The organism is Calditrichia bacterium (assembly GCA_020634975.1).
GTDB lineage: Bacteria > Calditrichota > Calditrichia > RBG-13-44-9 > J075 > JACKAQ01.
Genome location: JACKAQ010000001.1, coordinates 1,579,385 through 1,637,055, shown reverse-complemented (window position 1 = coordinate 1,637,055; position 57,671 = coordinate 1,579,385). Strand labels below are relative to the sequence as shown.

The following is a 57,671-nucleotide window of genomic DNA, read 5'->3' as shown; positions in this document are numbered from 1 at the left end:
GAAACGGTTGTATCACAACGATAATCTGGATAGTTTCGACAATTTCCGCTGCGCGTGGATTTCCGGGATGCGCAGCCGCTACATTACCATCGACGCTACCGGCGAAACGATGATTGTGGTGCGATTTAAGCCGGGCGGCGCGGGCGCGTTTTTCGATTTTCCGCTCAGCGAAATTTCCGATCAGGTGATTCCGCTGGACCAGATTTTGGGCAACGTCATTTGCGATTTGCGCGATAAACTGGCGGAGTTGCCCACTGCCGAAGCCAAATTTGCGGCGCTTTCGCAATTTTTTCTCGATCGCCGGCGGGAGCGTCATTTGCTGCATCCGGCAATCCGTTTTGCATTGCAGATTGTGCGCAGTCATCCGGCCTCTCTCACCGTGAAACAGCTCTCCGAAAGCTGCGGTATCAGCCAGAAACATTTTATCCAGCAGTTCCGGCGCAGTGTCGGCCAAACCCCGAAAACCTATTCGCGAATTATGAAATTCCAGAATGTGCTCCGGCAAATCCATGCCGAACAAACCATCGAATGGGCGCAGGTCGCCTACGCCTGCGATTATTACGACCAATCCCATTTTATCAGCGAATTCAAGCGGTTTTCCGGAATCAATCCGACCGCCTATTTATCCCACCGTTTTTCTACCAACGGATTGCCCCGCGAGGAATTGTATCTCAGCTATCTTTCGGTTCATCCGAGGTAAATTTTTTCCAATACAACATCATATTTTTGCTGTATAATTGTCACGTCGTGAAAAATTTTCATCGAATTCATGACCTGATAAACTGTAAATTCACAACATTTCCTGAACGGAGGATGCGATGGAAAATATGATTATCAATCATTTGGCCGTATTTGCGGCGGCGATTTCGGCATTTGTCATCGGCGGATTATGGTACTCACCCGCGCTGTTTGCCAAACCGTGGATGAAAGCCAACGGCTTTACAGAAAAATCGCTGGAAGGCGCGAATATGGGCAAAATTTTCGGTGTGTCGTTTGTGCTGACGCTATTTATGGCTTACAATCTGGCGTTCTTTTTGGGTGATGCCAACACTGACGCAATGTGGGGATTGACCGCCGGATTTTTAGCCGGTTTCGGCTGGGCGGCGATGGGTTTGTCAATAGTCGCGATGTTCGAGCGACGCCCGGCGGCGTATATGTTTATCAACGGCGGATATTTGGTCGTCGCGCTCAGTGTGATGGGATTGATTATCGGCGCATGGCGGTAATTCGAAGTATGGTAAATATCTGTAAAAAATGGAGTTAAAATGTAAATTCCACTAATTTTTGTGTTTCTGCTTTTGGTTGCCTGCAGTGGAGAGCGCGCTACAAAACCTGTTCCGGCGGATACCTACAACATCGCTTACAATGTGCTGCACGATGCGGAAACCGACGATTACGAAATTTTTGTGATGAATGCGGATGGCAGCGGCAAAAAGAATATCTCCAACTGGAAAGGCGTGGATTGGGTGTACGATGCGTACGATGACAAGCTGTTTTTCCTCTCCGACCGCGATACTTGCTACCGTTGCTATTTTTTATATGAAATGGACGCCGATGGCAATAACGTGAGAAAAATCAGCGATTTGCGGTTGCAGGATTGCTGGATTACTTTGCGGAAAAACGGCGCGGAATTGATCATCAATCCGCGGCTGGACGGGCGGGAAATTTTTTACATCATCGATCGCAGCGGGAATCTGCTGGATTCGATTGCGCCGCCATTCGCATATATGAACGATCCGGTGTTTTCGCCGGACGGGCAGCAGATCGTGTTTCGCGCCGCAAAAGATCGCCCGTCGAAAGAGCGCACCGATCTCGACGAACTGTATCGCATCAACGCGGACGGCTCGGGTTTGCAGCAGCTTACGCATTATCCAAAAGATGATACAACAGCCAATTGGCACGATTATCACGCCGGACCACCGCGCTGGAACGCGGCGCAAAATATCATCACTTATCAATCGAAGCTGCAAGGAAAATACAGTTTGTATGCAATCAATCCGGATGGAAGCGGATTTCACAAGCTGATTAAAAATAATAATTTAAACGAAGGTTGGCATCACTGGAGCCCGGATGGCAACTGGCTGGCAATCGAAATGTTTGACGACGAACAGACGATTTTTGATATTTATATGCTGAACTGGCAATCGCAGGAAATTACCCGTCTGACAGACAGTGACACATTTGAACAGGCGCCGGTTTTTGTGAAACCGGCAAAAATGTGAGGGAAATTTTGGGGCGAATGCTCTTCGCCCCGACGTGCAAAATTACACAGTCACCGTTTCGTGAATTTCATACGAATGGGTGATTTCCGCAGCTTTTTCCAACATGGCATGTGCGGAACAATATTTTTCCACGGAAAGCGTGATCGCTTTTTTTACTTTCGCGGCGTCCAGTTCGCCGAACAACCGGAAATGCATGTGAATTTTGGTGAACACCGATGGCGTTTGGTTTGTAGCGCGATCGCCCATAACCTCAATCCGAATATCTTTCAACGTTTGGCTCTGCTTTTTCAAGATCGAAACCACATCGAACGCGCTGCATCCGCCGAGACCCATCAGCAGCAATTCCATCGGGCGTGCGCCCAAATCGTGCCCGCCGCTTTCGCTCGATCCATCGATATGCACCGAAACACCCGATGCGCCGCTTGCCTCAAAGTGAAATGCATCATCCACCCGATTAATTCTGACTTTCATGAAATTCCCTTTTTAAAATTAAAGTTAAAAGTTGATGTTAAATTATTGTTTCTGTTGCAAATACTACACGGCGGCGATCATGTATTGGCGGCTTAAATTTGATAAGACTTGCTATTGCATACGGCACTTTATTTTGATTGTTCCAACGCTTGCAGAATGTCCGCGAGAATATCCGCAACATCCTCTAGCCCAACGGATACGCGAATTAACCCTGGAAAAATACCCACAGCTTCGCGCTCCGCGTCGCTCAATTTTGAGTGCGTTGTGGATGCCGGATGCGTTACAATCGTGCGGGAGTCGCCCAAATTTGCCGTTATCGAACAGAGCTGCACGTTATCGATAAAACGTTTGGCACGCTCGTAACCGCCCTTTACGTTAAACGTTACCAATCCGCCGCCCATCTTCATTTGTTTGCGGGCCAGCTCGTGCTGCGGATGCGACGGCAAAAAAGGGTATTTCACGAAATCGAGCTCCGCATGCCCTTCCAGTTCCCGTGCGATGTGGAATGCGCTGGCGCAGTGGCGATCCATTCGCAGCGAAAGCGTTTCCAAACTTTTGGAGAGCACCCACGCGTTAAACGGGGACATCGCCGGACCGGTTTGCCGCGCGAAAAACCGTATTTCTGCGATCAGCTCTTTTTTACCAACCACAACACCGCCGAGCACCCGCCCCTGCCCGTCGATAAATTTGGTAGCTGAGTGCGTCACCAGATGTGCGCCGTAATCCACCGGATTTTGAATTACCGGCGTTGCGAAGCAGTTATCTACGTTAAAAACAAGGTTGTTAGCGTCGGCAAATTTCCCGATAAATTCCAGATCCAGCACTTCCAGTGCGGGATTGGAAGGCGATTCCGCGAACACCATTTTGGTGTTTTCCTGCAAATTTTTCTCCCAATCCTGCGGTTTGTCCGCATCTACATACGTGTGAGAGATGCCCCATTTCGGCAAAATTTTTGTGAAAATCTGGTGGGTGGAGCCAAACAGCGAGCGCGACGCCAGCACATGATCGCCCTGTTGCAGCAGCGCGCCCAAACTGCCGAACACCGCCGCCATGCCTGTGGCAAACGCGAATCCGGCTTCGCATTTTTCCATCTTGCACATTTTGTCAATAAACTCGGACACGTTTGGGTTGGAAAATCGCGAATAAATATTGCCGTCGATTTCATCGGCAAACAGCGCCCGGGCTTGCTCGGCATTCTCAAAAACAAAGCTGGATGTGAGATACAGTGGCACGGAATGCTCCCGGAATTGCGAACGCTCCGCCTGCGTACGAACCGCGGATGTGTTTATTTTTTTGCTCATTTACTTCCTGCTTTTTGTTTTGTGATAATTGTGAAAATTAGATGCCTTCCATCAAAAATCCAATCAAATATTTTAAGCGCGATGATCGCTGTATTTGGAATGGTTTTCAGGTAGTGGCAGTAAGCAACACATTTTATTGCGGTCCTATTTTCGTTCCTCATGCTGCGAGTTGGCGGCACCCGCAAATTATTAACCGAACCACCGTCGTTTGGTATGTCTAAAGTTAGAAAAAATAATATTTTGGCTATTGTAAATAGCTGGGTGCCTTATGCTGTATTTGCAACAATATCAAGAAAACCGGCAAAATACAAAATATTGTTAAAACATTAATTTTTTCTTTAAAAAATGCCGATTGATAAACTCACTGTTTGAAATGAATAGAAAAATAATATTGAAATGAGTAATACCATGCGTATTCACAGAATTGTTATCTCGGGATTAATGTTTTTGATGTTCTTTGGCGAAGGATTTGCCCAGGATAAAAAGCTGCAGGTCTTTGGCTTTTTTCAGTCAGCGTTATCCAGAAATATTGCCCACAGTGATGGTATTTTGCCAAATGGCGCGCCGCTGCGGTTTTATGAACGGAATTACATTCATGCCAACACCCAGCAAACCAATATTTTTTTTCGCCATGAAATCAACAGCAAATTTACGGCATGGTTAAATATCGAGATGCTCAACAATTTTAACACATCCCAAAAATGGGGAAGTGCGAAAATTGAAGAGGCTTGGGGGCGATTTGAGATAGCCAAAGGAACATACATAAAAGCAGGTAAACTTATTCCTGCGTTCAACAATTTTAATGAAATCAAAAACCGGACTCCGTTTTTACAATATATTTTACGTCCGCCCGCATATGAAACTGCTTTTAGTGGTTTTCTGCCTTTGGATAAATTTAGTCCTTCCGATGCCTTTCTCCAGTTTACCAATCAAAGCAATATTGGCTCATTGTATATCAAAACAGATGTGTATGTCGGGAATGCAGAAGAAAATTTTCGCACCAATGAATATACCGATGAACCAATCGTAACCGGAACAGACACAACAGATTATCTGACTGTCGGTGGGCGGTTGGGGGTTCAATACAGATCTTTAAATCTCGGCTTTTCAACAGTTTCGGATTATGAGAACCGGAACAATGTATCTGCTTTGCGCAGATGGCGAATTGGCACCGATTTCCGTTTTTACATCAATCAATTCGCATTTGAGGGGGAAACCATTGTTGTGTTTTATAGCACCCCAGATGCTTCGGAGCTTTATAACAAGTTGTTCTATTACGGCACAATCCAATATGACTTTTTAGAAAAATTTTACTTATACACTTCGTATAATTTTATTCAGGACAAGGATTATGTGTATTTGAAAGATGGAACCAAAATGTATTCATTTGGCGGTGGCATTCAGATTTATGATAATGTCAAATTTAAAATGCAGGTAGTTGATGTTCAATCGATATGGCAGCAACCCTTTTTCCCTGCATCGATCGAAATTAATAGTACACTCAGAAGCTTTATTGCTGCAATTAGTGTGATGTTTTAGGAATTGATATTGGACAAATTGGAAGATAAAATGAATAGATGGAAATCATGTATTAAGTCAACATTCCTGTTTGTGCTGCTGATTAATGTCAATTTGGTTGCACAAACGGCAGTAATTGTGCACAAAGATGTCATGGTTGATAGTGTTGATGCACTCGAGCTCGACCAAATTTATACGCTTTTTTTGACAAAATGGAATGGTGACCAACCGGTTATTGTATTTTTCCCAAAATATAACGAAAAGTTGCAGAAATCCTTATTTGGTACTATTCATCGAAAAAGCATCGAACTAAAAAGGGTTTGGCTCAGGAAAAAACTTACCGGTGAAGCAACACCGCCAATCGCAATTAATTCAACTGAGGAAATGCTGGAAAAAGTATCAACTACCCCTGGTTCAATTGGATTAATAGATGCAAAAAAAGTGACGAAAGCAGTTAAAGTGGTAGCCATTTTTCCATAAAGCTAAAGCCAAATCATGCCTTTACTAATGAAATTCAGAAATAAAAAGCTGTTTGTGCCGATTCGGCTAAAGTTGTTCATTAGTTTTACAGGAACGTTGGTTCTTATTTTTGGCTTTATTCTTTCCTATTATCCTCATCAGCAAAAAGTAAAAGCAGTTCAGACATTGCGAAACAAAGTGTTAAGCATGGCTGAGTTGCTCTCTGTTGGAATTGGCATCGGGTTGGCAACAGACGATTTTGCTGCATTTGCAGAATCCATTGATTGGGCAAAGCGCGATGCAAATTTGAGCTACATTGTTGTCATTGACCAACATGATTCCATTTTTGCTTCATACAATCCCGAAAAATTGAAGCTGCCCCTCAATGAAATTTCAAAAGATGAAGTGCTGGTTAGCGATTCACATATCATTACCCTCGTGTCTATCCATTTCGACAATGAAAACTATGGGCATCTGCTGGTGGGATATTCTCTGAATCAACTGAACATATCCATTCAAAATGAACGGTACACAACATTTTTAATTTCGTTAATCCTCCTGGCTGTGGGTGCCATATTGTCATATGTTATCAGTAACAGCATAACACGTTACCTTCGCATACTTGCAAATGCTTCGAAACAAATTGCTGCCGGCAATTATGACTTTGAGTGGCAAAGCTCAAAAATCACCGACGAGATCAGTTTGTTGTCATCTGAATTCAAAAAAATGACACGGCAGATACAAACATCCATTCAGGATTTGAAAATCGCCCGGGAAAAGGCAGAGGAGGCAACTCTGGCAAAGAGTAGTTTTCTCGCCAATATGAGCCATGAAATCCGGACACCCATTAACGGCGTAATCGGGATGACCGAATTACTGATGGATACACCGTTAAATGATACACAGCAGGATTTTGCATTAACGATCAAGAAATCTGGTGATACGCTGTTAACGCTCATCAATGATATCCTCGATTTTTCCAAAATTGAAGCCGGGAAGCTGGAGCTTGAACACGTGGTGTTTGATTTGGAGGATAATATTTCGGTTATCAAAAATATATTATTACCAAATCTTATCGAAAAAAACATCGCGTTTACACTGACCATCGAAAACAATGTTCCGAAATACCTATTTGGTGATCCGATACGGGTTCGGCAAATTTTGTTAAATTTTACCAATAACGCCGTCAAATTTACGAGCGAAGGTACCGTGGCTATTACTATTAGTGCCGCTGAGAAAAAAGCGGATCGGGTTTTATTGAAATTCGAAGTAAAAGACACCGGCATCGGCATTCCGCAAACAAAATTAAATACGCTTTTTAAATCTTTCAGTCAGGTGGATCCCTCCACAACACGGCGTTTTGGCGGAACAGGTTTGGGATTAACAATCGCCAAAAAACTCACAAAAATGATGAATGGTGAAGTGGGTGTCAAGAGCGAGGAAGGTGTTGGCTCTACTTTTTGGTTTTCAGCATGGTTTGAATATCGTGATGAAAAACCGGAGGAATTGGTCACCAAAACATTACCTGCCTCGCAACATAATGTAACAGAAGAAATTGGGCAACGCATTTTGTTGGTAGAGGACAACCGGATTAATCAGAAGGTGGCGATACACACATTAAAAAAACTGGGATTTGAAGCAGATATCGCTGAAAATGGACGAATTGCCGTAGATATGCTCAAAAAAACAAACTATTCGTTGGTGTTGATGGATATCCAAATGCCGGAGATGGATGGTGTTGAAGCGACATCGATTATCCGTTCCCCAGATAGTGGTGTGTTAAATCCACAGATCACAATCATCGCGATGACAGCAAATGCGATGTCCGGCGATCGCGAAAAATACACCAACGCAGGTATGAATGATTATATTACAAAACCTTTCCGGCGGGTTGAATTGAAAGATTTGCTATCCAATTATTTGTAACATCACATTATCACTTCAATAAAAAAGCCTTGCAGAAAAATGAAATCTGCAAGGCTTTTTTTTATGTGGCAATTCCAGATATTACTTCAATAACATCATTTTACGGGTTTGGCTGAAAGCGCCGGCTTGCAGTCGATAAACGTAAACGCCGCTGGCAACTTTTTCACCAGATTGCGATGTGCCGTCCCAGCTAACTGTGTAGCTTCCGGCTTGTTGATTGCCGCTTACTAACGTGGCTACAATTTGTCCCAAAGTGTTGTAAATTTGCAGCTTAACTGCGCTGTTTTCCGGCAGTTGGTAACTGATAGTGGTGGTCGGGTTGAACGGATTTGGGTAGTTTTGCGCCAGTTCGTAACTGCCCGGAATCGCAGCGGCGATGTCGCCAGTGGATTTGCCAAGCTTGGTTACGGTGGGCATAAACATATCGTGCGGTGCAAAAGTGGCGCGTTTTTTCACCACTATTTCATCGGCAGAAATACTGCCTTTGAACCAGGCTTTTTCGCCAATTTCCACTTCTGCGTATGGCGCGATGATGCTGCCGGAAACCTTTGCATCGCTGTCGATATCCAGCTCTTTGGTTTGTTTGCTGAAGAAATACAGCTCGTGCGATTCGCTGTCGCCGAGCGGCAGCAGGGTCACTTTACTGTCATTTTCGAAATCGAGTTCGTAACGGGTGTAAACGCTTACCGGACCACAGGTTACGTCAACAACCAGTTCGGCGTCTTCCTCAATTTCCAGTTCATCAAAATAATATTCACCGGTTGTCAGGGTCAGTTTGGCATGCACCTTAACCTGAACAGTACCGTAGCTGCCCGGTGCCAGTTCCAGTTCACCGCGTCGCGGAACGGTGATGTCCGCACCGCCGGTTACGAAATTCAGCTCCGGCAGCGAGATGAACGGCACGGCTGCATTTTCATCGACTGAACCAAATACATCGCCATCGTTCTCAATTTCATCTCCGGCGGAAACGTTGCCGTAAATGGAGTTGCGACGGGCAATTTCCACCTCATCCACTGCGCTCACATTTCCGGTGTGGGTGCTCGGCGCACCTTTGTGGAAGCGGATGTAATCGTTGGCGTGCAACGCGCCGAACGAATCTTTCTGCCCGTTCAAACTGATGTGCTCATTTGCGAGCAGCGCGAATGGCGATACGACATCTTCCACTGCGAAAACGCGCAGGCTGCCGCTGATTTCATACGCAACCGCCAGCAACGGCTGGTTGATCGGGCTGTCTTTTTTTGCGATAAATTTGAGTCCTTCTGGCCCGGAATCTCCGGCAGTTCCGGCTTCCACATCGCCGCCGAAATCGCGGGTATTTACGTAATTGCAGAATACCGGCGCATGCGGATCGGTGACGTCGTAAACCACAATCCCGCCAACGCGCTCCAACCCTATGAACGCAAAGGTGCGTCCGCCGATAACGCCGATCGCCACACCTTCCGGCTCGGGTCCTTTGTTATCGCTGCGATTGTCAAATGTATCATTTTCATCATTTGTTGCGTTGAAATCATCCGGCAACGAATCCGCGATAATTTGTTCGATTTGATCGCCGCTATCGAACACCAGAGTGCCATCCGTTGCCCAAATGGAGAATGAGCGTCCGCCGAAAGCATACAGTTCGTCGAAATCGCCGTCGTTGTCGGTGTCGCCCATTGTGGTGGTGACAGTCAATCGACCGATGGCTTCGTTTGCCTGCAAATCTGCCGCGTTCGGGAATGCGGTTGGGTCGAGCGAAAGGTCTTTGACGCGCTCTTCTTCGGCAAATGCACCATAATCGCGGGCGTCGCCTTCGTTGGCGGTGATCAAATAATTCATCCCGTTGCGGGTAAAACCTGCGATGGCATCCGGCATATACATGCCTTTCACCGGCCAATTGGCGATGTTGATGGCGTCATCGCGATCGCTGGCGTCCAGCCCGTTTCCGGGCATCATGTGATCCTTGAAACCGAGCCCTTTCAGCGCGGTGACGGTTGCAGTGGGAATATCGACAATCGCCAGCGCATTATTTTCCTGACAGGTGACAAACGCGGTTTGGGAATCATCGGAAATCGCGATGTATTCCGGTTCCAGATCCTGCGCCACGGTTGCATTCGGCCCGAAAATGCGGATGCTCGGATCGAGCACGGCGCCGTTAAACGCGCTGAAATCTGCGGTCATCACGGTTGCGGATGCAACGCCGCCGGAAATATCGATCACGGAAATGGAACCTTCTGGATCGTTGGTGTAATCGTCGCTCGGTTCGCCTTCGTTGGCAGTCAGCACGAATTTGCCGTCCGGCGAAAAAGTGACCATATCCGGCAGCGCACCAACCGGCACATCGTTCAGATAATTGCCGTTCGTGTCAAAAAATACGGCTTTGCCGGGCGCTTGCTTATCGTCCGCTTCCACTGCTGCAACCAGCACACCGTTGCGGACATCTACGCTATTTGCTTGATTACCGTATGGTGTTAAATCTATGGAAAACAATAAATTGAGTGCATTTGGATCGCTTATGTCCAGCACATCCACGCTGCTGGAAAACGCGTTCACCACAAACAATCGCTGGGTTGCCGGGTCGTGCGCGACAATTTCCATCGCGCCTTCGTCGAACAATCCGGTTTGGTAATCGCCGAGCGGTTTTAACTGAATTTTGATTTGTGCGAACAATCCGCCGCTCATCAGTGCGAACACAATTATTGAGAGCGTAATCCGGGTTATCCGCTGCGGTATCCGTTGCAATAGATCCATTTCGATCCTCCGTGTGGGGTTAATGATGGTATTTGGAATTTGTGAAAAATTTCAAAGAGTGGCGGCCGGCAGCGATGCCGCATAGCCGAAATGCGATCGAAATGTAATTTTGGAATATTAATATTTGATGAGCTACAGATGTAGGTTTGGTTACAGATTGGTGTCAGGGAAATGGAACATTATTCGCCGGCGAAGCGCAAATAATGCTCGTAAATATACAGTACATCGCGGACATAGCGCACAGGTTCTTCGCCGCGACAGTAGCCGTGTTTCACCACTTCGTCGTTGTAAAATTGCGGCTGCGATTTTTTGATGAGATATTCGGAAACATCCGCCCAGCTATCGGGATTGCCGCCGTATTTTTCGGCGAGCCGTTGCGCGTCCAGCACGTGTCCCTGCCCAACGTTGTAGGATGCCAGCACAAATTTCATGCGTTCGCCTGCATCTTCGATGTTCTGCCAAAAATCTTCCAGCCATCGCAAATAGCGCAATCCGGCTTTCAGGTTTTCTGTCGGATTGTATGGGTTTTCCACGCCGTATTGTTCGGCGAGCGTTGGCGTAATTTGCATCAGTCCCATCGCACCGGCCCACGATTCCGCTTTGGGATCGAACCGCGATTCTTTATACGCCTGTGCGGCGATGAGCCGCCAATCCCAATCGATATTTGCAGAAAATTTTTGGAACAGGCTGTCGAACGGGGAAATTTTTTCGGTGCTGTCTGCCGATGCCAGCAAATTTAGCCGCTGCCGGAAAAAATCGCGGTTGCGGTAATATTTATTATAAATGATGTTGAACGTCGGTTCGCTTTTGATTGAACTGAGCCACTCGTTGACGGCATCGCGGAGCAGCGGGGAGTTTTTGCGAACGCTCCATGCGATCCGCTGTCGCACGCTGATGGACAGTTGCGTATCGATGTTATCGTAATACGCACTGTTGATCCATGCGATATTTTCATCCGCAACCGTGTAATCAATTTCGCCGTCGGCGACGCGGCGGATCAGCTCCTCGGTGGTCACATCGCCGGGCACTTCCACGATGTCGATATCGCCGCCGATTTCCTGCTCCAGATTTTGCAATCGCTCGTAATACGACGATCCTTTGCGCACATGCACGGTTTTCCCGATCAGGTCGATGGAGTTGCGCAGCAGCATCCGGTCGATTTTGTATTGTGGCATGTTGCGCCAGTTTTTGGGCAGCCGCTGGATGAGCACCTGCCGCACCACCGTGTGGTGATCAGTGAACATCACGCGTTCCTGCCGCTCTTGGGTGATGGTCAGGTTGTATGCCAGCAGATCGCCGCGCCCTTTGTTCAACTCGTCAAACAGCCGGTCGAGATCGCGGATAACCACAATTTCCAGCTCTACACCCAGATGATTGGCAAAGCGATTGAGCAAATCGTACTCAAACCCCATCGGGCGACCTTTGTAAATAAAATAGCTGGTGACATCGTACCCGGTGAGGGCGATTAGTTTGCCGCGTTCCATAACCTGCGGCAAATCAATCTCAACTTGTGGCTCTGTCAGGTTTATTTCGTTGGCATCATTGCCAAACCGGCAATTCGCAAAAATCAATAAACCGAAGATAAACAGAAGTTTGTGCCAGTATTTTCGACCGATTTTAACGCTCGTTTTCATGCCGTTTCGTGCTTTCAACCATTGGTGCAACCGCTATTTAATGCGTGGCGATGCGGCAATTTCAATATACTAAGCCGAATCGTGATTTGAAATTTTTTTTGCAATTGTGTGATTTTTGGGGAATGATCCTGACATACCGATGAATCCGGCGCTCAAATACCGGCGGTTATCAAAAATCCATAAAGCGAATTCCGGAAACGCCGATAATGAAGCCGAAAAGTAGAAAAAAACGGATGGATCCGTTCAAAAAAAGACGGGATGTCAAATATGCAATTCTCAAAAATTGTCATCATTTTAGGTGTGTTGTGGCTGGCTTCCGGCTGCGATAAATTATTCAATTCGGATGACGAAACGCCGGCTCCGGTGAATCCCACGGTGGAATTGCTGGTCGAATCGGCGATAACGTCCATTGGTGCCAGCCAACTGATTTCCGCTGCGATTACCGGAGTGGACACCGCTGGAATCACCACAGAATGGGCGGTCACCGGCGGCGAATTTGTCAAAAACGGCAATTTGCAAATCGAATGGACAGCGCCGGATGATACCGTGCAAGTAGCTGTTTCTGTTGTGGTTAAAACGGCGGATGGCGGATCTTCCACCGAAGAAACCCTGATTTCGGTGGGCAACGCGCCGCCGGAAATCAGCGACTTTGCAGCGAGTGCCGCATTTGTGCTCACCGGCAACGAAATCACCCTGACCGCAACCGCCGCCGACCCGGAAAGTTATCCGCTCAGCTACCGTTTTTGGGTAACGCCCGATTCCGGCACATTGGCACACAGCAGCCCGGATGCCCCAACCGCAACCTGGACTGCGCCGGAGGGCGGCAACTACTCCGGCGAATTTTTCCGGTTTGTGGTGGAAGCAACCGACAACCTTGACTTTTTCACCCGCGATACGCTGGAAGTGCTCGCTTATTCCGATTTCGCCAGCGTCTGGATGGTGGACAGCGGCACCCGGAAGCTCATCAAATACACCGCAAACGGTATCAAAATTCTCGAATCCGCAGCCTTGTTCCAAAAACCGGTGGCGGTCAGCAACGATGTCGAAGATTCCTTCGGCTGTTATGTGGCGGATTACGCCGCCGGAACGGTGTTCAAAATGGATGCAACCGGTACCGTGATTGCCAGTTTCGGCAGCATTCCCACGGTAATCGATCTGGCGTTGCACGAAGATACCCGCACGCTTTGGGCGCTCAGCGTCGGCGGCAATTCGGTGACGGTCATCGACGGATTCACCGACGAAATCGTGAAAACCATTTACGGATTCCGGCAGCCGCGCTGGCTGGCCATCAATCAGGCAACCGGCGATGTCTGGATTTCCGAACAGGGCAACAACCGGCTGGTTTGTCTGAACGCCCGTACGCCAATTGCCAGTTTACCGGATACGATTAGCTATCAAAATGCAGAAATTTTCCCAGATTCATCAGAAGCAACCTATCTCAATTCGCCGATTATCCCGTTTGTCCGCAGCGAAATCGCCCAACCGTTGTATCTCGCGGATCGCGATGACCGCCAGATCGAACGGTTCGACTGGAACGGCACGCAATATGTTCGCAACGCGAGCCCCATCAGCCTGCTGTCTGCGCTGCCGCGCAGTGTGGTGGTCACTTCTGTTGGCGGGCTGTTCAACGTGGTGCTCACGGTTTCGTTTGATGGCAAATTGTTCGCATTTGCGGAAGGCAATCCAGCGTCGCTTACCCAAATCAGCGGCGATTACGCATTTCAGGCGCCGCATGCCGTGGCGGTCGATGAAGCAACCGGGCAACTGTGGATCGGCGATAACGGCACCAACCAGCTTGTCAAAATCCGCATCAATTCCGATTTCTCATTTACCACATTACACAAGCTCAATGGCTTTGTTTTTATTGAAGATGCGGTCATTAATAAATAGGGCTTTCCCGGAATTTGCGATGGTGAATTCAATCGTAAGTTAATGTCGCGCATCATCTGATTCCGGATGCCGGATGCCAGAATCCGGCATCGCATTTTGGTAGCGTACCACATTATTTTGTGATTTTGAGCGGGAGACCCCTGCATCCGCAGGGGTGACAGGCTGCCGGTCATTCCTGCGAATGCAGGAATCTCCAGTTAACTATACTGAAAATTATAAGTGAACCAACCAAAGCCTCGAAGCGAACCGGCATCCGGCATCCCGTCATTTTGAAAATGGGCTCAAAGTGAACACGAAACATCCCCGCCAAAAATCGAAAAATGGCTCGAAACAAATCGGTTGATTTTTTGCGTATATCTGATTTTATTCCGCAAATAACCGCAACGGAGGATGCAAAATGCCCTATTTTGAAACCGATTTTCTGCAATTTTTCGAGGAATTGGCCGCCAATAACGAAAAAAGCTGGTTCGATGAAAACCGTGCCCGTTACGAAAAAATGGTGAAAAAGCCATTCGCGAATTTGGTTGAAGAGCTGATTTTTCGCGTGAGCCAGTTCGATCCGGATGTGCAGATCGCCCCGAAAGATGCCATTTTTCGCATCAACCGGGATGTCCGTTTTTCGCCGGACAAACGCCCGCACAAAACCACAGTTTCGGCAATTATTTCGCCGGCCGGACGAAAAGATAAATCAGCTCCGGGATTTTATCTGGAATTGAGCGCTCACCGGACGATGCTGGGCGGCGGCGCATATTTTGTCGAAAAAACTGGGTTGGAAAACATCCGCAATGCGATTGCCGCCAATCCGGCTGCATTCCGAAAATTGATTTCTGGAAAAGATTTTGTGACAAAATATGGCGAGATACGCGGCGAAACCAACAAACGCCTGCCGGCGGATTTGCAGGCCGCCGCGGAAAAAGAGCCACTGATTTTCAACAAACAATTTTATTTTATGGCGGAATTGCCCGCCAATCTCGCCTTGCGAAACGATCTGGCAGATGTTGCCATCGAGTATTTCGCGGCAGCGCAGCCGGTCATTTTGTATCTGCGCGAAGCGCTGCGGTAGCGCGATTACTCACCGATCATTTCCAGAAATTCAGATTCGGAGAGAACCGTCACGCCCAGTTGTTGCGCTTTTTGCAGCTTTGAACCGGCGTCCGCGCCGGCGACCACAAAATCCGTTTTTTTGCTGACTGATTTGACCACTTTTCCGCCGCGTTTTTCGACCATTTCGCCCGCTTCGTCGCGGGTGAATTGTTCCAGCGCGCCGGTGAACACAAAACTTTTTCCGGCAAAACGTTCATCCGTTTCGCCGGACGGCTCCGGCGCGGCTTCCGAAAACGGCATGCCTGCCGAACGCAATTTTTCGATTACCTGCAAATTTTCCTCGTTGCTGAAAAAATCGCGAATGCTCTCGGCTGTTTTTTCGCCGATGCCGTCGATTTCCGCAATTTCCGCGACGTTGGCTGCCATCATTTTGTCGATGGAATGAAAGTGGTTCGCCAGCAATTTTGCCGCGCCCTCACCGACAAAGCGGATGCCCAACCCGAAAATTAGCCGCGACAGCGGTTTTTCTTTGCTCGCCGCGATGCCGCTGAGCAGGTTTTCGGCGCTTTTTTCGCCCATGCGTTCCAGTCCGGCAATATCCTCAGATTTCAAAAAATAGATATCGCCGTAATCTTGAATGAGCTGATTGTTGAGCAGCAATTCCACCACTTTTTCGCCGAGTCCCTCGATGTCCAGCGCTTTTCGCGATGCGTAATGGGTTACCCGTCCGGCGACCTGTGCGGCGCAGCTCACGTTTTCGCAAATCAGCGCAACTTCGCCTTCCGGGCGAACGAGTTGGGTGCCGCAAACCGGGCAATGCTGCGGCGGTTGATACGGCTGGCTGTTCGCCGGACGTTTTTCGGCGACGACGCGGATAATTTTCGGGATAATTTCGCCCCCTTTTTCGATGATCACCGTATCACCGATGCGAACGCCGAGCCGCTCGATTTCGTCCACATTGTGCAATGTCGCGCGTTTGACGGTGGTGCCGAGCAGCAGCACCGGTTCCAGATGCGCCACCGGCGTGACCGCACCGGTTCGCCCGACTTGCCACTGGATATCTTGCAAAACCGTTTCCGCCTGCTCCGTGGCAAATTTGAACGCGATTGCCCAGCGTGGACTTTTGGCGGTAAAACCGAGCCGTTGCTGCTGTTCAAAACTGTTGATTTTTACCACAACGCCGTCAATTTCGTATGGGAGTTGGTCTTTTTCTGCGCCCCATTTTTGCCAATACTCGATCACTTCGTCCACATTTTTGCAGCGTTTGGCATTCGGGTTAACCGGAAAACGCAGCTTTTTGAGCGTTTCCAGTGCGGAAAAATGGGATTCCGCCGGTGTGCTGCCGTCGCTCAATCCGTCGAGGTAATAGCAAAACATGCGCAACGGGCGTTTGGCGACAATCCGGGCATCCTGCAGTTTCAGCGTGCCGGCTGCGGAGTTGCGCGGATTGGCAAACGGCGCTTCTCCGGCGGCACTTCGTTCGTCATTCAGTTTGTCGAATTCTTTTCGCGGGTAATAAATTTCGCCGCGTATCTCAATATTTTTCAATTGGTTATCATCTGTATCCAAAGCAAGCGGCAGGCTGCGGATGGTTTTCACATTGTTGGTTACTTCGTCGCCCTGCTCGCCATCGCCACGGGTTACGGCACGCACCAGCGAGCCGTTTTCGTAAATCAGGCTCATCGCGACGCCGTCGATTTTCAGCTCGCAAACATATTCGAAGGTTTCGCCCTCGTTCAGCAAACCGCGCACGCGCCGGTCGAAATCGCGGATTTCCGCTTCGTTATATGTATTCGATAAACTGAGCATCGGCTTACGGTGCGGAACAGTCCGGAAATTTTTGGTCGGTTCGCCGCTCACCCGTTTGCTCGGCGAATCATCGCTCGCCAATTCGGGGAATTTCGCTTCCAGCGCTTCCAGTTGTTTCATGAGCATATCGTATTCGTAATCCGAAATGGACGGTTGGGCGAGCACGTAATATTGGTAATCGTGCTGATTTATTTCGTTGCGAAGCCGCAAAATTTTCTGCTGCGCCTGCGATTTATCCATCTGTTTTTCCTCCACTTGCGGATTTTCGTTTTCAGAGATTTCCAAAAACCCGCTCGGTTTTCCGTTTCGCCAATAATTTGCTGGAAAAGTGTCGATTCATTTTCTACATTGTTTTGGTAAAGGAATTGGTTATGAAATATGTTTGGATCATTGTTTGTTGGGCGTTGCTGGCGGGTTGCACCAATCCGTTCAACACCCGTTCGCCGGAAGCACCGGATTTTGGCGGTGGCGTCAGCGATAACAGCCTGCAAACCGATCCCAATCGCATGCTCGAAAAAATTCAGCAGGCGTTCGATCTGAAAGATTCGCGCTCGTACCGGGCTTGTTTTGCCGAAGCATCGACCGTCGGCATCCCGTTTCAGTTTAACGCGGATGATGCGGAAGCAGCGCGGCTGTTCGGCTGGAATGTGGACGACGAAGAAAATTATTTTCTGAACCTGAACAGCGATGCGGATGTGTTCATCGAATACACCCCGGAAACGCCGCTGCCAACGCCGGTTTCCACCTCGCCGGATACGCTTCAGCTCGATTTCGAATATTTCATAACGGCGGAATTTAGGGCAAAACCGAAAGCTATCAAGGGCGAAGTGTCATCCAGTTGTTCAAAGCATCCGACGAACGGTGGTATATTTTCAGCTGGCGGGATTTGCAGCAAAACAGCGGTCGCGTTACGGACAGCACATGGTCAACCCTGAAAGCCAATTACCGGATTGCCCCATCACAATAATTGAATCCTACAGTATGAAATTCCCCTTTTTTGTTTTTGTAAGCATCTGTTTTGTATCGATTTTGCTGCGCTGCCAAAATCCATTTGCGCCATCCATTGCCGGTGAAGATGTCGGCGGTGCGCTGCTGCTCACCGAACAAAAAAATCCTGACGAAGTGCTCCAGAATTTTCAATACGCCTACACATTCAAAGATTCGCTGGTTTACAGCGAAGTGCTCGATTCCGCGTTTATTTTTGTCAGCACCAACTTCAACGTATCGCCGCCGGAGGCGATCGTTTGGGGACGTGACCAGGAATTGAAAACCACCGGACGCATGTTCCGTTTTTTTAATACCATCGATCTCGTTTGGGGATCGCGCCCGCTGCCGGACCCGCCAGCAAACAGCGAAACTTTTTCCCGGAAAATAACATTTACCCTAACGCTGGATGGCGGCAGCGCTATTCCCACGCTCATCGGGGAAGTTACTTTCACCTTTATTAAACGGGGTGAACGGTGGTATATTTCCCGCTGGCAAGATGAAGTTCCGGGTTGATCCGGAGCAACAAATTTTATAAAAAATGAATGTGAGCCAACCATGAAAACGCACCGCATTACCTTTTTATTGTTCACCCTTATTTTTTTCTGTGCCAGTGGGCTGGCGCAAAATGGCGCAAAACTGCTGGTTTTGCCGGTTGCGGCCATCGGTTTGGATGATGTAACAGCTCAAACCTCGGAATCGCTGTTGCGATCGGAGCTGCTCAAAAACGGCGCATTTCAACTGATTTCCGAAGAAGAAACCTACCGCGCACTCGATGGCAGCATGTGCACCGAAATCCCCTGCGCTGTCGAAATGGGGAAAAAAGTAGGTGCAGACAAAGCGATTGTCACCAAATTATCCGCACTCGGCGCAAAAGTGATCGTCCAGTACATGCTCATCGATGTCACCAATGGCGAATTAATGTTGGTAGATAACGCCACATCCACCACCGTTGAAAATCTGGATGCTGTCATGAAACGCATCGCAGACAGCATTACCCAGCAGGTGCCGGTTGCCAAATCCGCCCGGATCGATAATATTATGGAAAGCGAATCCGTCGAACCGCTGCGCCGGAGCATGCGCCGATTTACCAGCTACAGTTTTGGCTACCTCTTTCCCCAAAATGGCTACGATGATGATGAGCGGTCGTTTACAATGGACATCCGGTTTGGCGCGGAAATGAACAATTCGGAATTCGGCATGCAGCTCGCAGCCCGGAACGGATTTGCGGTCAATATTTTTTCATCGTATCTGATCAGCAAAACGGATGTTTCGCCGTATATCGGCGGGGCGTTGGGTTTTCACTGGGTCAATCACAATTACGGGTACGAATACATTCCCACAGAGGGCCGCTATGTTGAAGAAGAAAAACGCGAAGACGGGCTGGAATTTACTGCAAATACCGGATTGCGGCTACTGCGCACCTACGATTTTCAACTGCTCATGAATTTTTCGTATCTGCACACATTCAACGATTTTAACGACCGCGCCATCCTGTTTACCATCGGGATTTTGCGATAGCCGTTTCAAGTTTTACTTTGATTTTCATGAAATCGTGCCTAACGTTTTGGTTTGTAAAACGGATACGCTTTAAATGCCGGAAATGCAGCCACAACCAGAATGAAAACGACCAAACATTGGAATATTATTGATGAATAAACGCCTTTCGATTGCGATTGATGATTTGGCTTTACTGCGACACATGTTGAACGATAGTGATTTCGATCCCGTCCAGTTTGCCGTGATGTGCGAAATTGCCGGTGCCCAGGGCATCAGCATGATTTTGGCGGAAGATCCCCGTTGTTTGCAGGAACGCGATGCCCAATTGGTAAAACGGGTGCGCAAAACTTTCCTCAATTTGCGGATTCCATTGGAGCCGCAATCCGTAAAAATAGCATTAACGGTTCATCCGGATATGGTGACGTTTATCGAATTGGACAAATCCGCCGGCATCAGCGCGATGCCTGTTTCCGTCGCCAGTTTGCAGGATTCCCTCTCCGGGATGCTGCCGGATTTACGGGCAAATAATATTTCTGTAGCTGTTTTTTGCGAGCCAGAAGTATCTGCAATTAAACAACTTAGCCGCGTTCAGGTAGATTATGTGGAATTCGATTGCAGCGACATTACCCGCGCCGCAGATTCCAACGAAGAACTGGTGGGATTGGATAAATTGCAAAGCGCAGCGCAAGTTGCAGCCAAACTCGGGTTGGGTGTAAATCTCACTGGCGGCATCGAATACCAGCATTTACCGATGCTGGCTGCCGTGCCAAAAGTGGAAGATATTTGCATGGGATTGAATCTGGTAAAACGCGCGCTGTGGGTTGGTGTCGATCGCGCGGTTCAGGAAGCGCAACAGCAAATTCTGTTTTATCAGCGCCAGATCTGATGTGATTTTAAATAAAAAAAATAAATTTTGTGCGAAATGTGCACATTTTTTTTCAAATATTTTGCTAATGTAAAAGTTGTTGAGTAAAAATGCTAACTCACTGATAAAACAAGTCTTTAAGCTGAAATTACAGTGCAGAAAACGACTTCAAAAGGTGAGTTGAAACGCTTTTTGCAGTGAAAAATTATGTATAAAAAATAATTAAATTCGATTCATATCTCATTTTTCTGAGACGACGATAAGTCGATGAGCCAAATACAACCGGAGTTGCTGCATGTTAGATCAAATTATTGAAAATATTATCCAGAAAATCCGCAAAGAGGTTGTCCAGCCCGGCATGGGCGACATTCCGCTGACCTATATTTTTACGCGGAACATCCCCGATTCCATCAAACATTTTTTTGATCAGGAAGTGGAATTGTGGATTCGTGAAGAATCCGAAAAATTCAGCGCCAGCGAACGGTTTGATTACGATGTGCCGGAAGTGCAAATGCTCCTCGATAAAATTTTCGATACGCTGAAGCAAACAGCAACGTTTAACCTCAATCAATTCAACCTGTTACTGGAACGCGCTATCAAGCTGGAAGCGAACTTTTTGATTCGCCCGCAAAAAACGCTGTCGCAATTTTTGTTCAAAGATGCACCGGTAATTACCACCATCCAGATTTACGATATGTTGAAATACTTCAACAAATTTCAATATTACAACGATGCGTTGACCGACTATTTCAACCTGAAATATCTCCGGGAAATTTCCCAGAGCCAATTTCAGGAATTGATTGCCGCCATCGACCGGCAGGTATTTACCCCGACACCGGTTGAAACAGCGATGCACACTATCCAAAACATCAGCCAGTTTATTAATGAAGGGCGGGTGCAGGATACTGATGCGATCAGCACACGGATTTTGTATATGGTTTTCAGCGACCGTAACCTGACGGATTACGCTTCGCTCATCGAAAAGGAAATTCGCAAAGGCACTGCCAATATAAATATGGAAGACCTTGAGCAGATGCTGAAAACCGGACGTAGTCTCGCGGATCTGCACAAAAAACCTGAAATTGATGTGCCGGAAAAAGAAATACCGACATCAGTGCCGACAGTAGAAGTGGAAAAAATTGTTGTTCCGGAAGCTGCCGAAACACCAGTGCCGGAAATTGAGGAAGTGGAAGAATACGAAGAAGAGTACGAAGAAGAATACGAAGAACAGTATGAAACCGAAGTTCAGGAAACTACCGGATCGGCTGCGGATCAACTGGCATCGCTCGTTGGGGAAAAAATGAAGGGCGATAAACTGGAAGATCTCAACCGGTTGATCGGTCGCTGGCAGCGCAAACGGTTTGTCAAAAAATTGTTCAAAAAGCAGGAAAACCAGTTCGATGAATTTGTTGTATTGTTGAACGACACGCCGTCGTGGAAACAGGCGTCGCATTTGATCGACAACTTTTTTTATCAGCAGGGACTAAACCCGTATGCCAAAGAGGCGCTGGAATTTAGCGATCTGGTGTATAACCGCTATTTCCCGAAAGATATTTCTGTAAACAAAGGCGATGATTTCCGGTATTAATGAAACACATTATTTTTTCTGTAAATAAAAAAGCCTGCAATTTGCAGGCTTTTTTTGTTGCTCATTAATTTGTCGAAATTCAACATCAGGGGTAGACATAGCTTGCCTGAAATCCCAGCGGAATGCCCAAAATCCAGTAAACCACCAAAAATAGCGTCCAACTGAGCAGGAAAACCACCGAATACGGTAACATAATTGAAACCAGTGTGCCGATCCCGGTTTTCTTCACATAGCGCTGGCAGAAAACCACCACCAGCGGAAAATAAGGCATCAGCGGTGTGATGATATTTGTGGATGAATCACCGACGCGATAGGCAGCCTGGGTCAGTTCCGGCGAGAATCCCACCTGCATGAGCATCGGCACGAAAATCGGGGCAAGCAACGCCCATTTCGCCGAAGCCGAGCCGACGAACAAGTTCACAAATCCGGCCAAAATGATAATCCCAAACAACGTTACACTTCCCGGCAACGCCAGCGATTTCAAAAACGATGCGCCTTTAAGTGCCAGCAAAGCGCCAATATTTGACGACCCAAACGCGTAAATAAACAACGCGCAGAAAAACGCCATCACAATGTAATAGCCCATGTCTTTCATGTTTTTGGTCATGGCGTCAACCATGTCTTTGGCGGTTTTGAATGTGCCGGACATATATCCGTAAACCACACCCGGCAGCAGGAAGAACAGAAAAATCAGCGGGACGATGGATTGCATGATCGGCGCTGAAAATGAGTTCAGCGAACCGGATGCGTCGCGCAGCGGCGAATCTGCCGGCATCATTGCCAATGCAAGAACTACCAATCCGGCGACCATCGATAATGCGCCCATCCAGAATGCCCGTTTTTCTTTTGGTTCGACGGTGGTCATGTCCGGTGCTTCTTCGGCATCTTTATCTACCGGCGTATCGCGATTCAAACGGGGTTCAATCACGCGATCGGTCAAAAACCAGCCTAAACCTACAATCAAAATACTCGATGCGGCGGTGAAAAAATAGTTGCACAACGGGTTCACCAGATAATTCGCATCGATAATTTGTGCCGCAGGCTGGGTGAATCCCTGCAACAGCGGATCGAGTGCGGAGGGAACAGGATTCGCGCTGAATCCGCCGGAAACGCCCGCAAACGCTGCGGCAATTCCGGCAATCGGGTGACGTCCGGCTGCGTAAAAAATCACGCCGCCGAGGGGAATCACCAGCACATATCCGGCATCCACTGCGCTGTGGCTCAAAATACCAACAAAAATAACCATCGGCGTCAGCAAAAAACTGGCGGTTTTTCCGAGCAAAATTTTCAATCCGGTGTTGATGAATTTGGATTCATCCGCAACGCCGACACCCAACATTGCCACCAGCACAACGCCCAACGGCGCAAATCCGGTAAATGTGGTTACCATATTTGATAAAAACGTGGCAATCGCCGGTCCGGTCAACTGGTTGAGAATCCGGATCGGTTCGCCGGTTCGCGGGTTGATTTCGGTAAATTGCACACCTGCGAGCAGCCAGGATAAAATCCAGACGATCACCATCGAGATCAAAAATAGCATCGCCGGATCCGGCAATTTATTGCCCACAACCTCAATGGTATTGAGGGCGCGGTTCAAAAATCCGCCGTTGCCGCTTTTTTTCGGGGAAGATGCTGCCATTTCAATTCCAATCTGAGTTTAATGAATGGTTCAACATAGATTTTCCAAGATGCGAATATACGACAACCCATTGTTTTTGTAAAGGGATGCGCCAAAGAAAGTTGCCGGGCGGTGAGATTGACACGAATAAAAAACAAACCGGAATTGCTCCGCAGAGAAATCCCGGTTTGAGGATCAAATGGATTCGCGTTTTAGCGCGACAATTTGAGCTGCAAATGAACATTGCGTCCCGGCTCGTACAACATGCCCGCTTCCGGCATGTTGGTGTAGCTGCGGTTCAGGTGTTCGTAATAATTTTCATTGAAAATATTTTCGACCGCGATAATTGCTTCCGCGAATGTCAGGAATTGCCAGCCGGCGCGGAAATTGGCTACGGAAAATCCGGGCGTTTCCGATTCACCGAACGCGCTGGAAATGCGATCCTGCCGCGCAACGATGCGCAAATCCGATTCCGCAAAATAGCCGCCGCGATCGTAGCGGAGCCGTAATTGCCCTGCCAACGGCGGAATTTCGGCCAGCGGCTGGTCGCGTTGCAAATCCGTCGCGTGGGTGTAGGCAATGCCGGAATGGTAGCTGAAGCCCTTACCCAACTCGCCGCCGAGGCTCAACTCAAATCCGGTTTGGCGGGCGCGATCGATATTTTCAAATCGTTTGGTGAACAGCGGTTCGGTGCCGGGCATGTAAACGCGCGGCATGTTTTCGTCCACAAACGCCGAAATATAGTCATTTATCAGCGAATAAAATACGTTCGCGCGAACGGTGTGGTTTGCCAAATGGCGATTCACCGACAGGTCCGCCTGATGGTTCACTTCCGGTTTGAGATAGGGATTGCCGAAATATTCATACGCATCCACCCCAACGCTGAGGTGGTTGATGTAGCGTTCGGTTAAATTTGCCGAGCGAATGCCGCGACCGGCCGCAAGCTGCAGCTCGGTTTTCGCGTTCAGCCGATGATTCAGCGTGGCGGTCACGCTCAGGTTGGTTTCTTTTTCCGTGCCGATCTCGCCGTATTCGGCTGTGAACTGTGGTGCCGGATCGTTGATTTTCGATTGCACGAAATCCACCCGCGCACCCGCGACAATCGTAGTTTTCGGTGACAGCGACTGGCGCACTTCGCTGAAAATACCCGCGTTTTGCAACTCGGAATCCTGCCAGATGAAATCGGTAAATTCGCGCGGCGGATTGAACATCATCCCGTTCATCATATACACATCGCGTTCGCGGAAGCCGTTTTTGGCAGTGCTTTGCGCGTCCGCACCGAAATACCAGAGCGTTTTCGCCACTGGCGTCAGCCCGATTTCGATTTTGCCGCCGAGCATTTCGGAATTCACCGTGGCAACGGCGTGGGTCATGCGATAATTCGGGCGCAGCGTGTTGCTCATCACGTGATCTGCCGCCGAGCCGAACACCTTCGCATTCAGCGAAAAAACGGTTTTGCCGAGATGCTGCGCAGCGTAATCCACGGCCCAAATGTCCGTATCGTCGAGATCGGAATCCATCGGCAGTGCGGCGTGCAGCACATCGCGCACAAAGGATTGCCGCCAGGAAAATTGCAGGCGGTGATTTTCAGCCGGACGAAATCCCGCGCGAATCAGGTAATCATTCACGCGATAGCTGGAGGGAATTTCCACGCCGTCGCCGTTTTCGTAATTTCCGGCATCCTGCGTTCCGCCGCTGATAAACAGGTCATATTTTTGATCGCTGATGGTGACTGCACCGCGCGCCGTGCGGCTGTCGCCGTTGCTGTCGTAACCGCTTTCGATTTCCGCATGTGCGTTCAGCGTTTGGGTGAGTGCCGGACGTTTTTGCACCAGATTCACCACACCGCCGAGCGTTTGCCCGTATCGCACGGTGTAGGGACCTTTTACAATTTCAATTTTTTCAAGATCTTGGGCGCGGATATGCGAAGTCACCGGGTCCATCCGGTTCGGGCAGGCGTGCGATACTTTGATGCCGCCGTCGAACTGCACGTTGAGCTGCTCGTATTTGAAGCCGCGCATCACCGGATCGATAGCGTAGCCGCCGCGCCGGATGGCACCGAATCCCGGTTGGCTGCGCAAAAACAGCCCGACATCCTTCGGTGATGTTTCGCTGATTTCCCGCGCGTACACATCGCTTTGCAGCGTGAGCGAACTGGCTTTTTCGGTCACCGTGATGTCTTCCACCGTGACCGGCTGCTGTTTGAGCGCAATCAGCATCGTTTGCGCTGCGGATTCGCGAATCGCGATGGTTTGCACCGCTGTTTCGTAGCCCACCCGCATAATTTGCGCGACATATTCGCCGGGCAGAACGTTCATTTTAAATGTGCCGTTCGCATCGGATTGCACGAATTGGTTGGTCGATTCGATATAAAATACGGCGTTTTCCACCGGTTTTGGCTGGATTGGTCGATCACCCGTCCGGTGATTTGTTGCGGTGCATCCGCGAAAACGGCGGTGCACAACAGGGCGATCGCGATTGATAAGCGAAGCAATTTCATTGTTTGCCTCCTTTTGCAATTTCGGTTGATGGTTGCGGAACGGGTGTGGCGATTCATTTACGATGGCAAAGCGGCATCAACGGATATAACCATCCGGTTGCGCTGCGATTACCGGCGCACCACCGTTCCAAAAATCTTTTCCGGCGTAAATTGCCGGAACAAATCAACTGTAAATTGCTATTTCCGGAGGATGTTCAATAGGAATGAGAAATTCGGGTGAGTCGATAAAAAAATGGATGCAATTAAATGACGTTGTGTCTTCAACGATTTGTTTTACCTGAAAATACGGCTGAATCAGGCACGAGCCGAAATTGGCAATATTGAACGATGGAAATCCCGTTCCGCAGGCGCGGATGCTCACGCCTTCATCCAGCGTTGCCGGCGAACAGCAGCAGGAAGTGCTGTTTTCATCGCAGCCGCAATCGCAGTTGGCGTGAATGCCGCCAGCCTGCCCGGATTGCAGCACCGGCTGCACCATCGCCACATGGGCGAAAATGAGCAGCAGCACGGTTGCTAAAATTTTGGATGAAGTAAACATCAGTCCAACAGTGGTTAAAATCCAGTCTTATCCCAATCAGGCACTTCACGATCTTTGACTTTGGACATGACTTCGTCAAAATCGCTAAAAATCTGTTCTTTGGAAAAATCTTTCCAATAATTGTCTATTTGTTGCCCGGCTTCAAGATTGCCGATTTCTTTGGTAAACATATACATGGCGAGCTGATTGATAGAAATTCCCTGCTCTTCTGCTACCAAAGCAATCCGATGTTTCAATTCTGCCGGAACCCTGATAGTTAATACGCTTGCTTTAGCCATGGTTTTTTCTCCACACTTTTACAAATTCTGCAGGAGTTATAATGTTTAAGTCATCAAATATTAATTCGGCATTTTTAAAATCTTTCAGATTGCTCGTGACAAGATAATCACTTTGGCTCACAATCGCCAATTCCACTAACATATTATCATTTTCATCTGGTAAATTCGGGCGAAAAAGGTAATATGTCTGGAATTTTTTTCCTACAAAAGCAATCAATCGAAGAAATTTATCTACATCTCCGCCGGAAAGATCAAAATCACGTATTGATTTTTCCCGTTTCAATACAGCTTCATATTCAGCAAAAACCGGTACTGATAGCGCAATCTGAATTTTCAACGCACGAACCTGTTGAAAAATAAAGAAAGATGCTCCCTTTTTGCTCATCAACGCCTGATAAAGTACATTTGTATCTAAAGTCAATAGCATTGATTAAGATAGTATATATGCTATCAATTGTCAAGATTTTTAACTCCTAGAAATCCCGTTTGGCGAATTTGCGCATGCCCAGCCACAGCGGAACGGTTGCCCACAGCAGCAGCGAAACCATCGAAATGCCGATGCCTCCCGAGCCGCCGAAAAAGCGTTCGAACACGGCGCCGGTGTAGCCCATCAGCGCGGCGACATCGAATTTGAGCATGATGAGTACCCGCGCGAGATCGATCGGGTTAAACGCGCTGAGCGCGATCATCGGTTTTTCCATCGGGTAGTCGCTGAACAGGTATGCGGCGAAGAGCACTGCGCCGTCGTAAATCACCGAAAAAAGCAGATAGGTAACGATTGCGGCGCCCAACCCTTTCACGCGATCTTCAAAATGAATGGCGATGAGAAACGCCAGCGCCAGAAAAATGAGCGTGAGAAACACACCTGAAACGAGCAAAATGCCGAGCGTTCCCACATGTGACGGATCGTTCACGCCGTGCAGCGCAAACGGCAGCAGCACACCGGCGACAAATCCGGCGCAGAGCGGCAGCGCCAGTCCGGCATATAATCCGCTGAACAGCTCGCGGCGTTTGATCGGTTGCGACAGCATCATTTCGATAAATTCGCGGGCGTTGTACAAATACATCACCCCAAAAATGATGCTCATCAGCGGGATAATCAGCAGCACAACGTTCATCAGGCTGAGAATCACTTTGGCGCTGCTGCCGCCGAACCGGAACAACGCGTCGGTCATCAGCAGAAAAAACACACCGTAAAACAGCAGCCATTTGCTGCGGACGATATCGTTGAGTTCATATTTTACAATCTTTATGGTCGTTGTCATTGCAGTTCTCCTTCCATCATCCGGGCGATGGCGCGTTCCAGTTTTGCCTCGCCGGTGTTGTGAATCATGTGTTGCAGCTCGCCGTTGTAGAAAATATTGCCGTCCTGCAAAAATACCAGCCGGTCGGCGAGTTCCTGCACTTCGCTCATCACGTGTGAGGTTAAAATAATGGTGCGCCCGTTGGCTTTTTCGCGGAGAATTTTGTCTTTCAGCCGGCTGCTGGAAAGCGGATCGAGCCCGGCGGTCGGTTCGTCCAGAATCAATATCGGTGCACGAAACAGGAACGCGACGGTTGCGCTCACCTTTTGGCGGGTGCCGCCGGAAAGCGTGCGGATCGGTTTCGCCAGTTCTTTCGCCAGCGAAAATTCGTGATACAGCGCTTCGTCCAGCTCACCGGCGTCGCTGCGGAGATCTTTTACCATCCGCAAAATTTCGTCCACGGTCAGGTTTTCCGGGAAGCGGGCGATTTGCGGCATGTAGCCGATCAGCTTTTTGTATGCCACATCGCCGTTGACGCGTTTGCCGTCCACCCGGATTTCGCCGGCATCCGGCTTCACCAATCCCAAAATGGATTTGATGAGCGTGGTTTTTCCCGAGCCGTTCGGTCCCAAAATGGCGGTGACACTGCCCGTTTCGATGCGCAAATCTACCCCTTTGAGCACATCCAGCCGCCCGAAACTTTTTGTCAATCCGTTTAATTCTATCATTTTATTTGCTCCAATTTCAATTTATTTGACATGAGCACGGCGGACAGGTGTTGCCTGCCCGCCGAAACCCATCTCTCACTCACTCGCATTTAACCCACTTAACCCCAAGTTTTTATGCAATTTGTCAACCCTGACAGGATGCATCAGCGGGCGATCGTCAACCAATGTTTCCGGCGTGAGCACCGGGAACACGTTTTCTGCAACATCCAGCAAATCCACAAACAGGCTGCGCAACATGATCAGCGCAGGCGGGATTTTGCTCGACAATCAGCGAAAACAGCCGCACCGGACGAAACGGCACATCGCCGAAACCGTCGCGGTTGAGGTCGTATCCGCTGTAATTTCCCCAATAATTTCCCGAAAAACGGCTGAAATTGTTGCGGCTGTTGGTCGCGACATCGAACGCGTTGGCAACGAAATTATTCTCCGAAATAACGTTGTCTGCGCAGTTCGCCATAATTTTGATCGCCCAGCCGTTTTCCCGGAAATCGTTTTGCCGCACGTCGATGCGGCTGGAATTTTCCGCGTAAATGCCAATCGAATTTTTGATGAAAAAATTGTTGCTGATTTCGCTGTCGGTGATGTCCTTCAGCAGCAAACCGAACGCTGCGTTGCCCCAGTTCTGGTCGAAATGATTGCTGGTCATTGTGACATTTTTGGTGTACATCACCGCCACGCCCGCGCCGTTGTTGCGAAAGGTGTTGCCCGTATAATGGCAGCCGTCCGAAAACATGAAGTGCAGTCCGTAACGCAGATTTTTTTCGCTGTGGTTATCGTGAATATTGCCGCCCTGCACAAATTCAAAATAAATGCCGTCGCGGTGACCGGTGATGCGGTTGTTGGACACCTCGATATCGCGGCAATACCACAGGTGAACGCCGTTGCCGGATGCCGCTTCGGTTTTGGCGAATCCGCGAATGCTGTTGTTGGATATTGTGCAATCGCGTGATTTTGCCAGATAAATCGCAAAAAATGTATTCAGAAAACGGCAGTTTTCGATGCGCACGTTGGCGCATTCTTCCACTTTCACGCCCGCTTTGTCGTCCACAAAACTGACGCCGCAGTTGCGGATGTCCAGATTTTTCAGTGTGACGTAATCCGCTGTAACCGTGATCACCTGATGATCTTCTTCGCCGTCGATAATCACTTCGCCATCACCGATGATGCTTACGGATTTGTTCACTTCAACCGGGCTTTCGCGATAGGTGCCGCTTTTCACGATAATCACATCGCCGCTGTCCGCCACGGCAATCGCCGCCCGGATGGTCGGTAGTTCCGTGCCCGGCTGCACCGTCCATTCTTTTGCGGAAAGTCCGGTTGCCAGCAACAGAATCATCACTGCGATCTGCCATTTTTATATATGTTCATTGTTTTTATTTCCAAATTTTTGCGGGGCGAACGCAACGTCCGCCCGCGCAATGGTTTACTAATTGGTCGCTACTTCGGCTGCACAGCCGCCGCAGCAAGGTTTCTCCGAATTTTGGGCAGGCTGGTTGCCTGTTTTTTGGTCGAGAATTGTGAAAACATCTTCCCAGGCGAGCACATTACCGCCGTATTGTGTTTGCATTTGTTGTGCGTCCGTGCGGTTGGCGTAGCCGGACAAGTTCATGCCCATCGGGCTGGGTAAACCGGCGCTGTGCAGGAAAGCCGCATCGCTGACTTCCACCAGATTGCCGGGATTGTTGAACGGCGTGATCCACATGGAATGCACATCGCTGTGCGGCACGCCATCTGCCAGATAAAAGGCTGCGAGGCATTCGATCGAGTCGAAGGTATAAATTTTACCTTTGGTTGTGACCAGTTCCGCGCCAAATTCCTGATCCATAATCATCATTTTGCAGCGGGCGCAGGTCGCTTCGCCGTAGCGAATGGCTTCGGGCGCAGGATTACACGCCCACAGAAGGCTTAGCAACAGGATTGCTGCCGCTTTTTTGAACAGTGTTTTCATTGGTTTTGACTCCGGTTGAACGTTTGGTTGAACGGGGTGCCAGAAAAATGGCGATCAGCCCGGCCAACGCGGATGCGGCCATCAGGTATCCGCCGATGCCCGGCAGTGAGGTCGCGGTGAAATTGAGCAGTTGTTTGCTGCCGAGCAGCGGCGGCTGGTAACTCATGCCCGGTATTTTGATGATGGCGTGTTCCATATCCAGATTGTGCCCGTAATCGTATTCCCACAGATAAAAATCATATAGCCCGACAACGCCGAGAATGGCGAACAGCGCCAGCCAGCCGATCATCAAACTGCGTTTGCCGCTGTATGCGGCGATGAGCCCGAGCACAATCATCAGCCCGATCAAAACAGGCATGATTTTCAGTTCGGCAATGGCGTCCGGCTCAATGGTTTTCATTCCGATGTAGTGGTTTAAATTGTTGATTTTATTGAGGTCATGCGGGTTTTGCCCGTCCACGGTATTCACCCAAATTTCCAGACCCAGCCCTTCCGGATATTGCGGCGCGTCCAGCGAAATCTGCCAGATCGGTACAAAATACACGCCGATCAGCAGCAGCGCGGCAATGGCCATCAGGACTTTGGAATTGCGGTTCATGATGAACTCCTTTTTGGAAATCGCTGCCGGGAGCAGCGCAAACCACTCCCGGCAGCTGAAAAATTATCGTTTGTTAAAGCTGATTTTGATATCCGAATTTGCCGGTGACACCCGCAAATAACCCTGCATTTCCTGGTGCAGCGCGGAGCAGAAATCCGTGCAATAGAAGGGATAAACGCCGGGTTCTTTCGGTTCCCAGATGATTGTTTTGGTATCGCCGGGCATAACCAGCAGTTCGGAGGTATTGGCGCCCATCACTGCCAAACCGTGCGGCACATCCCAATCCTGTTCCAGGTTGGTGGTGTGGAAATACACTTTGTCGCCCACTTTCACGCCTTCGATATTGTCCGGGGTAAAGTGGCTGCGGATCATTCCGAGATAGATGTGCACTTCCTTGCCTTTGCGCTCAACCCGTGCTTCTTTTTCGCCTTTAATGGCTTCCGGATGCGCGTTTTTCTCGATCGGGTAGAATTTGGTCGAGTTTTTCATGACCAGTTCCGCCGGAATGCCTTGTGCGTAGTGCGGCTCGCCGATGGTCGGGAAATCCAGCAACAGCTTCATTTTGTCGCCGCTGATGTCGATCAGCTGTGCGCTGTGTGCCAGTTCCGGTCCGGTGGGCAGGTAGCGGTCTTTGGTGATTTTGTTGAGCGCCACAACGTATTTGCCCCACGGTTTCTGGCTGTCGCCGCCGGGGATCATCAGGTGACCGATGGAATAATACGTCGGGATGCGGTCAACCACTTGCCAGGTGCCGATTTCCCATTTCACGATTTCCGACGAAATGAACGCGGAGGTGTACGCGAAACCTTTGCCGTCGAATTCGGTGTGCAACGGGCCAAGCCCTGCGTTCTGCACTTCACCGGCGATAACGGCATCATATTTCAACACCGGGATTCCGTCGATTTCTTTCTCAAATGCTTTGTTTTCAATAGCTTGAATCATTTTGCTGAACGAGTGCACCGGAATAACCGTCGCCAGTTTACCGCCGCCAACGATGTATTCGCCGGTCGGATCGACATCCACGCCGTGCGGCGATTTCGGTGTCGGCAGGTAATAAATCAGCCCGGGAACGTCTTTCGGATTGATCACTTTTACAGTTTTCTTCGCTTCGGATTTGGCGATGCGCGATTCGTGATCGATGTAATTGTGGCGATAATTTGCCGGCATTTCGGTGAATTTTCCGGCTTTCAACGCTTCTTCCGCTTTTTTCCAGTTTACCGCAGCGATAAAATCCTTGTCATTCTGCGAAGCGTTGATTTCCAGCAGCGTATTCGCTTCTTCCGTGTTGTAGCAGGTGAAAAATGCCCAGCCGAAGGACGGGCCTTTTCCGGCATGCGCCAGATCGTAATTGTAACCCGGGACAATAATCTGGAACGCCAGTTCCATATGCCCGTCTTTTCCGTACGGGTTAATGAAGGACATCGTGCCTTTGAAATGCTTTTTGTAATCTGCAATCGATACGTCTTTTTGCGGAATCGGCACGCTGAAACGGGTGGACGCAACGATGTATTCCGAGTTCGGCGTAATGAACGGCGATGCGTGGTTTCCCGCGGAATTGGGGATTTCCAGAATATCATCCGTTTCGAAATCCTGCAGGTTGATGCGGGCAACGCGCGGTGTATTGTTTGCGTTGATGAACACGGAGCGCCCGTCCGGCACGCCGTTGGTTTGCGACAATTCCGGGTGGTGCGCATCGTCCCAGGGAATAAAACCGTGGCTGGTGGTCAGCATGGCTTTGGTTTCCTCGGAATAGCCCCAGCCGTTTTCCGGATTCTGCGAATACACCGGAATAACCCGGAGCAACCGTCCGGAAGGCATGCCGTAAACGCTCATTTGACCGCTGAATCCGCCGGAGAAAAAACCGTAGAATTCATCGTATTCGCCGGGTGCGACATACACTTTGGATGCGGCGTCGCTATCGCCGATCATCGCACCGGATTGATTTTGTTTTGCGGTGCAGCCAATCGCGATGACGATCAGAGAAATCACCGCGAGTACTCCTACCCAAAACTTTTTATTTTGAGAATTAGCCATAAGTACTCTTCCTCTCTTATCAGTTAGTTTGGTAATTTGTTGTGGTTTAAATTGATGTTTCATATGAGTTTAGTTGCCTTGCTGTTGACGCAGATATTCCAGAACGTCGCGCGCTTCGTCTTTGGTGAGATTCTGGTTGGGCATCGGCGTGTAAAATTGCGCCAGCATTTTTTGTGCTTCGGGATGCAGTTTGAGCATCTTTTCCGGATCGAGAATCATGTTCATCACATATTCCGGTTTGCGGCGGCTCAGCACATCGCCGAGCGCAGGACCGACGTAGCGTTCACCCATTTTGTGGCAGGCGCTGCATTTTGTGTCGAATACGGCCACGCCGCGTTCCGCCATTTTGGCGTCCACAGCGCCGAGCGTGAGGTTTTCGGTGACCGGCCCAACGCCGTGTTCGGTTTGCCAGGCGGTCAGTTGACTGCCTGTGTTTGCTGCAGCCGATGGGCTGTTGTTGGATGCGGTTTTAGCGTTGGAACCGTTTTCCTGCGCGTTATTACAGGCCATCAGCCCGACTGCCAAAACTGCCATCAGATAAATTTTGAATGATTTCATGATATATCTCCTTTAAGAATTTAAATTCGTATTTAAGAGTATTTTGTCTTAAATAGGGTCAAAAAAAATTAGCTAGTTAAAAAATTCCATTCGACATCTGTGAGCCGCAGCCCGCGTTCGCGAACCCTTTTGGCCATTTCTGAAACCGTGGTTTGGTTGAACATTTTGGCGATATCGCCGCGAATACCTGCCCATTGTTCATGCAACGGACACGGTTTCAGCTCGCCACAGCCGGGAAGCCCGAGAATGCAGGCGCTGAATAAATTCGTGCCGTCAATCGCCCGGATAATTTCCCCGAGGTAAATCGAATCTGCCGGTTTTGCCAGGGCAATGCCGCCGTTTGGTCCGCGATACGATTGCATGATATTTTGCTGCGTCAACGTTTGCAAAATTTTCGTTAAAAAGTGAAACGAAATGCCCAACGCTTCCGCCGCGCGGTTGATGGGCACATATTTATCTGCTTCCTGCGTAGCCACAAAAAGCGTGGCTCTTATTCCGTAAATGCATGTCTTTGATAGTACCATTCCTTAATTCCTGTATTTCAGACTCTTTTGTCTTAAATATATTCGTTCAAAATCTGATTGTCAATAGCGAAAAAATATTTTTTTCACCAGTCAGGGCAATTCCGTTGTTTATATTGATGTTAAATGAGTCGGAAAACTGTAAAATAATAACCACGGGGAGCAAATGCCGTCGGTCAGTCGCTGGTTTATCAAATCCGGGATGATTTATTTTATGTTTTCGCTGATGCTTGCGGTGGGCACGGCGCTCAATCGTGTGTTGTCATTCAGCGATGTGCTTACGTTCGCGCAGCCGGTATTTTTTACCACACACTGATGGTCGGGTGGATTACGCAGATTATTTTCGGCGTGTCCATCTGGATGTTTCCGCGCTATTCCCGCGAAAATCCGCGCGGCAATGATACGCTCAGTTGGCTGGCGTGGGCTTTTCTGAATACCGGATTGTTGCTCCGTGTGATTGCCGAACCGCTGCAACCGGCGCATCCGGGAGTTTGCTGGCAATCGGCGCTGGTAATTTCTGCGTTGTTGCAGCTTTCCGCGGGTGTTTTTTATGTGCTGAACATTTGGGGAAGGGTAAAAGAGCGGTGATGCGATGCCAAAACTGAGTCAAATTTTTGTGAAAAGTTCGCTGCTTTATTTGCTGACAGGTTTTGCGCTCGGCGCGCTGATTCTGTTGCAAAAAGGTTGGGCGTTCTGGCTGCCCGCCTGGCAATTGCTGCCGCTGCACATCGAGATTGTTATTTTTGGCTGGATGCTGCAACTGGTGATGGGCGTGGCATACTGGATGCTCCCGCGCTTCGGTGCGGAGCGCCGCCGCGAAACCGCAGCGTGGCTGGCGTATTGTTTGATGAATGGCGGCATCTTGCTCACGTTTGCAACGCTGTTCGCGGATACCAATGTGCTGCGACTGATCGCGAAAATACTGCAAGTAGCGGCGGTCGGCTGTTTTGTGTTCCACGCCTGGCCGCGAATCAAACCGTTTTCTGAAGTTAAGTAGGGAAATTTCTGATCGTAACCTGTTGGTCATTTTGGCGAATCAAGAATTCCCAGAAATTTCTGCCTGAAAAACAACTTCGCGACTTTTGCGCTTTTACAGAAAGTGCAAAAATTAAGTAAAATCAATATATTACGGAGGATAAAATTATGGCAACACCGGAACATTCAGTGGTAAAAACGCTGGAAAAAATGGTGGAATATCAGGACGGTTCGGTGGTGAGCAAAACCGTCATCGGGAAGAAAACCGGCACGGTAACGCTGTTCGCGTTCGATGCCGGACAATCGCTCAGCGAGCACACCGCGCCGTTCGATGCGCTCGTTTACGTGATGGATGGCGAAGCGGAAATCTCCATTGCCAAAAATGTGCATCAGCTAAGCAAAGGGCAAATGATCATTCTTCCGGCGAATATTCCGCACGCGGTGAACGCGGTTTCCCCATTCAAAATGATGCTGGTGATGATCAAATCCTGAACCGGAACTGCGCCAGCCATATCAGCACAATCCCGCTGAGCATGGCAATGCCGGCGTAAAACAATCCGCTGAACATTTGAATATGCACCACGCCAAACGCCGGCGAGACGAGCAAATATTCCGTTGTCACAAATCCGGCGATCAGCACGGCAGCGCCGATTTGGCTGATTTTCGATGTCAAATTCATCCATTGCTGCTGCGCCAGAATGCCGATCAGCCCGAAGGTGATCACGCCCAAAACCACCAGATGGATGTACGCAATAATCACGTTGCGATTTTCAAACGCGATGTCATCCAGCCCCGGAACGATGGACAGCAACTGAAAAACAAACTTCAGCAACAGCGCAACGCCCGCCAGAGAAACGAGCAATCGCGACCAGAAATTGGGGAATATATCCCGGAAACGGACATTCAGCTTTCCGATCGCAACGTAAAGCAGCACAATGCCGGCGAGCTGCGTTATACCGCTCAAAATGGAAATCGCATAAACCAGCGGCGTTTTCGCGAGATAAATTACCGAAAGCACGTATGCCGGAAAAATGCTGATCGCCAGCGCGAAAAATGCGCCGGTTGCCAGGCGATGCTCGATTTTACCGGATTTTTTCTCGACCGCGAACAGGAACAGCGCCAGAATCCCGAAAATGAACCAGCCGTTGTATTGAAAGTGCAGATAAAAATAAATTGCGACACTATATAATGATGTGCCCTGCAGCCCGTTCGCGCTGATGATCGCCAGTCCCCACGGACCAAAAGTGGACACAAACAATGTGAGCAGCGCCATTTCCACAAATTGCCAGGAATAGCTGTGACCGGTTTCCCGGTGCCGTTTGCCATCGCGCCAGAGCCGCCACACAAACCAGTAGCTTACCACCTGAAAAATTGATGACAGCGTGATGGAAATTGCGCCGTAGCCCTGCTGCCAGAATGACACGGTCATCGCTGCGGAAAGCGCCATGGTGATGCCCAGTTGCAGCGCGTATCGCCCGCGCCGGATCGCCTCCGGCGAGAGAAACAGCGTCACCAGCGCAAAAAACAGCGATTGATAGACCCATCCGATAAATCCCGTGTGCGAATGCGTGTGCAGTGCAAACTGGTAATTCAGGTCGGTTGTCATTCCCGTGAATACGCTGCGCATGATCGCGCCGACCACCGCAACCGTAATCAGGAATAAAAAATTGAGTAACAGCCAATATCGTTTCATCGCAATTGTTTACCTGTTTTGATATGTTTTTCCGTGGAAAATGGTGCTATTTCCAGCCAAACTCGCATTTAAGACTCCTTTGTCTTTAATTTATCGGACGGGAAATAACAAATCAATATAAATGTGAAAAAGTGAACGTTTGCATCCGTTCCCGAATGCGGGCTATATTCGCCAACCGGGAAAAGAGAATTCAACCAGCTTTCCTGTTTAACCGCAAATAATCCGGTAGAAAAAGAAAGGAAAAACCGTGCAGAAAAACTACCGCCACGTGATATGGGATTGGAACGGCACGCTGTTCGATGACGCCTGGCTGTGTGTGGACATCATGAACGGTATGCTGCGGGAACGCAATCTGCCGGAAATGAGCCTGCAAAAATACGCCGAAATTTTTGATTTCCCGGTGCGGGATTATTATGCCAAACTGGGTTTCGATGATGCAATCGATCCGTTCGAAAAGCTCAGCGATACGTTCATCGGTGAATATTTGCGGCGAAAATTTGAGTGCCAACTGCGCGACGGCACCCGCGAAACGCTTGCCGGATTGCAGGAAAACGGCGTGCAGCAATCCGTGCTTTCTGCTGCCAAACACGATCATCTGTTGCGCATTTTGGGGCATTTTGAAATTATGGCATTTTTCCGGGATGTCAGCGGGATCGACAATCACCATGCAGATGGCAAGCTGGAAAACGCCCACGCGATGATGGCTGCGCTAAATTTATCGCCGAAAACGACGCTGTTGGTTGGCGATTCGCTGCATGATTGGCATGTGGCGGAAGCTATCGGTGTGGATTGCGTGCTGATTCCCGGCGGTCACCAATCGCCGGAACGATTGACAGCCGCCAGTGCAAAAATGATTCATTCGCTGCGTGATTTGCGAAAATTATTCACTTTCGAGTAAGTTTTCCAGCCGCACGGGTTTGTATTGTTCCGCCCATTTGGCAAAATCGTTGTCGTATCCGACACGCTGCTGCTGTTCGCGAACGCGTTCGATCAGCGCTTCGATTTGCGCCGCGCTGAGCACCCGCTTCGCCGGTAATGTGTGAATCACATCCCAGCCTTCCTGCTGCGCTTTTTCGTGATCGCTGTCTTTCCAAAACAAAAATTCATCCATCACATGCACGGCAACCTGTTGCGCGTGCAACGCAGATTCGCGGATGTTGCCGCGTCCGGTAACGGCGTTGCCGAGCGCAAAAACATGGTCGTAGCCGCTCATTTGCCCGGTATCGCGATCTTTGATTGCGAACAGCTCGCCGGATGCGGGAATGCCGGAAATGCATTCCGGAATGCTGCCGATGGAGGAAATAACCAGCGGGCTGCGCACGGTAAAATCGCTGCCGGGAACGTCTTTTACGCGCCCGTCCACCACTTCGGTTTTGCGGAACACCAACCCGGCGACACGATCATTTTCGATAATTTTATCTACCGGTTTTGAGCGATCCTCATATTTGAACAAATATTTTTCCTGCGCATTGCTCAGGATTCGCTGTCGTACCGATCGTGCTTTTTCATGTTTTTCGGGATCATCCGGCAGCGGCGCCAGCGGCATATCCACATCGCGCCGGCGATAATACAGCGTGCAGCCTTTGATGCCCAAATCTTCCCATTTCACACCAAGTTCATCCAGTTTGTGCGGAATACCTTTGTGCTCCAGCGAAAGCACATCCACATCGTGACCGCGTTTTTTGAGCGCGCGCGCCGTAGTTTCCAGCATCAGGATTTTTACCACGTCGATGGATGCCAGCCCGCCGCCGACCACAATCGCGCCATCGGCAATATCGCATTGGTGGCGATTGTAACCCGGCTCATGATAATGGTTGAACCAATCGACAAAATAATTCTGGTAATAAAATCCTTTGTCATGATACGCATCGATGCCGTCAACCGGGAGCGGACGGTCGCGCCATGCGCCGCAGGCCATCAAAACAGCGCTAAACCCCCATTTTTCAACAAATTCCTGAAACTCGATATCGCGTCCCAATCGGGTCAACGGCACATAAAAAATGTTCGGATGCGAAATTTTTTCGTTGATTTTACCTTCTTCTTTATCACGCAATTTTACATGCCATTTGGGCAAGCCGTCCTCAATTTTGCCGTGCGGCAATGCCTGTTGTTCAAAAACGGCAACGTAAATTCCCCGCTGGGCCAGCTGAAAAGCTGCCTCCGAGCCGGCGCACGCGCCACCCACAATCGCTACAAAATGCCCCGGATGAATGGTCATAATGTCGTCCCTCGTGTTAATTTTTTGGAATATATTCAAATCTCTGAAGATAACAAAACAACAGTTGCAATTGTCTGCGCAGGAAAAAAATCAACGGGTATCGAATCCGTTTTCGTGGGTGTCCTGCAAATAAAGGGTTGTGAAACGGGGATGCCCGGTATAAATTATTTGCCGTCAAAAAAATATCACCGAAAAATTATGGCTAAAAAAACACGAAAGCAATCAGCGAAAAAGGTCGCAAAACCAACGGAAACAACGGTTGAAATCCGCAAATCATCGAATATTGGCAAACAATTCGGGCTGATCGTTTTGGGGTTTGGCATTCTGCTGATCTATTTTTATTTGCCGGTTAACAACATTTGGTTCAAAAAACGCATCATTAAATATTACAGCGATCTTCCCGCGCAAATGGCGCTGATGGACGTTCGGGAACGCCTGGTTGCGCGCCATCAAATGAATTTTGAACTACCGCGAATGCTTTCCGAAATAATTCCGGATTCCGCCAAATTGCTGCTACCGCCCCGCCAGTATGTCAAAAATATATTCTCCGAAAAGGTTTTCCAGTGGTATCATTCGGGATTGAATTATTACTATTTCGGACCGCGTGTTTACACCAATTTTGATGCGGCGGACAATCGCGATTGGTCCGAATACGATTTTGCAATCATCGCCAATAACGATCGCGTGGCAAGCATTCCCCAAAAAGAACTACTTATTAAATTTGCCCGCCCGATGTTCCAGCCCACTAAAAATGAACGCGGCGAGATGGTCAATTTACTGATTGTGCCATTGAGCGCACCGGAAATTCTGGAATTGGTGAAAGAGGAATATATTTCCGGTAGCGGCGAAGTGCCGGAACTGGATGACACCGAAATTGAAATCGACGACAATTCATAAAAAAACAAATGCTTATGTGGATTATTTACGCACTGATACATGCGCTGTTGGGTTTTGGCATTTTGCAACGCCTGAAAAATGCGCTGACATTTTGGGAGCAACTGGCGCTGGCTTATCCGTTGGGATTGGGCACTGCAACGTTGCTCACTTTTCTGCTGGATGTATTTGGCATTCCGCTGTCGTTCGCTTTTGGCGGGACTGTTTTGGCTGCCGTGCTGCTGTTTTTGCCTATGTTTTGGCATCGTTCCGGAGAGAAAAAACCGCTGTTCAATTACAATAAACCGGATTTGAAACTCAGCGAAATTGTGATGTTGCTGGCAATTACCGGCATGTGGCTGATCACTTTTTGGCGGGCGTATTACCTGCCCGTCACGCCATACGACGCACTTGTGGGCATCGATCTGGTAGCCAAATTTGCGCTGCTCGACGGGCGAATTGATTCCCAAATGTTTACGGATTTAGCCGGACAGCTAACCACCCAACCGTATTACGCACCGTTCACAATGCTTTGCCAGCTTATTTATCGCAGCGCCGGGCATGTGTTCGGGCAGGTGTGGCTGGGATTTTTTACGTTGGGATTTATCGCAACGCTGTATCTCAATTTTCGCCGGGAAGTTCATCCGCTGCTCGCCGGAATTTTGACGATTGTGCTGCTGTCCATTCCCGAAATTTATGGCTACACATTTCAGGTACAAACCGATTTTCCCAACGCTGTTTTTGTGAGCCTCTCGATAATTTATTTGTATCGATACACCAAAGAAGCAGACAACGGGCTGTTTTGGCTTTCGGCAATTTTGATGGGTTTCGGCTGTTGGTCGCGTTCGGAAACCATTGCATTTGCTGCACTTACGGTCGCACTATTTTTTCTGTTCGCGTATAAAAAAGATATGCGCGATGCCCTCCAAAAATCGATATTGTTTATGGGCGTCAGCCTGATATTTTTTGCAATCTGGAATCTCTATTACCTGCCGGTAGTGCTGGATTACTCGCCGGAATCCTATTTCAAGTTTTTTTTCTGGGATGGCGAGCGCCTTTCAAAATTGTTTAACGGAATGGTGACAATTGCGTTCAAAATCAATTTTTGGGGATATGTTCCGTACATTTTTATCGGCGTTGCAGTGGTTAATTTGGCGGTTTACCGCGACCGGAAAAACCTGTTTTTGCTGCTGTGGGTGTTCGGCATGTTTTTGGGATTTTTGATGTTGCTGTATCATTTGCAATTGAATTTGTTTGCGAATATCAACTACACCTTTCGGCGCGGCAGTTTCAAAATGTGGCCGGTAGCGATATTTTATTTGAGCACGACAGTGCTCTTTCACAAGCTCTCCGAAAAGCTGAAAAACTGGGAAAATTCATGAGTGGTTGGGATAAACCGGGTGCGATTCTGGTAACCGGCGGCGCCGGTTTTGTCGGCTCGAATCTGGCGATCAGCTTCAAACGGGCGCATCCGGAGCGCAACGTGCTGGCGCTGGATAACCTGAAACGGCGCGGTTCAGAGCTGAACATCCGTAGGCTGGCTTCGGAAAATATCGAATTTGTTCACGGCGATATTCGCAATCCCGAAGATCTGGCGTTCGCCGGTCGCGACATCGCGCTGATCGTCGAATGTTCGGCGGAGCCATCGGTGCTCGCCGGATTCGGCGGATCGCCGGCGTATTTGCTGAACAGCAACCTCACCGGCGCCATCAACTGTTTTGAGGCGGCGCGACTGCACCGCGCAGATGTGGTTTTTCTCTCTACCAGCAGGGTGTATCCGGTGCGCTATCTCAACGATCTCAATTTTGTTGAAGAAGAAACGCGATTTTCGCTGGCAACTGAGCAGCCGTTTCCCGGCGCATCCGCAAACGGCATTTCCGAAAATTTTCCGCTGGACGCGCCGCGTTCGCTTTACGGCGCAACCAAATTGGCGGCGGAGCTTATCGCGCAGGAATATGCGGAAATGTATGACGTTCGGGTGATTATCAATCGCTGCGGCGTAATTGCCGGTTCGTGGCAAATGGGCAAGGTGGATCAGGGGGTTTTTACGCTGTGGATGGCAGCGCATTATTTTGGTAAGTCGTTGAAATACATCGGTTTCGGCGGCGCCGGAAAACAGGTGCGCGATGTGCTGCATGTGGATGATCTGTTCGATGTGCTGGAAATCCAGTTGGCGCAAATCGATCAATTTAACGGGAAAATCCACAATGTTGGCGGCGGATTGGCGAACGCGCTTTCGCTGCAGGAAACCACTGCAATCTGCCGGGAAATCACCGGAAATCGCATTGATATTGCGGCTGGTTTGCAGGATCGTCCCGCAGATATCAAAAGCTATATTTCGGATAATGCCAAAATTTCTGCGGCTTGCGGCTGGCAACCGAACCGCAATCCGCGCCAAACGTTAACTGATATTTTTGACTGGATTCGCACGAACGAACGGGAGCTGAAACCGGTTTTGCATGGATAAAGGGCTACGGAAAACGTAAAAGCACTTCACGAAGCGCAAAAAAACTATCAATATTGCGAAAGCGGAATTTTCGAAATCGCACAACAAAGCCCAAATCTTGACGTTATAAAATGAGATTTCCGTGCTGAAACAGCGCTAATTGTTGACATCAAATTTTCAAAAGGAGAAATTATGAGAAGTCACGAAGTGGATTACGAAATTTTTGGTGATGATATGCAGGTCGTGGAAGTAGAACTCGACCCGAGCGAAACCGTCATTGCCGAAGCCGGTGCAATGAACTGGATGGAAGAAGGCATTTCGTTCGAAGCGCGAATGGGTGACGGCTCCCGCGATGACGGCCTGATGGGCAAATTGCTCAGCGTCGGCAAACGGGTGCTTACCGGCGAATCGATTTTTATGACACATTTCACCAACAACGGGCGCGGAAAACAGCGAGTGGCTTTTGCCGCACCGTATCCCGGCAAAATTGTGCCATTAAACATGGCTGAACTCGAAGGTGAATTTTTCTGCCAGAAAGACGCCTTTTTGTGCGCGGCGCTCGGCACGGAAATCAGCATCGCGTTTACCCGGCGGCTGGGCACCGGTTTTTTTGGCGGTGAAGGCTTTATTTTACAACGGCTTCGCGGCGACGGAATGGCGTTCGTTCACGCCGGCGGAACCGTGCAAAAACGGGTGCTGCAGGGCGAAACGTTGCGGGTGGATACCGGCTGTATCGTCGGGTTTACCAGCGGGATCGATTACGATATTGAACGCGCCGGCGGACTAAAATCGATGTTTTTCGGCGGCGAAGGTTTGTTTTTGGCAACGCTTCGCGGACACGGAACGGTGTATCTGCAAAGCCTGCCGTTTTCGCGATTGGCAGACCGGATTATCGCATCCGCGCCCAAAACCGGCGGCAACCGCAAAGGCGAAGGTTCGGTGCTCGGCGGTCTCGGCGATCTGATCAGCGGCGACAGATCTTGATAAATCTGTCGTTTGAAATCCCGGTGAATGTTGCTTAATTTCACACAGAAGTTGTGTTGAAAAAAATGAGTGAATCGAATGAAAATGTCCGAATTACCCGACATTCCGGAATCTGCGTTAATCCAGATTCCGGTGTTGGAAAACCAGTTTGCCGTCATCAACTATGTGTATTTGAAGGATGGCTATTTTGCACCCGTTTCCGGCGGCGAAAAAAAGCTGGATCAGGATTGCATGACCGCTATTCTGGCTGACCGGCTGGAAATCGCCCCGATGAACGGCAATGGCAACGGCAACACCCCGATTGGCGGGCTATTTCAGGAAATTCCCCTGTTTTTTTTCAACGAAACCGGATGGCTGCAATCCTCGAACGGTTTTTATTTTGTCGATCCGTACGCGATGCGCGGAAAAATTCACGGGCGAAAATATTTGATCGCGGTGAATCCCGATAACAAAATGTATCTGTGGCAGGACGGGCGGGTGGAATTTTTGATCAAAGAAAACCACACCTTTCACTCCGGCATCGAAACCGTGGAAATGCAGGATCAGGAGTTTATCGATATGGGTCCCTACTACCTGATGCGCACCATGCTCGATGGCATTTTGAGCGACAAAAAACTGCACGATTCTCTCACGGACGGCGATTGATTTTTTTAACTCCGGCTGTCAAAAACTCCGGGTAAATCAATCAAAAGGAACGATGGAAACCGTTCCGGATTTTTTACATAACCTATTATAAAATATAAAATTGAACCGCTGTGCAACCTTCGGTAAAAGGAGCGTGCACAATGACCTACCAACAAAAAGTTCAGGATTTTTTAGCGCAGCGGCACATCGCCGTTGCCGGCGTTTCGCGGAACCCGGAAAAGGGCGAGGCGGCAAATGCTATTCTCAACAAACTGAAAGATCAGGGATACAACGTTGTGGCGATCAATCCCAACGCGGATGTTGTGGCGGGCGAGCCGTGCTATCGCCATTTGCGGGACGTGCCCGAACCGCTCGATGGCGTGGTGATCGTCACGACACCTGCGGCGGCGGACGCGATTGTTCAGGAATGTGCGGAGCTGGGCATCCCGCGAGTGTGGATGCACCGTTCGTTCGGCGATGGCAGCGTGTCCGAAACAGCCGTTGCGTTTTGCGAATCGCACAACATCAGCGTCATTTCCGGCGGCTGCCCGATGATGTTTTGCGAACCGGTGGATTTTCCGCACAAATGCATTCGCTGGATCAAATCGGCAAAAGGTGACTTCAAACACTGATAATTTTTCGGGCAAATATTTAATTTACAATCACTTGCGCTACAAATATTGAAATGTGATTCATCAACCGGTTATTGTGGAAAAAAGTTGACATTGGACAATCTTTACAGGAACACGGCTGTTCTGCTGCTCATCTTCTCGTGGTTTCTCGCTGCCGGTGAAAGCCGTTTATCTGTTGAATTTGAACACCTCGGTGTTGATCAGGGGCTTTCGCACAACAGCGGTTTGTGCATTCAACAGGATTCGCACGGCTTTATCTGGATCGGCACTCAAAACGGATTAAATCGCTACGACGGCTACACCTTCAAAAAATATTTTCACGAACCCAACGATTCCACATCGCTATCGGATAGCTACATCAACTCGCTATTTTTGGACAGCCGGGGCGATATTTGGGTGGGCACCAACAAAGGCGGGTTGAATCGGTACGACCGCAACAACGATCGCTTTCAGCGATTTCAAAATGATCCGGATGAGCCCAACAGTATCGGCGAAGGATCGGTTACCCAAATTGCCGAAGACGCCAACGGCACCATTTGGGCGGCTGTAATTTCATCCGGATTGTTCCGGTTTAACAGAAAAAATGGCGATTTTTACCGGATTCCCAACATCTCAGAAACGCCCGGCGGGTTGCGCGGTCAGCGTGTGAACGCGTTGTTTGTTGACCGGAACCGGCGGTTGTGGGTGGGCACAGATGAAGGTTTATCCGTTTTGGTTGAAGATTCACTGGCGATCAACTTCCGCCATTTTTCACACAATCCCCAACATCCCAACAGTCTGGTTTCGAACCAGATTTCTGCAATTTGCGAAGAACGCCGCAACGATGACTCTAAAGTGTTGTGGGTCGGTACCTGGAGCGGGCTTTCGCGCATCCACATAAGTGCAGATGATGAAATAAGTTACACAAATTTTCAACACGATCCCACAGACCCAAGCAGCATCAGCGAGAACCGGATCTGGTCGATATTTCAGGATCGTACGGGAAATCAGTGGATCGGCACATTCAGCAAAGGCCTCAATTTGTTCGATCCCGAAACCGGCACATTTTCCCGGTTTCAAAATGACAACACCAATCCGGCGGGTTTTTCCGGCAACACTGTTCGATCGATTTTCGAAGATAACAGCGGTATTGTTTGGTTTGGCAGCGAAGGCAATGGGTTAAACCTGCTGCTGCCGCGAGAAAAGCAATTCAAATATTTTCAGCACGATCCGGCAAATCCTGCCAGCATCAGCAACAGCGATGTGATCGCGATTTGGGAAGATCCGAACGGCGACATGTGGTTTGGCACCAAACACGGTGGGGCGAATTTGCTGAAATACGACGATCGCAGTCGCGGAAAATTTCAGCGCTTCCGGCACGATCCGGCTGATCCGAACAGCTTGCTGCACAACCGCATTCGCGCAATTTATCGCGATAAACAGCACCATTTATGGCTCTCAAGTTGGGATTTTCTGGGTGGGTTGAACCGCTTTGATGAAACAACCGGTGGCTTTCGCCATTTTCAAAACGATGCGACAAATCCCGCCAGCATCGCGGATAATCAGGTGAAGGCTATCGCCGAAGACAGTTTGGGCAATATGTGGCTCGGGCTATCGGAAGCCGGATTGGATCGTTTCGATCGGGAAACGGGAACGGCAGTTCATTTTCCACACGATCCGGCCAATCCCAATAGCATCGGCGATAACGCGATTATTGATATTTTTACCGATAGGGCGGGCATTTTGTGGATTTCCACATTTAGCGGCGGGCTGAATCGCTTCGATCCGCAAACGAACCAAATTACCCGATTTTTGCCGGAACCGGGCAATCCGTACAGCATCAACCACAACCGCGTTTGGCTGGCGCGGGAAGACCGGCGCGGGCGGCTGTGGGTCGGCACGGCCGGCGGATTGAATTTGTTCGATCGCGAGCACAACCGGTTTTACCATTTTACCGAAAACGACGGTTTGTGCAACAATTCCGTTTACGGTATTTTGGAAGATGATGACGGCAATTTGTGGTTGAGCACTCAAAATGGTTTGGCAAAATGCAAGTTTTTTCCACAGTATGCCGCGTTGCCGGAACGCATCGAATTTTTCAATTACAACGTAAACGACGGCTTGCCGGATAACGAATTTAACACCGGCGCAGCGTTGCGAAGCCGCACCGGTGAGCTGTGGTTTGGCACCGTAAAAGGCGCGCTTCATTTTTTCCCGGACAGTATCCGGATGAATGCCCGTGCGCCAAAAGTAGTGTTCACCGATTTCAAAATTTTTGAAAAAGCGGTAGAACTGGATTCGGCCATCAGCGAAAAAAAGCAAATTACCCTGAATTATCGCGACAATTTTTTCTCTTTTGAATTTGCTGCGCTGGATTTTCGCGAGCCGCAAAAAAACCAGTATTCCTACAAATTGGAAGGCTTCGCAGATGAGTGGGTGTATTCCGGGACGCGCCGCTATGTGACGTTCAACCAACTGGAACCGGGCGATTACGTGTTCCGCGTTCGCGCATCCAACAGCGATAACATCTGGAATGAAAACGATACATCCATCGCCATTCGCATTCGACCGCCGTTTTGGATGACGCTGTGGTTTCGCCTGCTGATTGTTATGGCGCTGCTGATTGCCATTGTTGCTGTTGTGCGCCAGATTGCCACGCGACCGCTGCGCAAAAAACTGCGGGAGATGGAAGTGCAGCAGCAGTTGCAAAGCGAACGGGAGCGCATTTCCGGCGAGTTGCACGACCACATCGGCGCGAACTTGACCGACCTGGCCACCGGTTTGGAAATCACCAAACGATATCTGAAAATCGGCAAGCTGCCGAATACCGGCGAAAACCTCGATTTTCTGGAAAAACATACCCGCAACACCATCGACGAGCTGCGCGAAACCATCTGGTCGCTCAATCAAAATGCGTCCACGGTTTCGGAGCTTTGCGAAAAATTGCGGGAATACATTCACGGACGAACAAAGCTGGATACGCCGCCGGTCATCCAGTTGCAGGAAAATCTAGCGAAAACCAGAATGCTCACGCCGGAGCAATCGCTGAATATTTTCCGCATTTGCCAAGAAGCGATTCACAACGCACAAAAACATGCGGCAGCGCAAAAAATACAGATAAGTTTTGAAATTGCGCAGGATGGCGCACTGAAAATAGAAGTGTGCGACGACGGTGCCGGATTCGAAAACCAGCAATTTTCAGCGAACGGCAGCGGTTTCGGGTTGATAAATATGAAACGCCGCGCTGAAAAAATCGGTGCAACGCTGGACATTCAATCATCAATAAATAACGGCACGCGCATCGCGATCCGCCTTCCGGAATAATTCACCCGGCTGTCGCATCGCCAAATATCCCCGGAAGCGGTGATTGCGCATCTACACAGATATCGTTAAATTGACCTATTATGAAAATTCGTATCGCCATCGCCGAAGACAATCCCACAACCCGCAAACAATATTTGCAGCGGTTCGATTTTTACGATCACATCGAAATTGTAGTGATCGCCGAGAACGGCAAACAGCTGTTGAATGAACTAAAAAAAATCAGCAAACGCGAACTGCCGCAAATTGTGCTGATGGATATCGAAATGCCGCTGCTTTCGGGCATCGAAACCACCGCGCAACTGAAAACGCTGTATCCCGAAATTGAAGTGATGATGCTGACTGTTTTCCGGGATGACGACAAAATTTTTCAGTCGATCCAGTCCGGTGCTGCCGGATATTTGCTGAAAGATTGTTCGCTGGACGAGCTGATCGAAGCCATCGAAGAATTGCGGCAGGGCGGTGTTCCGCTGTCCAAATCCATCGCCCGGAAAGTGCTGGATTATTTGCGTCGCAATCAGGATGATACCGGCAATGCCGACGAAAACCCGGTAGTTCGCGTAACCCGTTTCAATTTGACGGATCGCGAAATCGAGATTTTGCAGGCGATTGTCCGCGACGAAACTGAATACGCCATCGCCGAAAATTTGTCGATCAGCGAACACACCGTGCGGACGCACGTCAAAAATATTTATAAAAAATTGCAGGTTCACTCGCGCGGTGCGGTCGTGAAAGCCGCATACGAGCACAATTTGCTGCCCAAAAAACCGGACGAAAAGTAATCTGTCGTTGAAGGAAATTCCCCGCAGATTCCTGTTTTCGCAAGAATAACAGCTTGCGGTTTAAGCTCGCAACCGGAATTTCCGGAATAACTTCTGCGCCGCGAGATTCAAAAGACTTCTCTCCTTTAAAATCCTCCAAATTCCGCAATTTCACTACCCGATAAACTGCCTCCCCCATCACCGGTCAATCGAAATATACCCGCTACCGGGGATTGAAAAAACGTCGCACCGATCCCTATCTTTTCCAGACTTAAAACTCACTTATATCACTGAATGCTTATTTCTTTTTTATCCAAAACAAAAGGAGTTGTCAAATGACACGTTTAATCAGAGTACTGGGATTGTTGATGTTGAGTGTATTGCTGCTGGCCGCTTGCGATAAATCGAGCACCGAGCCGGAGGAAAACAACACCGTCAACGGGGATTTTGCCGTTACCGTTGGTTCCGGAACCACGCCGCAATATTCCTGGAATGCTGGTAACGCGTTTAGCGTTAGCGTTGTACGCACAGCAACACCAACCACAATTGTTTGGGGAATTGCCACACCCGGACAAGGCAACATCGCTTCACCGGCAACTCATGGCGCAATACCCGCAGGTGCTGTGCCCACGGCTATTGGAACAGTGGAATCTACGTTAACCAGCGGAGTAAAATATCGCGTTTCCGTGACGCTGCTGGATGGCAAAACCGGCTGGACAGAATTTACACCGTGATCCCATTGGTAACGGCAACCTATCGCGCGCTTTGTTTTTTTAACCAATTTTTTACGAACAACAAAAATTCACAAAAAAGGAATATTTATGAAACGGATGTTATTGTTTTTGTTGATGTTATTTCCTGCTTCGATGATGTTTGGGCAGACGTATTGGGAACGGCTACCCGCGCCGAACGGTGCCATCGAAGTCAATTGTTTTACCGAAGATGTTGCCAACAGCCGGTTTTACGCGGGCTGTGTGCTGGGCAGGGGGATTTATACATCGTCGGACAACGGCGCAAGTTGGTCGCTGAAAGCCAATGGTTTGCCAGTTAATTGCGATGTCCGAGATCTCGGGGTTGATAATTCTGGTGCTGTTTACGCAACCATAAATAGCGAGGCTTCCAAAAAAGTGTACAAATCCGCCGATTTTGGCGATTCGTGGACAGAGTTGTTCAGCAGCCCGGAAAGCGGCACCAGTTTTTTTGTAACCGCAAACGGCACTCTCATCGTGTATTCAGATGCGCAGACCGGCGGATCCGGTGTTCACCAATCCACAGATGGCGGCGCAACCTGGACCAAAATCAGCGAAGGATTGCCCAGTTATGATGTTTTTATTTTTACCTATTACTACCCGATTACAGGATTTACCGAAGACAATTCCGGTAATTTGTATGCATCGGTTCGCTCAAATAACAACGAATCCTCCGGCGTTTACAAATCCACCGACGGCGGCGCAACCTGGACACGTTCCAGCGAAGGCATGCTGGCAGACAGAAACACTTACGGTGTTGTAACCGGTGCAGACGGGCTGTATGCCGGTGTCAAAAATCGCGTTTACAAAAGCACAGATGGCGCCGCAACCTGGGCAAACACCGACTCTTTGCCGATGTCCCCTTCAACGAATATCCTAAAGCTGGCTTGCAACGCAACCGGCGAGGTATTTGCCTCCACCACCAGCGGCACATTTAAAGCTGGCACGGGCGGAAGCGGATGGGCATCGATCAACAACTTTTTTTCGTATGCCAAAGATTTTGATATTCTGAATGACGGTTCATTTGTATCGTGCGGATTGGGCAACGGGCTGGATGGCGGGATGTATCGCTCAACGGATGCCGGTGCAACCTGGGAATTGATGAATAACGGCATCAACAATACGGTCACTTACGCATTGGAAGCAACCCCGGACGGACGCATTCTCAACGGGGTGATCGGGCATGTTGATGTTTCGAATGACAATGGTTTGACATTTGATCGCGTTGAGCTGCCGATTGGCAATATTATCCGCGATATCAATTCAAACGCATCCGGTGCAATCGTTGCATGTTCGGGGGATGGAATTGCAACATCACAGGATGGCGGTGCTACCTGGACGCAAACCCATGCCGGTGATTTTTATTGCTTTACGACGAATGCAGACGGCAGTTTTTTGGCAAGCGGTACTGTCGGATTATCACCGGAAATTTTTAAATCAACCGACAACGGACAAACCTGGTCGGTTTATGGCAATGTCGGCGGCAGTGCCAGAGCGCTGTTTGAAACCTCCACCGGAACAGTACTTGCCGGCAATTATAACTCCGGCATCTTTCGATCCACAGACGATGGTGCAACCTGGACGAAAACCTACGATGTAAACATCACCGTACTGGATTTTGCGGAAGCGGCTGACGGCACCATTTACACGATTACATTGCTCGGACTGTTGAAGTCAACGGACGGTGGCGCAACCTGGGAAGACGTAAACACCGGTATTTTCCATCAATATTCAGCGTTGATTATCAAGGGCGGCAGCATGTTTTTGGGCACATCCGACGGGCTGTATCTGTCGACAGACAATGCCGCAAGTTGGACAAGCCACAAAGAAGGTTTGCTCTACACCTACCTCGCGTATTTGACTCTTGCAAATGACGGTTATTTATACGGCGCCGGCGGTGCGGGCATTTATAAAAGTTCGCAAGCTGTCGTCACTGGTATTGGCGATTTTGCCGGCGAACTGCCTGAAGGCTTTGCGCTAGCGCAGAACTACCCGAATCCGTTTAACCCGAACACAACCATCACATTCAATTTGCCGCAGAACGGGCGTTCCGGACTTGGATTGGTAGAATTGAAAATTTTTGATTTGCTCGGAAAAGAAGTGAAAACGCTCATCAGTCAACCGATGGCTGCCGGATTCCACAGCGTGCAGTGGAACGGCGATAACAACACCGGGCAATCGGTTACCAGCGGCGTTTATCTCTACCGTTTGAGCGCCGGTGAGTTGGTTGCAACCCAAAAAATGATGTTACTCCGATAGAGCTTCCGGAGGGTGTGCACAACCCGGAAAGCGGCAACCGGCCAGTGATTGTGCCGGTTGTCGCATTTTTTATTTATACCCGATCGATTTGATTCGCGCGTTTCCACGCCCATCTACCATTGCCGTAACAATTGGTGAAACAAATGTCGAATCCGGATTGAATCGCAACCGTTCCTCCCATTCTTTGGCGCTTTTGGGATCGGTGAAATACGATTCGATGCCGTAATTCAGCGAAAGCACTGTGTTATCGGAAAGCCAGGTATTGTAAGCCACAATCCCTTTGATGAACCGCCGGTTTTCCGGGCGATGCTGCCAAACGCCATCGGCAACAAACACATCGCCGCGCTGTTTCAGCGAGACGAACAGCTCATCGCCAAAGTTGAGATTGCCTTCCTTCGGCAAATCATTTTCCAGTGAATCGAGCGGCAACCGGTTGATATCGTAAAATAAATAAACATAATTCCCGCGAAATAAATCCCGTGGATCGCGCAGGGTTACTTCCAGTTGCACCGGCTGGCCGGTCAGCAGCGGTAGCATCGCCATCAGCAGCATCCCACCGACAATCGCCAGTTGAAACACCACCAGCGCGATAAGTATGTATTTGTTTTTCATAGTGTTAAATTCTCTTATTTATCTTTTATCCTTCACCCATTATCCTTGCGAAGCGTCTTCCGCCGCAAACCGCTTGTTCCAATAACTGTTGATCCACCAGACAAATCCGCCGCAAATCATGAAGATAATCGCGGAGGTGATGTAATCGCCAAACAGCGCCACATAGCGGCTGAACGCCAGCGCAATAATCAGGAAAATACCCAACATAAAATCGCGTTTGACGCGCGAGTTGATGCCTTCGTAAATCCGCCAGATTGCGAAGCTGAACAGCAGCAAATTGGCGATCAGCGCGCCGGTGGAACCGAGGCTATCTTCACCGGGATAAAAAAATCCCTGAATGGCATAAATCGCGAAAATCGCCAGCGCAATGGTTTTGATACCGGTCATTTGTTCGCGAATCGGCGTGCGCCAGATGGCCACCGCCAGCGCCGGAATAATTACCATAGCGTCGGGAAAATCGCCGATAGTGCTTTTGAAAAATTCGTCAAATGTGTGCAAAAACAGGATGAACAGCACCGCAGAAAACCCGTAAAATTGCAATTGACGAAGCCATTTTTCGCCAAATTTTCCGTATGCTAAGTTGAGGATTAGCATAATACTTAGCGTCCAGAATAGGATCAGCAAAAAATAATTCGGTGTGCGATAGGCGCTGGTCACTTCCGCAATGTTGAAAATGAACAAATACGTGTTCAAAATATGCGCCGAAAGCAACATGTCGTTCGGCTGTTTGAGCAGCAGCCAGGTCATTCCGGCATACAGAACGATGCCCCAAAACGAAAATTGTTCATTTGGCAACTGCTGGGTGATCCAGAAAAAGAAGAGCAGTTGCACCAGAAAATGATGTAATTTGCTGCGGAAAAATATCGCGACGGGCAGCGCGCCGAGCGTCCACCACAAAATACCGTTCGGGAAATACGCCGAGATGTGAAAAATTTGCGCCTGCAGAAAAATGTTCACACCGAACAGGATACTCGCGAAAAAGAAGGTCAGCTCTGCGGCATCGCGATTATCGCGAAAAAAAAAGCGCAGCCCGAAACCGTATGCTGCCAGCAGCGGCACCAGCCCGAACGCCATGCGAACCGGTACGTTAAAACGGTGCCAGTTTTCGGAAATGATGAGCAGAAAACCCATGCTCACCAGCAAAATCGCCAGTCCGCGCAGCCAAAATCCGCTTTGCAGATACCACGGCGCTTCGCGATCCAGCTCGTAGCGGGCGAATAATTTGGCTGCCTGTTCGCCGGAAATCACGCCGTCGGCAACCCAACTCTGGATTTCATCGCGGAATTGCGGTGATCGTTTTAGGGAGAAGTACATTGGTTGTCACCTTGCTTGTTGGTCAAATGATGATTTTTAGGTCAGACTATTGTCAGGTCTTCCGCAAAAAAATGCTGTTTGACGGCGCCGCCAAAATAATATTCCGGTTGATCGACAGTCAAAAAACTCGTTTCGCCGCCCAACACTTTTTTGCCAAAATCGGTAATGTGTATCGTTTCGTCAATAATTTCGTACAGCGAATTAAGCTGATCGAGATATGCAAAATATTGCAAATCGCCAAAACCAAACCAGGTTTGCCAACGCAGCAATTCGCCGACAATTTGATTGGCGGATTTCGGCTCATTAAACAGCAGGGTTAAGATTTTGTTTTCAATAATATTAAGCCCGTTAAATTTCCCCGGGAAACGATGGAAATGTGCGGCAAAGGCATCGCGCAAATAATTGAATATCGGATGAGGAATGTTGACTTTTTTGGCCAAATCAGCCGGATCTGGCTGGCAGTACAACTGCCAGATGTCATCGGCAAATTGCAAATCAGCAGCGGATAATTCGATCCTGTTTTCATATGCGATTCGTAATTCATCTTCCGGAAATTCGCCCAGCCCGAGCAATTTTTCCGACTGTTGCGAATTGCCAACGCAAATCAGCGAAATGCGGCTGTTTGGCTGCCGGTGGCGATGCAAAAAGCTGCACAACGCCATCAGATTGATCTGGCAAAATAAATCGTATTCGAACCACAGCACCGTTTCATCAAACTGGTTGAACGCGGTAATTTTAGAAAATTCATCGCGGGTCAATTGGAAATATTCTGCTGCGGTAACGGAAGATGTGGTTTCAAAAAAAAGCGCACGCGTCGCCCAAAATGCCTCGCTGGCAACAGATTCGACAACCGGCCCATCGGAAAGCATTTCCCGCCAAACCGCGACATCGCCGGAAATATTCAGCGCAGTCAGGCAGTGTTTGGATGAATCGCCGTTTAAAATATGCAATTGGCTCATTTTGCCATTCCCAATTTTTTGCGCTCGGATCGGCTATAAACTACGATCGCTACCGTGCCGATTACCGTTGGCAACAACCAGTTCACCAGCGTGTTCCCAAATATATTATTGATTGCCGAAAACGCGGTCATCGCTGCGATGTATGAAATCATCATCCGCTGAAAATGTTCAAAATACCACTCTTTTTTAGGAAGGTTGCCGCGCATGCGGACAAATTTTCGGACATCAAACTCACCGGCACCCAAAAATATTGCGCCAAAAACTGTGGCGATGATGCCAAAAGTGGTGCTGCCCGTCATCTGTAGCCAAATACCCCAACCCAGCGTTGTGCCGCCAACAGCAATTCCGATGGCGGCAAAGACGGTATCCATCGTTGTAAATTTGATGTTTTTTCTTTGAGCAAAACGAACGCCGCTAAGCGCCAGGTAAAATCCGAGTACACCGAAAAACGTAATCAGCAAATGACCGATCATGGCACCCGTTGTGACGATAACAATCCATGCCGCAAAATACACTTTCCCGATCGTCCGGTGGGTTTTGCCACCTTTTTTCATAACAAATTGTAACAATCCGGTTCCGGCAACCAAAAATCCTGCGACAGCGTGCAGCAACTTAATCCATTCCATGAAAACCTTTTTCGTTTGAGTGATTGTTTTTGAGCATTCCCCAAAAATCTGCGGTTGCAATTCGGGCAACTGTAACTCATATTTCAGGCTATAATTTATACGAACAAATGTACCATTTGGCTACCTTACGGACAAATTTTTCCGGCGAAAACCGGAAATTTCCGGGTTATTTTGCGTAACAGGTATCAAAAACAGCCAATGGGCAACAAATAGTTCTGATTAACATTGAGGGTGTTCGATGAAATGGTATCGACTGATTTGGGTATTGGCGGGCATTTTTTTGGCGCAGCCCGTTTTGCTTTTTGCGCAGGAAGTTGGCGCGGTGACCGTCACCGCGGAAGATTCCAGCAAAACCGAAAAGGACGACGAGGACGACAAAAAGAAGAAAAAGCCCAAAGGCAAAGCATTTGATGAGGTAATTGAAGATTACGAAAAAATCGAAGGGCTGTTCACGTTTTACAAAAATGATGAAGAGCAAAAAGTGTATGTGGCTGTTTTGCCGGCACAGTTCGACAAATTGTATTTAATGAACATTTCGCGTACCGGCGGCGACGGCTATCTGTTTGACGGCGGTTCGATGCTGCAGGAATTTCCCTTTTTTATTCGCAAATTGGGTAAAAATGTGCAGTTCATCGAGAAAAATTTGCGCTTTCGCGCAGATGAGAGCGCCGCAATCAGCCGGGCGCTGGAACGCGATATTCCCAATTCGCTGTGGGAAAGTGTGAAAATTGAGGGCGAGCCGAACACCGAAACCGGCGCGGTGCTGATTGATGCGTCCGATTTGTTTATTCAGGATATCGCCGATGTCGGCACGCTGTCCGGGCGGTTGAAACTCGGGTTTTCGCTCGATTCCGGCAACAGCTATTTTTCGGAAATCAAATCGTTTCCCCAAAATTCCGAAATTTCCGTAACGCTGCAATTCAAAGGCGGGAAAGAGGAGCGCATCACCACGCTGGTGAATGGCAGCATGACTCACAAATATCATTACAGCATCGCGGAAATGCCCCAAAACAGCAGCTACAAACCGCGCCTCGCGGATGATCGCGTCGGGCATTTCACCACCTATTTTCAGGATTACACATCCGCGCTGCGGGAAGATCCGTATGAGCGATACGTCAATCGCTGGGATCTGGAAAAAGCCGAGCCGAAATTCGACACATCGAAACCCAAAAAACCGATCGTTTTCTGGCTGGAAAACACCATTCCGGTGGAATATCGCGAAGCCGTAAAAGAAGGCGTGCTGCTCTGGAACAGCGCGTTCGAGCGCATCGGATTTAAGGATGCCATCGTTGTAAACCAAATGCCGGACGATGCCGATTGGGACCCGGCGGATGCGCGATACAACACCATTCGCTGGATCGTGATGCCGGGTGCGGCTTACGCAGTCGGGCCGTCGCGGGCGAATCCCGTCACCGGTGAAATTTACGATGCGGATGTGCGCATCAGCGCGGATTTTATCCGCTACATGTATGTGGAAAATGACGAAGTGGTGCAGCCTGCATCGTGGACAAAAGCGACCATCAACGATCTGATGCCGGGCATCAACCCGCCGGACAGCATCGACGCGGAAACGCTGGCGCACACCTGCCAGTACGGACGCGGGTTGGAACACCAGATTCGATTCGGTTATTATCTGTTGCAATCGCGCGGTTTGTTGGAAAATAACAGCGCAGCGCTGGAAAAATATATTCACGATGCGATTGTCAATCTGGTTGCGCACGAAGTGGGGCACACGCTCGGGTTGCGGCACAATTTCAAAGCCAGCGCCATCCATTCGCTGGATGAATTGAGCGACAAAAACTTTGCCCAACAAAACGGGCTTACCGGCTCGGTGATGGATTACACGCCGGTAAACCTCTCGCCAAAAGGTGAAAAACAGGGTGCATATTACCAAACCACGCTCGGTCCGTATGATTACTGGGCGATCGAATATGCCTACAAACCTTACAACGCAAATTCGCCGGAAAGCGAGAAAAAATTCCTGAAAGATATCGCCAAAAAAGTGGGCGAAGCCAACCTGCGTTACGGCACGGACGAGGACGCATTCGGGCTGTCCGTCCGCTCGATCGACCCGACCTGCAACGTTTGGGATATCGGCGACGATCCGCTGGCGTTTTACCAAACCCGCATCCGTCTGACCAAC

The 57,671-nt window shown here is 49.1% G+C and carries 52 protein-coding genes and 1 pseudogene (2 of these 53 running past the window's edge); 29 read left to right on the top strand and 24 right to left on the bottom strand.

Annotation, left to right across the window (positions count from 1 at the left end; translation table 11 throughout):
* The 3 genes from H6629_06640 to H6629_06630 all read left to right on the top strand — a co-directional run.
* Positions 1 to 700: the 3' portion of a helix-turn-helix transcriptional regulator gene (locus H6629_06640; protein ID MCB9067470.1), read on the top strand. The gene continues 149 nt to the left of window position 1, outside the view; only the last 700 of its 849 coding nucleotides appear in the window; its start codon lies beyond the left edge, outside the window; its stop codon occupies positions 698 to 700.
* A gap of 118 nt (positions 701 to 818) precedes the next feature.
* A complete protein-coding gene (locus tag H6629_06635) occupies positions 819 to 1,226 on the top strand; it encodes a DUF1761 domain-containing protein (protein ID MCB9067469.1) in 408 nt (135 codons plus the stop codon).
* A gap of 72 nt (positions 1,227 to 1,298) precedes the next feature.
* Positions 1,299 to 2,222, top strand: a complete 924-nt coding sequence (locus H6629_06630) for a PD40 domain-containing protein (GenBank protein MCB9067468.1) — start codon at positions 1,299 to 1,301, stop codon at positions 2,220 to 2,222.
* 42 nt (positions 2,223 to 2,264) lie between these two features.
* On the opposite strand, the gene H6629_06625 is transcribed toward H6629_06630, so the two are convergent.
* The gene (locus H6629_06625; protein MCB9067467.1) at positions 2,265 to 2,693 is read right to left on the bottom strand and encodes an OsmC family protein; all 429 of its coding nucleotides are present in this window, start codon (positions 2,691 to 2,693) and stop codon (positions 2,265 to 2,267) included.
* 128 nt (positions 2,694 to 2,821) lie between these two features.
* Complete coding sequence (locus H6629_06620) at positions 2,822 to 3,994, bottom strand: aminotransferase class I/II-fold pyridoxal phosphate-dependent enzyme (protein ID MCB9067466.1); 1,173 nt, start codon at positions 3,992 to 3,994, stop codon at positions 2,822 to 2,824.
* A 672-nt stretch (positions 3,995 to 4,666) separates the two neighbouring features.
* Between H6629_06620 and H6629_06615 the strand changes: the two genes are divergently transcribed.
* From H6629_06615 to H6629_06605, 3 genes are read left to right on the top strand one after another with little or no spacing between them, the layout of a single operon-like run.
* Complete coding sequence (locus H6629_06615) at positions 4,667 to 5,533, top strand: hypothetical protein (protein MCB9067465.1); 867 nt, start codon at positions 4,667 to 4,669, stop codon at positions 5,531 to 5,533.
* 30 nt (positions 5,534 to 5,563) lie between these two features.
* Positions 5,564 to 5,992, top strand: coding sequence for a hypothetical protein (locus H6629_06610; protein ID MCB9067464.1), 429 nt, complete (start codon positions 5,564 to 5,566; stop codon positions 5,990 to 5,992).
* Between the two features lie 27 nt (positions 5,993 to 6,019).
* Entirely contained in the window at positions 6,020 to 7,897 is a 1,878-nt protein-coding gene (locus H6629_06605; GenBank protein ID MCB9067463.1) for a response regulator, read from the top strand.
* Between the two features lie 81 nt (positions 7,898 to 7,978).
* On the opposite strand, the gene H6629_06600 is transcribed toward H6629_06605, so the two are convergent.
* Positions 7,979 to 10,624: a choice-of-anchor I family protein gene (locus H6629_06600; GenBank protein ID MCB9067462.1), complete on the bottom strand. Its 2,646-nt coding sequence runs from the start codon at positions 10,622 to 10,624 to the stop codon at positions 7,979 to 7,981.
* 179 nt (positions 10,625 to 10,803) lie between these two features.
* Positions 10,804 to 12,258, bottom strand: a complete 1,455-nt coding sequence (locus tag H6629_06595; GenBank protein MCB9067461.1) for a transporter substrate-binding domain-containing protein — start codon at positions 12,256 to 12,258, stop codon at positions 10,804 to 10,806.
* 267 nt (positions 12,259 to 12,525) lie between these two features.
* Here H6629_06595 and H6629_06590 point away from each other — a divergent pair, with 267 nt between their 5' ends.
* The gene (locus tag H6629_06590; GenBank protein MCB9067460.1) at positions 12,526 to 14,148 is read left to right on the top strand and encodes a hypothetical protein; all 1,623 of its coding nucleotides are present in this window, start codon (positions 12,526 to 12,528) and stop codon (positions 14,146 to 14,148) included.
* Positions 14,149 to 14,545: 397 nt separating this feature from the next.
* Entirely contained in the window at positions 14,546 to 15,211 is a 666-nt protein-coding gene (locus tag H6629_06585; GenBank protein MCB9067459.1) for a DUF2461 domain-containing protein, read from the top strand.
* A gap of 5 nt (positions 15,212 to 15,216) precedes the next feature.
* Here H6629_06585 and ligA read toward each other — a convergent pair whose 3' ends face one another.
* Positions 15,217 to 17,241, bottom strand: a complete 2,025-nt coding sequence (ligA, locus tag H6629_06580) for an NAD-dependent DNA ligase LigA (protein ID MCB9067458.1) — start codon at positions 17,239 to 17,241, stop codon at positions 15,217 to 15,219.
* A gap of 131 nt (positions 17,242 to 17,372) precedes the next feature.
* Here ligA and H6629_06575 point away from each other — a divergent pair, with 131 nt between their 5' ends.
* From H6629_06575 to H6629_06555, 5 genes are all read left to right on the top strand, one after another.
* Positions 17,373 to 17,936 carry a hypothetical protein gene (locus tag H6629_06575; GenBank protein ID MCB9067457.1) on the top strand — a complete coding sequence of 188 codons (564 nt, stop codon included), beginning with the start codon at positions 17,373 to 17,375 and terminating at the stop codon, positions 17,934 to 17,936.
* Positions 17,863 to 18,501, top strand: coding sequence for a hypothetical protein (locus H6629_06570; protein ID MCB9067456.1), 639 nt, complete (start codon positions 17,863 to 17,865; stop codon positions 18,499 to 18,501). Before H6629_06575 ends, H6629_06570 begins: the two co-directional genes overlap by 74 nt.
* Before the next feature lie 42 nt (positions 18,502 to 18,543).
* Positions 18,544 to 19,506 (top strand): hypothetical protein, encoded by a 963-nt coding sequence (locus tag H6629_06565; GenBank protein ID MCB9067455.1) that lies wholly within the window; start codon positions 18,544 to 18,546, stop codon positions 19,504 to 19,506.
* A 127-nt stretch (positions 19,507 to 19,633) separates the two neighbouring features.
* Entirely contained in the window at positions 19,634 to 20,371 is a 738-nt protein-coding gene (locus tag H6629_06560; GenBank protein ID MCB9067454.1) for a pyridoxine 5'-phosphate synthase, read from the top strand.
* 274 nt (positions 20,372 to 20,645) lie between these two features.
* Complete coding sequence (locus tag H6629_06555) at positions 20,646 to 21,938, top strand: hypothetical protein (GenBank protein MCB9067453.1); 1,293 nt, start codon at positions 20,646 to 20,648, stop codon at positions 21,936 to 21,938.
* Between the two features lie 85 nt (positions 21,939 to 22,023).
* Here H6629_06555 and H6629_06550 read toward each other — a convergent pair whose 3' ends face one another.
* The 13 genes and pseudogenes from H6629_06550 to H6629_06490 form a co-directional block, all read right to left on the bottom strand.
* On the bottom strand, positions 22,024 to 23,577 hold the full coding sequence (locus H6629_06550; GenBank protein MCB9067452.1) for an AbgT family transporter: 1,554 nt from the start codon (positions 23,575 to 23,577) through the stop codon (positions 22,024 to 22,026).
* A gap of 191 nt (positions 23,578 to 23,768) precedes the next feature.
* Positions 23,769 to 26,075, bottom strand: a complete 2,307-nt coding sequence (locus tag H6629_06545; protein ID MCB9067451.1) for a TonB-dependent receptor — start codon at positions 26,073 to 26,075, stop codon at positions 23,769 to 23,771.
* Between the two features lie 144 nt (positions 26,076 to 26,219).
* The gene (locus H6629_06540; GenBank protein MCB9067450.1) at positions 26,220 to 26,594 is read right to left on the bottom strand and encodes a hypothetical protein; all 375 of its coding nucleotides are present in this window, start codon (positions 26,592 to 26,594) and stop codon (positions 26,220 to 26,222) included.
* Between the two features lie 14 nt (positions 26,595 to 26,608).
* Positions 26,609 to 26,872 carry a toxin-antitoxin system HicB family antitoxin gene (locus H6629_06535; protein ID MCB9067449.1) on the bottom strand — a complete coding sequence of 88 codons (264 nt, stop codon included), beginning with the start codon at positions 26,870 to 26,872 and terminating at the stop codon, positions 26,609 to 26,611.
* A complete protein-coding gene (locus tag H6629_06530) occupies positions 26,865 to 27,299 on the bottom strand; it encodes a putative toxin-antitoxin system toxin component, PIN family (protein ID MCB9067448.1) in 435 nt (144 codons plus the stop codon). The genes H6629_06535 and H6629_06530 overlap by 8 nt, the downstream gene beginning before the upstream one ends.
* A 46-nt stretch (positions 27,300 to 27,345) precedes the next feature.
* Complete coding sequence (locus H6629_06525; GenBank protein MCB9067447.1) at positions 27,346 to 28,137, bottom strand: ABC transporter permease subunit; 792 nt, start codon at positions 28,135 to 28,137, stop codon at positions 27,346 to 27,348.
* Entirely contained in the window at positions 28,134 to 28,844 is a 711-nt protein-coding gene (locus tag H6629_06520; protein MCB9067446.1) for an ABC transporter ATP-binding protein, read from the bottom strand. The genes H6629_06525 and H6629_06520 overlap by 4 nt, the downstream gene beginning before the upstream one ends.
* A 157-nt stretch (positions 28,845 to 29,001) precedes the next feature.
* The gene (gene nosD, locus H6629_06515) at positions 29,002 to 30,183 is read right to left on the bottom strand and encodes a nitrous oxide reductase family maturation protein NosD (protein MCB9067445.1); all 1,182 of its coding nucleotides are present in this window, start codon (positions 30,181 to 30,183) and stop codon (positions 29,002 to 29,004) included.
* An 87-nt stretch (positions 30,184 to 30,270) separates the two neighbouring features.
* Positions 30,271 to 30,792 carry a nitrous oxide reductase accessory protein NosL gene (locus H6629_06510; GenBank protein MCB9067444.1) on the bottom strand — a complete coding sequence of 174 codons (522 nt, stop codon included), beginning with the start codon at positions 30,790 to 30,792 and terminating at the stop codon, positions 30,271 to 30,273.
* A 31-nt stretch (positions 30,793 to 30,823) separates the two neighbouring features.
* A pseudogene (locus tag H6629_06505) lies at positions 30,824 to 31,390 on the bottom strand (hypothetical protein).
* Positions 31,391 to 31,453: 63 nt separating this feature from the next.
* Complete coding sequence (gene nosZ / locus H6629_06500) at positions 31,454 to 33,424, bottom strand: Sec-dependent nitrous-oxide reductase (protein MCB9067443.1); 1,971 nt, start codon at positions 33,422 to 33,424, stop codon at positions 31,454 to 31,456.
* A gap of 69 nt (positions 33,425 to 33,493) precedes the next feature.
* Positions 33,494 to 33,982, bottom strand: coding sequence for a cytochrome c (locus H6629_06495; protein ID MCB9067442.1), 489 nt, complete (start codon positions 33,980 to 33,982; stop codon positions 33,494 to 33,496).
* A gap of 68 nt (positions 33,983 to 34,050) precedes the next feature.
* Complete coding sequence (locus H6629_06490; GenBank protein MCB9067441.1) at positions 34,051 to 34,506, bottom strand: Rrf2 family transcriptional regulator; 456 nt, start codon at positions 34,504 to 34,506, stop codon at positions 34,051 to 34,053.
* Positions 34,507 to 34,669: 163 nt separating this feature from the next.
* Between H6629_06490 and H6629_06485 the strand changes: the two genes are divergently transcribed.
* The 4 genes from H6629_06485 (at position 34,670) to H6629_06470 (ending at position 35,970) form a co-directional block, all read left to right on the top strand.
* Positions 34,670 to 34,819, top strand: coding sequence for a hypothetical protein (locus H6629_06485; protein ID MCB9067440.1), 150 nt, complete (start codon positions 34,670 to 34,672; stop codon positions 34,817 to 34,819).
* Positions 34,819 to 35,091, top strand: coding sequence for a hypothetical protein (locus tag H6629_06480; protein ID MCB9067439.1), 273 nt, complete (start codon positions 34,819 to 34,821; stop codon positions 35,089 to 35,091). The genes H6629_06485 and H6629_06480 overlap by 1 nt, the downstream gene beginning before the upstream one ends.
* A 4-nt stretch (positions 35,092 to 35,095) precedes the next feature.
* Positions 35,096 to 35,500, top strand: coding sequence for a hypothetical protein (locus tag H6629_06475; GenBank protein ID MCB9067438.1), 405 nt, complete (start codon positions 35,096 to 35,098; stop codon positions 35,498 to 35,500).
* A 146-nt stretch (positions 35,501 to 35,646) separates the two neighbouring features.
* The gene (locus tag H6629_06470) at positions 35,647 to 35,970 is read left to right on the top strand and encodes a cupin domain-containing protein (protein MCB9067437.1); all 324 of its coding nucleotides are present in this window, start codon (positions 35,647 to 35,649) and stop codon (positions 35,968 to 35,970) included.
* Here the strand turns inward: H6629_06470 and H6629_06465 are convergent.
* Complete coding sequence (locus H6629_06465) at positions 35,960 to 37,171, bottom strand: hypothetical protein (GenBank protein ID MCB9067436.1); 1,212 nt, start codon at positions 37,169 to 37,171, stop codon at positions 35,960 to 35,962. The two genes, H6629_06470 and H6629_06465, sit on opposite strands and share 11 nt — an antisense overlap.
* A gap of 247 nt (positions 37,172 to 37,418) precedes the next feature.
* On the opposite strand from H6629_06465, the gene H6629_06460 reads away from it, so the two are divergent.
* Positions 37,419 to 38,069 (top strand): HAD family hydrolase, encoded by a 651-nt coding sequence (locus tag H6629_06460; GenBank protein MCB9067435.1) that lies wholly within the window; start codon positions 37,419 to 37,421, stop codon positions 38,067 to 38,069.
* Here H6629_06460 and H6629_06455 read toward each other — a convergent pair.
* Positions 38,052 to 39,389 carry a hypothetical protein gene (locus tag H6629_06455; protein MCB9067434.1) on the bottom strand — a complete coding sequence of 446 codons (1,338 nt, stop codon included), beginning with the start codon at positions 39,387 to 39,389 and terminating at the stop codon, positions 38,052 to 38,054. The genes H6629_06460 and H6629_06455 overlap by 18 nt on opposite strands.
* Before the next feature lie 198 nt (positions 39,390 to 39,587).
* Between H6629_06455 and H6629_06450 the strand changes: the two genes are divergently transcribed.
* From H6629_06450 to H6629_06405, 10 genes are all read left to right on the top strand, one after another.
* A complete protein-coding gene (locus tag H6629_06450; GenBank protein ID MCB9067433.1) occupies positions 39,588 to 40,286 on the top strand; it encodes a hypothetical protein in 699 nt (232 codons plus the stop codon).
* Positions 40,287 to 40,300: 14 nt separating this feature from the next.
* A complete protein-coding gene (locus tag H6629_06445; GenBank protein MCB9067432.1) occupies positions 40,301 to 41,644 on the top strand; it encodes a glycosyltransferase family 39 protein in 1,344 nt (447 codons plus the stop codon).
* A complete protein-coding gene (locus H6629_06440) occupies positions 41,641 to 42,729 on the top strand; it encodes an NAD-dependent epimerase/dehydratase family protein (GenBank protein MCB9067431.1) in 1,089 nt (362 codons plus the stop codon). Before H6629_06445 ends, H6629_06440 begins: the two co-directional genes overlap by 4 nt.
* Positions 42,730 to 42,900: 171 nt before the next feature.
* A complete protein-coding gene (locus tag H6629_06435; GenBank protein ID MCB9067430.1) occupies positions 42,901 to 43,692 on the top strand; it encodes a TIGR00266 family protein in 792 nt (263 codons plus the stop codon).
* 78 nt (positions 43,693 to 43,770) lie between these two features.
* Positions 43,771 to 44,337 carry a hypothetical protein gene (locus H6629_06430; GenBank protein MCB9067429.1) on the top strand — a complete coding sequence of 189 codons (567 nt, stop codon included), beginning with the start codon at positions 43,771 to 43,773 and terminating at the stop codon, positions 44,335 to 44,337.
* 140 nt (positions 44,338 to 44,477) lie between these two features.
* Positions 44,478 to 44,948: a CoA-binding protein gene (locus H6629_06425; protein MCB9067428.1), complete on the top strand. Its 471-nt coding sequence runs from the start codon at positions 44,478 to 44,480 to the stop codon at positions 44,946 to 44,948.
* An 87-nt stretch (positions 44,949 to 45,035) separates the two neighbouring features.
* Complete coding sequence (locus H6629_06420; GenBank protein ID MCB9067427.1) at positions 45,036 to 48,251, top strand: hypothetical protein; 3,216 nt, start codon at positions 45,036 to 45,038, stop codon at positions 48,249 to 48,251.
* Between the two features lie 80 nt (positions 48,252 to 48,331).
* Entirely contained in the window at positions 48,332 to 49,030 is a 699-nt protein-coding gene (locus H6629_06415; GenBank protein ID MCB9067426.1) for a response regulator transcription factor, read from the top strand.
* 314 nt (positions 49,031 to 49,344) lie between these two features.
* Complete coding sequence (locus tag H6629_06410) at positions 49,345 to 49,743, top strand: hypothetical protein (GenBank protein ID MCB9067425.1); 399 nt, start codon at positions 49,345 to 49,347, stop codon at positions 49,741 to 49,743.
* Positions 49,744 to 49,830: 87 nt separating this feature from the next.
* Positions 49,831 to 52,017: a T9SS type A sorting domain-containing protein gene (locus tag H6629_06405; GenBank protein MCB9067424.1), complete on the top strand. Its 2,187-nt coding sequence runs from the start codon at positions 49,831 to 49,833 to the stop codon at positions 52,015 to 52,017.
* A 69-nt stretch (positions 52,018 to 52,086) separates the two neighbouring features.
* Here H6629_06405 and H6629_06400 read toward each other — a convergent pair whose 3' ends face one another.
* The 4 genes from H6629_06400 to H6629_06385 are packed head-to-tail and all read right to left on the bottom strand — an operon-like array spanning position 52,087 to position 55,528.
* Complete coding sequence (locus H6629_06400) at positions 52,087 to 52,629, bottom strand: GDYXXLXY domain-containing protein (protein MCB9067423.1); 543 nt, start codon at positions 52,627 to 52,629, stop codon at positions 52,087 to 52,089.
* 39 nt (positions 52,630 to 52,668) lie between these two features.
* Positions 52,669 to 53,943, bottom strand: a complete 1,275-nt coding sequence (locus H6629_06395; protein MCB9067422.1) for a DUF2157 domain-containing protein — start codon at positions 53,941 to 53,943, stop codon at positions 52,669 to 52,671.
* Positions 53,944 to 53,984: 41 nt separating this feature from the next.
* Positions 53,985 to 54,902, bottom strand: coding sequence for a DUF1835 domain-containing protein (locus H6629_06390; protein ID MCB9067421.1), 918 nt, complete (start codon positions 54,900 to 54,902; stop codon positions 53,985 to 53,987).
* Positions 54,899 to 55,528 carry a hypothetical protein gene (locus tag H6629_06385; protein ID MCB9067420.1) on the bottom strand — a complete coding sequence of 210 codons (630 nt, stop codon included), beginning with the start codon at positions 55,526 to 55,528 and terminating at the stop codon, positions 54,899 to 54,901. Before H6629_06385 ends, H6629_06390 begins: the two co-directional genes overlap by 4 nt.
* Before the next feature lie 238 nt (positions 55,529 to 55,766).
* Between H6629_06385 and H6629_06380 the strand changes: the two genes are divergently transcribed.
* Positions 55,767 to 57,671, top strand: partial view of a zinc-dependent metalloprotease gene (locus H6629_06380; protein ID MCB9067419.1) — the 5' portion only. Its footprint extends 780 nt past the window's final position; only the first 1,905 of its 2,685 coding nucleotides appear in the window; its start codon is at positions 55,767 to 55,769; its stop codon lies off the right edge, out of view.

Coding starts and splice junctions, on each gene's coding strand:
- H6629_06445 (MCB9067432.1), top strand. CDS start 40,301: ATGTGGATTATTTACGCACTGATACATGCGCTGTTGGGTTTTGGCATT.
- H6629_06565 (MCB9067455.1), top strand. CDS start 18,544: ATGAAAACGCACCGCATTACCTTTTTATTGTTCACCCTTATTTTTTTC.
- H6629_06470 (MCB9067437.1), top strand. CDS start 35,647: ATGGCAACACCGGAACATTCAGTGGTAAAAACGCTGGAAAAAATGGTG.
- H6629_06425 (MCB9067428.1), top strand. CDS start 44,478: ATGACCTACCAACAAAAAGTTCAGGATTTTTTAGCGCAGCGGCACATC.
- H6629_06480 (MCB9067439.1), top strand. CDS start 34,819: ATGGTCGGGTGGATTACGCAGATTATTTTCGGCGTGTCCATCTGGATG.
- H6629_06435 (MCB9067430.1), top strand. CDS start 42,901: ATGAGAAGTCACGAAGTGGATTACGAAATTTTTGGTGATGATATGCAG.
- H6629_06455 (MCB9067434.1), bottom strand. CDS start 39,389: ATGACCATTCATCCGGGGCATTTTGTAGCGATTGTGGGTGGCGCGTGC.
- H6629_06620 (MCB9067466.1), bottom strand. CDS start 3,994: ATGAGCAAAAAAATAAACACATCCGCGGTTCGTACGCAGGCGGAGCGT.
- H6629_06635 (MCB9067469.1), top strand. CDS start 819: ATGGAAAATATGATTATCAATCATTTGGCCGTATTTGCGGCGGCGATT.
- H6629_06610 (MCB9067464.1), top strand. CDS start 5,564: ATGAATAGATGGAAATCATGTATTAAGTCAACATTCCTGTTTGTGCTG.
- H6629_06575 (MCB9067457.1), top strand. CDS start 17,373: ATGAAATATGTTTGGATCATTGTTTGTTGGGCGTTGCTGGCGGGTTGC.
- H6629_06390 (MCB9067421.1), bottom strand. CDS start 54,902: ATGAGCCAATTGCATATTTTAAACGGCGATTCATCCAAACACTGCCTG.
- H6629_06525 (MCB9067447.1), bottom strand. CDS start 28,137: ATGACAACGACCATAAAGATTGTAAAATATGAACTCAACGATATCGTC.
- H6629_06615 (MCB9067465.1), top strand. CDS start 4,667: ATGCTCAACAATTTTAACACATCCCAAAAATGGGGAAGTGCGAAAATT.
- H6629_06440 (MCB9067431.1), top strand. CDS start 41,641: ATGAGTGGTTGGGATAAACCGGGTGCGATTCTGGTAACCGGCGGCGCC.
- H6629_06430 (MCB9067429.1), top strand. CDS start 43,771: ATGAAAATGTCCGAATTACCCGACATTCCGGAATCTGCGTTAATCCAG.
- H6629_06510 (MCB9067444.1), bottom strand. CDS start 30,792: ATGAAAACACTGTTCAAAAAAGCGGCAGCAATCCTGTTGCTAAGCCTT.
- nosZ (MCB9067443.1), bottom strand. CDS start 33,424: ATGGCTAATTCTCAAAATAAAAAGTTTTGGGTAGGAGTACTCGCGGTG.
- H6629_06415 (MCB9067426.1), top strand. CDS start 48,332: ATGAAAATTCGTATCGCCATCGCCGAAGACAATCCCACAACCCGCAAA.
- H6629_06405 (MCB9067424.1), top strand. CDS start 49,831: ATGAAACGGATGTTATTGTTTTTGTTGATGTTATTTCCTGCTTCGATG.
- H6629_06385 (MCB9067420.1), bottom strand. CDS start 55,528: ATGGAATGGATTAAGTTGCTGCACGCTGTCGCAGGATTTTTGGTTGCC.
- H6629_06535 (MCB9067449.1), bottom strand. CDS start 26,872: ATGGCTAAAGCAAGCGTATTAACTATCAGGGTTCCGGCAGAATTGAAA.
- H6629_06520 (MCB9067446.1), bottom strand. CDS start 28,844: ATGATAGAATTAAACGGATTGACAAAAAGTTTCGGGCGGCTGGATGTG.
- H6629_06595 (MCB9067461.1), bottom strand. CDS start 12,258: ATGAAAACGAGCGTTAAAATCGGTCGAAAATACTGGCACAAACTTCTG.
- H6629_06490 (MCB9067441.1), bottom strand. CDS start 34,506: ATGGTACTATCAAAGACATGCATTTACGGAATAAGAGCCACGCTTTTT.
- H6629_06475 (MCB9067438.1), top strand. CDS start 35,096: ATGCCAAAACTGAGTCAAATTTTTGTGAAAAGTTCGCTGCTTTATTTG.
- H6629_06410 (MCB9067425.1), top strand. CDS start 49,345: ATGACACGTTTAATCAGAGTACTGGGATTGTTGATGTTGAGTGTATTG.
- H6629_06540 (MCB9067450.1), bottom strand. CDS start 26,594: ATGTTTACTTCATCCAAAATTTTAGCAACCGTGCTGCTGCTCATTTTC.
- H6629_06625 (MCB9067467.1), bottom strand. CDS start 2,693: ATGAAAGTCAGAATTAATCGGGTGGATGATGCATTTCACTTTGAGGCA.
- H6629_06550 (MCB9067452.1), bottom strand. CDS start 23,577: ATGGCAGCATCTTCCCCGAAAAAAAGCGGCAACGGCGGATTTTTGAAC.
- H6629_06465 (MCB9067436.1), bottom strand. CDS start 37,171: ATGAAACGATATTGGCTGTTACTCAATTTTTTATTCCTGATTACGGTT.
- H6629_06395 (MCB9067422.1), bottom strand. CDS start 53,943: ATGTACTTCTCCCTAAAACGATCACCGCAATTCCGCGATGAAATCCAG.
- H6629_06530 (MCB9067448.1), bottom strand. CDS start 27,299: ATGCTATTGACTTTAGATACAAATGTACTTTATCAGGCGTTGATGAGC.
- H6629_06555 (MCB9067453.1), top strand. CDS start 20,646: ATGTTAGATCAAATTATTGAAAATATTATCCAGAAAATCCGCAAAGAG.
- H6629_06485 (MCB9067440.1), top strand. CDS start 34,670: ATGCCGTCGGTCAGTCGCTGGTTTATCAAATCCGGGATGATTTATTTT.
- H6629_06495 (MCB9067442.1), bottom strand. CDS start 33,982: ATGAAATCATTCAAAATTTATCTGATGGCAGTTTTGGCAGTCGGGCTG.
- ligA (MCB9067458.1), bottom strand. CDS start 17,241: ATGGATAAATCGCAGGCGCAGCAGAAAATTTTGCGGCTTCGCAACGAA.
- H6629_06450 (MCB9067433.1), top strand. CDS start 39,588: ATGGCTAAAAAAACACGAAAGCAATCAGCGAAAAAGGTCGCAAAACCA.
- H6629_06590 (MCB9067460.1), top strand. CDS start 12,526: ATGCAATTCTCAAAAATTGTCATCATTTTAGGTGTGTTGTGGCTGGCT.
- H6629_06585 (MCB9067459.1), top strand. CDS start 14,546: ATGCCCTATTTTGAAACCGATTTTCTGCAATTTTTCGAGGAATTGGCC.
- H6629_06600 (MCB9067462.1), bottom strand. CDS start 10,624: ATGGATCTATTGCAACGGATACCGCAGCGGATAACCCGGATTACGCTC.
- H6629_06605 (MCB9067463.1), top strand. CDS start 6,020: ATGAAATTCAGAAATAAAAAGCTGTTTGTGCCGATTCGGCTAAAGTTG.
- H6629_06400 (MCB9067423.1), bottom strand. CDS start 52,629: ATGAAAAACAAATACATACTTATCGCGCTGGTGGTGTTTCAACTGGCG.